Source organism: Streptomyces sp. NBC_00503, assembly GCF_036346895.1.
GTDB lineage: Bacteria > Actinomycetota > Actinomycetes > Streptomycetales > Streptomycetaceae > Streptomyces.
Genome location: NZ_CP107855.1, coordinates 7,262,319 through 7,318,329, shown reverse-complemented (window position 1 = coordinate 7,318,329; position 56,011 = coordinate 7,262,319). Strand labels below are relative to the sequence as shown.

Annotated in this window: 49 protein-coding genes and 1 tRNA gene (2 of these 50 only partly in view); 21 read left to right on the top strand and 29 right to left on the bottom strand. The window is 72.7% G+C overall.

From position 1 onward, the window contains the following. A protein-coding gene (locus tag OG490_RS33375) for a HopJ type III effector protein (RefSeq protein ID WP_330300002.1) crosses the window boundary here: on the top strand, positions 1 to 190 show its 3' portion. Its footprint begins 152 nt before the window's first position; 190 of the gene's 342 nt are visible here — the last part of the coding sequence; its start codon lies off the left edge, out of view; the stop codon is at positions 188 to 190. Positions 191 to 320: 130 nt separating this feature from the next. Here OG490_RS33375 and OG490_RS33370 read toward each other — a convergent pair. Together OG490_RS33370 and OG490_RS33365 are read right to left on the bottom strand one after the other, a co-directional pair. Next, positions 321 to 394, bottom strand: a tRNA-Trp gene (locus OG490_RS33370). A gap of 65 nt (positions 395 to 459) precedes the next feature. Further along, a complete protein-coding gene (locus tag OG490_RS33365; RefSeq protein ID WP_330300001.1) occupies positions 460 to 1,194 on the bottom strand; it encodes an ankyrin repeat domain-containing protein in 735 nt (244 codons plus the stop codon). 244 nt (positions 1,195 to 1,438) lie between these two features. Between OG490_RS33365 and OG490_RS33360 the strand changes: the two genes are divergently transcribed. The 4 genes from OG490_RS33360 to OG490_RS33345 all read left to right on the top strand — a co-directional run bounded on the left by OG490_RS33360 (position 1,439) and on the right by OG490_RS33345 (position 8,630). Next, a complete protein-coding gene (locus OG490_RS33360) occupies positions 1,439 to 1,786 on the top strand; it encodes a CU044_2847 family protein (protein ID WP_330300000.1) in 348 nt (115 codons plus the stop codon). 4 nt (positions 1,787 to 1,790) lie between these two features. Continuing rightward, positions 1,791 to 5,813 (top strand): nSTAND1 domain-containing NTPase, encoded by a 4,023-nt coding sequence (locus OG490_RS33355; RefSeq protein WP_330299999.1) that lies wholly within the window; start codon positions 1,791 to 1,793, stop codon positions 5,811 to 5,813. Positions 5,814 to 5,954: 141 nt separating this feature from the next. Beyond that, positions 5,955 to 7,286, top strand: a complete 1,332-nt coding sequence (locus tag OG490_RS33350) for a glycoside hydrolase family 18 protein (RefSeq protein WP_330299998.1) — start codon at positions 5,955 to 5,957, stop codon at positions 7,284 to 7,286. A gap of 90 nt (positions 7,287 to 7,376) precedes the next feature. Beyond that, a complete protein-coding gene (locus OG490_RS33345; protein WP_330299997.1) occupies positions 7,377 to 8,630 on the top strand; it encodes a serpin family protein in 1,254 nt (417 codons plus the stop codon). Positions 8,631 to 8,652: 22 nt separating this feature from the next. On the opposite strand, the gene OG490_RS33340 is transcribed toward OG490_RS33345, so the two are convergent. Together OG490_RS33340 and OG490_RS33335 are read right to left on the bottom strand one after the other, a co-directional pair. Further along, a complete protein-coding gene (locus tag OG490_RS33340; protein ID WP_330299996.1) occupies positions 8,653 to 9,627 on the bottom strand; it encodes a PfkB family carbohydrate kinase in 975 nt (324 codons plus the stop codon). Beyond that, the gene (locus tag OG490_RS33335) at positions 9,624 to 10,268 is read right to left on the bottom strand and encodes a bifunctional 4-hydroxy-2-oxoglutarate aldolase/2-dehydro-3-deoxy-phosphogluconate aldolase (protein WP_330299995.1); all 645 of its coding nucleotides are present in this window, start codon (positions 10,266 to 10,268) and stop codon (positions 9,624 to 9,626) included. The genes OG490_RS33340 and OG490_RS33335 overlap by 4 nt, the downstream gene beginning before the upstream one ends. Before the next feature lie 56 nt (positions 10,269 to 10,324). Between OG490_RS33335 and OG490_RS33330 the strand changes: the two genes are divergently transcribed. Further along, positions 10,325 to 11,155: an IclR family transcriptional regulator gene (locus OG490_RS33330; RefSeq protein ID WP_330299994.1), complete on the top strand. Its 831-nt coding sequence runs from the start codon at positions 10,325 to 10,327 to the stop codon at positions 11,153 to 11,155. A gap of 39 nt (positions 11,156 to 11,194) precedes the next feature. On the opposite strand, the gene OG490_RS33325 is transcribed toward OG490_RS33330, so the two are convergent. Next, positions 11,195 to 13,321 carry a tetratricopeptide repeat protein gene (locus tag OG490_RS33325; RefSeq protein ID WP_330299993.1) on the bottom strand — a complete coding sequence of 709 codons (2,127 nt, stop codon included), beginning with the start codon at positions 13,319 to 13,321 and terminating at the stop codon, positions 11,195 to 11,197. A gap of 118 nt (positions 13,322 to 13,439) precedes the next feature. Further along, positions 13,440 to 14,483, bottom strand: a complete 1,044-nt coding sequence (locus OG490_RS33320) for a S66 family peptidase (RefSeq protein ID WP_330299992.1) — start codon at positions 14,481 to 14,483, stop codon at positions 13,440 to 13,442. A 114-nt stretch (positions 14,484 to 14,597) separates the two neighbouring features. Here OG490_RS33320 and OG490_RS33315 point away from each other — a divergent pair, with 114 nt between their 5' ends. The 4 genes from OG490_RS33315 to OG490_RS33300 all read left to right on the top strand — a co-directional run bounded on the left by OG490_RS33315 (position 14,598) and on the right by OG490_RS33300 (position 20,026). Beyond that, the gene (locus tag OG490_RS33315; protein ID WP_330299991.1) at positions 14,598 to 15,071 is read left to right on the top strand and encodes a helix-turn-helix domain-containing protein; all 474 of its coding nucleotides are present in this window, start codon (positions 14,598 to 14,600) and stop codon (positions 15,069 to 15,071) included. Beyond that, entirely contained in the window at positions 15,064 to 15,507 is a 444-nt protein-coding gene (locus tag OG490_RS33310; RefSeq protein ID WP_330299990.1) for a DUF4180 domain-containing protein, read from the top strand. The genes OG490_RS33315 and OG490_RS33310 overlap by 8 nt, the downstream gene beginning before the upstream one ends. 77 nt (positions 15,508 to 15,584) lie before the next feature. After that, the gene (locus tag OG490_RS33305; RefSeq protein ID WP_330299989.1) at positions 15,585 to 17,255 is read left to right on the top strand and encodes a sigma-70 family RNA polymerase sigma factor; all 1,671 of its coding nucleotides are present in this window, start codon (positions 15,585 to 15,587) and stop codon (positions 17,253 to 17,255) included. Between the two features lie 113 nt (positions 17,256 to 17,368). Then, on the top strand, positions 17,369 to 20,026 hold the full coding sequence (locus tag OG490_RS33300) for a DEAD/DEAH box helicase (protein WP_330299988.1): 2,658 nt from the start codon (positions 17,369 to 17,371) through the stop codon (positions 20,024 to 20,026). Positions 20,027 to 20,199: 173 nt separating this feature from the next. Here OG490_RS33300 and OG490_RS33295 read toward each other — a convergent pair whose 3' ends face one another. Beyond that, entirely contained in the window at positions 20,200 to 21,591 is a 1,392-nt protein-coding gene (locus tag OG490_RS33295; protein WP_330299987.1) for a glutamate decarboxylase, read from the bottom strand. A gap of 269 nt (positions 21,592 to 21,860) precedes the next feature. Here OG490_RS33295 and melC1 point away from each other — a divergent pair, with 269 nt between their 5' ends. Beyond that, entirely contained in the window at positions 21,861 to 22,253 is a 393-nt protein-coding gene (gene melC1, locus OG490_RS33290) for an apotyrosinase chaperone MelC1 (RefSeq protein WP_330299986.1), read from the top strand. Continuing rightward, positions 22,253 to 23,116, top strand: coding sequence for a tyrosinase MelC2 (gene melC2 / locus OG490_RS33285; protein ID WP_330299985.1), 864 nt, complete (start codon positions 22,253 to 22,255; stop codon positions 23,114 to 23,116). Before melC1 ends, melC2 begins: the two co-directional genes overlap by 1 nt. On the opposite strand, the gene OG490_RS33280 is transcribed toward melC2, so the two are convergent. Together OG490_RS33280 and OG490_RS33275 are read right to left on the bottom strand one after the other, a co-directional pair. Further along, positions 23,056 to 23,778: a response regulator gene (locus OG490_RS33280; RefSeq protein ID WP_330299984.1), complete on the bottom strand. Its 723-nt coding sequence runs from the start codon at positions 23,776 to 23,778 to the stop codon at positions 23,056 to 23,058. The two genes, melC2 and OG490_RS33280, sit on opposite strands and share 61 nt — an antisense overlap. Continuing rightward, positions 23,775 to 25,475 (bottom strand): sensor histidine kinase, encoded by a 1,701-nt coding sequence (locus tag OG490_RS33275; protein WP_330299983.1) that lies wholly within the window; start codon positions 25,473 to 25,475, stop codon positions 23,775 to 23,777. Before OG490_RS33275 ends, OG490_RS33280 begins: the two co-directional genes overlap by 4 nt. 123 nt (positions 25,476 to 25,598) lie before the next feature. On the opposite strand from OG490_RS33275, the gene OG490_RS33270 reads away from it, so the two are divergent. Beyond that, positions 25,599 to 26,951, top strand: coding sequence for a cation:dicarboxylate symporter family transporter (locus tag OG490_RS33270; protein ID WP_330299982.1), 1,353 nt, complete (start codon positions 25,599 to 25,601; stop codon positions 26,949 to 26,951). A gap of 267 nt (positions 26,952 to 27,218) precedes the next feature. Next, positions 27,219 to 28,982, top strand: a complete 1,764-nt coding sequence (locus OG490_RS33265) for a S8 family peptidase (RefSeq protein ID WP_330301159.1) — start codon at positions 27,219 to 27,221, stop codon at positions 28,980 to 28,982. A gap of 37 nt (positions 28,983 to 29,019) precedes the next feature. On the opposite strand, the gene OG490_RS33260 is transcribed toward OG490_RS33265, so the two are convergent. The 5 genes from OG490_RS33260 to OG490_RS33240 all read right to left on the bottom strand — a co-directional run bounded on the left by OG490_RS33260 (position 29,020) and on the right by OG490_RS33240 (position 34,485). Continuing rightward, positions 29,020 to 30,453, bottom strand: coding sequence for an alpha/beta hydrolase family protein (locus tag OG490_RS33260; RefSeq protein WP_330299981.1), 1,434 nt, complete (start codon positions 30,451 to 30,453; stop codon positions 29,020 to 29,022). A 75-nt stretch (positions 30,454 to 30,528) separates the two neighbouring features. Next, complete coding sequence (locus OG490_RS33255; protein WP_330299980.1) at positions 30,529 to 31,236, bottom strand: (2Fe-2S)-binding protein; 708 nt, start codon at positions 31,234 to 31,236, stop codon at positions 30,529 to 30,531. 49 nt (positions 31,237 to 31,285) lie between these two features. After that, positions 31,286 to 31,915, bottom strand: coding sequence for a DUF2867 domain-containing protein (locus OG490_RS33250; RefSeq protein ID WP_330299979.1), 630 nt, complete (start codon positions 31,913 to 31,915; stop codon positions 31,286 to 31,288). Between the two features lie 190 nt (positions 31,916 to 32,105). Further along, complete coding sequence (locus OG490_RS33245) at positions 32,106 to 33,158, bottom strand: SIS domain-containing protein (protein ID WP_330299978.1); 1,053 nt, start codon at positions 33,156 to 33,158, stop codon at positions 32,106 to 32,108. A gap of 64 nt (positions 33,159 to 33,222) precedes the next feature. Continuing rightward, positions 33,223 to 34,485, bottom strand: a complete 1,263-nt coding sequence (locus OG490_RS33240) for a PTS transporter subunit EIIC (RefSeq protein WP_330299977.1) — start codon at positions 34,483 to 34,485, stop codon at positions 33,223 to 33,225. 176 nt (positions 34,486 to 34,661) lie between these two features. Here OG490_RS33240 and OG490_RS33235 point away from each other — a divergent pair, with 176 nt between their 5' ends. Further along, a complete protein-coding gene (locus OG490_RS33235; RefSeq protein ID WP_330299976.1) occupies positions 34,662 to 35,429 on the top strand; it encodes a GntR family transcriptional regulator in 768 nt (255 codons plus the stop codon). A 118-nt stretch (positions 35,430 to 35,547) separates the two neighbouring features. On the opposite strand, the gene OG490_RS33230 is transcribed toward OG490_RS33235, so the two are convergent. Together OG490_RS33230 and OG490_RS33225 are read right to left on the bottom strand one after the other, a co-directional pair. Then, positions 35,548 to 36,849 carry an MFS transporter gene (locus tag OG490_RS33230; RefSeq protein ID WP_330299975.1) on the bottom strand — a complete coding sequence of 434 codons (1,302 nt, stop codon included), beginning with the start codon at positions 36,847 to 36,849 and terminating at the stop codon, positions 35,548 to 35,550. A gap of 103 nt (positions 36,850 to 36,952) precedes the next feature. Further along, complete coding sequence (locus tag OG490_RS33225; protein WP_330299974.1) at positions 36,953 to 37,759, bottom strand: alpha/beta fold hydrolase; 807 nt, start codon at positions 37,757 to 37,759, stop codon at positions 36,953 to 36,955. A gap of 140 nt (positions 37,760 to 37,899) precedes the next feature. Here OG490_RS33225 and OG490_RS33220 point away from each other — a divergent pair, with 140 nt between their 5' ends. Further along, on the top strand, positions 37,900 to 38,586 hold the full coding sequence (locus OG490_RS33220) for a GNAT family N-acetyltransferase (protein ID WP_330299973.1): 687 nt from the start codon (positions 37,900 to 37,902) through the stop codon (positions 38,584 to 38,586). 111 nt (positions 38,587 to 38,697) lie between these two features. On the opposite strand, the gene OG490_RS33215 is transcribed toward OG490_RS33220, so the two are convergent. From OG490_RS33215 to OG490_RS33205, 3 genes are read right to left on the bottom strand one after another with little or no spacing between them, the layout of a single operon-like run. Further along, positions 38,698 to 39,726: a hypothetical protein gene (locus tag OG490_RS33215; RefSeq protein WP_330299972.1), complete on the bottom strand. Its 1,029-nt coding sequence runs from the start codon at positions 39,724 to 39,726 to the stop codon at positions 38,698 to 38,700. A gap of 33 nt (positions 39,727 to 39,759) precedes the next feature. Next, positions 39,760 to 41,088 carry an MFS transporter gene (locus OG490_RS33210; RefSeq protein WP_330299971.1) on the bottom strand — a complete coding sequence of 443 codons (1,329 nt, stop codon included), beginning with the start codon at positions 41,086 to 41,088 and terminating at the stop codon, positions 39,760 to 39,762. A gap of 2 nt (positions 41,089 to 41,090) precedes the next feature. After that, positions 41,091 to 41,972 (bottom strand): alkaline phosphatase family protein, encoded by an 882-nt coding sequence (locus tag OG490_RS33205; RefSeq protein ID WP_330299970.1) that lies wholly within the window; start codon positions 41,970 to 41,972, stop codon positions 41,091 to 41,093. A 266-nt stretch (positions 41,973 to 42,238) separates the two neighbouring features. Here OG490_RS33205 and OG490_RS33200 point away from each other — a divergent pair, with 266 nt between their 5' ends. Then, complete coding sequence (locus tag OG490_RS33200; protein ID WP_330299969.1) at positions 42,239 to 43,636, top strand: alpha/beta hydrolase; 1,398 nt, start codon at positions 42,239 to 42,241, stop codon at positions 43,634 to 43,636. On the opposite strand, the gene OG490_RS33195 is transcribed toward OG490_RS33200, so the two are convergent. Then, entirely contained in the window at positions 43,614 to 45,122 is a 1,509-nt protein-coding gene (locus tag OG490_RS33195) for a carboxylesterase/lipase family protein (protein WP_330299968.1), read from the bottom strand. The genes OG490_RS33200 and OG490_RS33195 overlap by 23 nt on opposite strands. Positions 45,123 to 45,269: 147 nt before the next feature. Here OG490_RS33195 and OG490_RS33190 point away from each other — a divergent pair, with 147 nt between their 5' ends. Next, positions 45,270 to 45,653: a hypothetical protein gene (locus OG490_RS33190; protein WP_330299967.1), complete on the top strand. Its 384-nt coding sequence runs from the start codon at positions 45,270 to 45,272 to the stop codon at positions 45,651 to 45,653. Between the two features lie 117 nt (positions 45,654 to 45,770). Continuing rightward, positions 45,771 to 46,052: a chaplin gene (locus tag OG490_RS33185; protein ID WP_330299966.1), complete on the top strand. Its 282-nt coding sequence runs from the start codon at positions 45,771 to 45,773 to the stop codon at positions 46,050 to 46,052. A 116-nt stretch (positions 46,053 to 46,168) separates the two neighbouring features. On the opposite strand, the gene OG490_RS33180 is transcribed toward OG490_RS33185, so the two are convergent. From OG490_RS33180 to OG490_RS33150, 7 genes are all read right to left on the bottom strand, one after another. Continuing rightward, positions 46,169 to 47,032: a tyrosinase family protein gene (locus OG490_RS33180; RefSeq protein WP_330299965.1), complete on the bottom strand. Its 864-nt coding sequence runs from the start codon at positions 47,030 to 47,032 to the stop codon at positions 46,169 to 46,171. Positions 47,033 to 47,038: 6 nt separating this feature from the next. Next, positions 47,039 to 47,428, bottom strand: coding sequence for a tyrosinase family oxidase copper chaperone (locus OG490_RS33175; RefSeq protein WP_330299964.1), 390 nt, complete (start codon positions 47,426 to 47,428; stop codon positions 47,039 to 47,041). Between the two features lie 74 nt (positions 47,429 to 47,502). Beyond that, positions 47,503 to 48,030, bottom strand: coding sequence for a GNAT family N-acetyltransferase (locus tag OG490_RS33170; protein WP_330299963.1), 528 nt, complete (start codon positions 48,028 to 48,030; stop codon positions 47,503 to 47,505). Between the two features lie 16 nt (positions 48,031 to 48,046). Beyond that, positions 48,047 to 48,658 carry a trimeric intracellular cation channel family protein gene (locus tag OG490_RS33165; protein ID WP_330299962.1) on the bottom strand — a complete coding sequence of 204 codons (612 nt, stop codon included), beginning with the start codon at positions 48,656 to 48,658 and terminating at the stop codon, positions 48,047 to 48,049. Between the two features lie 248 nt (positions 48,659 to 48,906). Further along, the gene (locus OG490_RS33160) at positions 48,907 to 50,055 is read right to left on the bottom strand and encodes an acyl-CoA dehydrogenase family protein (RefSeq protein WP_330299961.1); all 1,149 of its coding nucleotides are present in this window, start codon (positions 50,053 to 50,055) and stop codon (positions 48,907 to 48,909) included. Beyond that, entirely contained in the window at positions 50,052 to 51,266 is a 1,215-nt protein-coding gene (locus OG490_RS33155) for an acyl-CoA dehydrogenase family protein (protein WP_330299960.1), read from the bottom strand. Before OG490_RS33155 ends, OG490_RS33160 begins: the two co-directional genes overlap by 4 nt. Next, the gene (locus OG490_RS33150; protein ID WP_330299959.1) at positions 51,263 to 52,237 is read right to left on the bottom strand and encodes an NADPH:quinone oxidoreductase family protein; all 975 of its coding nucleotides are present in this window, start codon (positions 52,235 to 52,237) and stop codon (positions 51,263 to 51,265) included. The genes OG490_RS33155 and OG490_RS33150 overlap by 4 nt, the downstream gene beginning before the upstream one ends. Positions 52,238 to 52,611: 374 nt before the next feature. Here OG490_RS33150 and OG490_RS33145 point away from each other — a divergent pair, with 374 nt between their 5' ends. Continuing rightward, positions 52,612 to 53,511: an SDR family oxidoreductase gene (locus tag OG490_RS33145; RefSeq protein ID WP_330299958.1), complete on the top strand. Its 900-nt coding sequence runs from the start codon at positions 52,612 to 52,614 to the stop codon at positions 53,509 to 53,511. Between the two features lie 102 nt (positions 53,512 to 53,613). Continuing rightward, positions 53,614 to 54,216, top strand: a complete 603-nt coding sequence (locus tag OG490_RS33140) for a TetR/AcrR family transcriptional regulator (RefSeq protein ID WP_330299957.1) — start codon at positions 53,614 to 53,616, stop codon at positions 54,214 to 54,216. A gap of 24 nt (positions 54,217 to 54,240) precedes the next feature. Here the strand turns inward: OG490_RS33140 and OG490_RS33135 are convergent, their stop codons facing one another. Together OG490_RS33135 and OG490_RS33130 are read right to left on the bottom strand one after the other, a co-directional pair. Beyond that, on the bottom strand, positions 54,241 to 55,545 hold the full coding sequence (locus tag OG490_RS33135; RefSeq protein ID WP_330299956.1) for an MFS transporter: 1,305 nt from the start codon (positions 55,543 to 55,545) through the stop codon (positions 54,241 to 54,243). Beyond that, positions 55,542 to 56,011, bottom strand: the 3' portion of a protein-coding gene (locus tag OG490_RS33130) for a helix-turn-helix domain-containing protein (RefSeq protein ID WP_330299955.1). The gene runs 229 nt beyond the window's last position; the window shows 470 of its 699 coding nt (coding positions 230-699); the start codon falls outside the window, past its right edge; it ends in the stop codon at positions 55,542 to 55,544. The genes OG490_RS33135 and OG490_RS33130 overlap by 4 nt, the downstream gene beginning before the upstream one ends.

Genomic DNA, 56,011 nt, shown 5'->3' with positions numbered 1-56,011 from the left:
CTGCAAGACCCTGGGACTGGCCCTGCTGGAAGGGCTGAGCGACCAAGAGGCGCTGTGGGCCTTCGGTGAGCACTACCGCAGTGTGGTGGCGACGCCGAACGGCACCGATCACAGCAACATCCGCAACCTCATCGCCCACGGCCTGGAAGCGGTGAGCTTCGCCGGGCAACCGCTGGCCCGCAAGAGCTGACCGGCGAAATCCGGGCGATCCGCGGCGCCGCGGATCGGCCTGCGCCACAGCTCAAGAGAACCCCGGAAACACCTGTGGCCCAGGTCGGACGATCACTCGTCCGACCTGGGCCACAGGGCATTGCGCACAGCAGGGGTGACAGGAGTCGAACCTGCGACATTCGGTTTTGGAGACCGACGCTCTGACCAACTGAGCTACACCCCTTCGGCAGGACCAACCATGTCACGACGCGGGCGGAAGATCCAATCAATTCGGGGGCCGGCCGTGGATCAGTCGCGCGAAATCTCCTCGCGGGTCCGGGCGCCGGAAGACCGGAGCCACTCCAGGAGTGGCACGTCCTGGCCGGTCAGGGCGATGTCGAGCGGGGTCAGCTCGTCGTAGCCGATCCAGTTGATGTCCGCCCCTCGGGACAACAGGTACCGAGCCGTGGACAGTCGGCCCCCGTGGCACGCGCCCCAGAGGGCGCTGTCGAGCTCCTCCCGGCCCACCCCCGCGGCCACGAACTCCTCGACCCTGTCCAGCAGTCCGAGGGTGGCCGCGTCCTGGAGGGTGGGGCGGGCGCCGAGTTCGAGCAGTCGGCGGGCCGCCCTCCACTGGCCGAAGCCGGTCGCGTCGGCGAGCGGGGCTCCGCCGCCCAGGACGGCCCCGGGGGCCTCGATGTCGGCGCCCGATTCCACCAGTGCGTCGATCGCGGCCACGTCGTCGTTGCTCGCCGCCCAGTGCAGCGGGGTCTCGGGGTGCGAGCCGACGAACCCGGCTCCGGGAGCGGCCCCGGCGGCCACGAGGGTACGGATCACCTCGGCGGTGCGCGGGTGGTGGCCGGGCCAGTCCACGGCGATGTGCAGCAGGCTGCGCTCACCGGCGGCGGCGCCCCGCTTCACGATCCGGCCCGCGGCCAGCCCGGGGTGCGCGGCGAGCAGCCTGCGCAGTCCGTCGAGGTCGCCGCCCCGGATGGCGGCCGTGACGGCCACGGCCACGGGGTCCTCGGACTCGAGAGAGAGCATGCCGCCCAGGCTACGAGACCCGGACCGTCGCGGGGCAGGGACGTGGCGAGCCCGCCGGTGCGGCAGGTGGTGGCCCGGATGCGGTATGTGCCGGATTCGACGATGATCGAGAGGGGGCGTCGGCGCTTGCGCGGCCGATGAACCTCACGTCACCGCCACTGGCGCCGGGACGGCAAGCCCCCGCGGGGCGCCGTCGGCGCACTGGTCGTCAGCACCGCCGACGAGCACGATGAGTGGAGGGGCCATGACGTATCCGGCTCGGATTCCGTTGGACGGCGGGGGCTCCATCCTGGTGGAGGCTCCGGCCCAGGTGGACGGGCCGCTGAAGGCAGGTCGCGTCAGCGATGCCATTCATGACCTGCCGGGGAATCTGCAGGAGGCTTTGGGATCGGTCGCCGAGGCGGCGCGCACGACGCTCGACGAGCTGCGCAAGGCCGGCCCCGACGGGATCACGGTCGAGTTCGGCGTCGACCTTTCGGTCGCCGCCGGGGCCGTGATCACCAAGACCAGCGCCAACGGCCACTTGAGAGTGACCATGACGTGGAAGAAGGACAGCCCTGGCCGTCCCGGCGCGGACGGGCATTCGGGGTGATCCCATGGACGATGCGGGCACTGGCCGGACCCGCGACCACAGCGCACGTCTGCTCGACGCCGTGGCCCAGATCCTCGGACCGGACGATCAGGTAACCGGGGCCGGCTTCCTGGCTGCCGAGGGCATCCTCGTCACCTGTGCCCATGTCGTACGTGCTGCCGGAGCCGGGCCCGGCGAGCACGTCCAGCTGGTCTTTCCGCACGCGGACGGAGCACCCCGGCTCGAGGGCCTTGTCCTGGAGGAGCCGTGGCGTGCCCCTGAGGACGAAGACGTGGCCGTCCTGCTCCTGGCCGATGTGTCAGCGGTTGTGGAGGCCTTGCCGTTGGGCTCCGCAGCGGGCTGCCGGGACCACGCCGTGCGCTCGTTCGGGTTCCCCACCCAGGCCCCTGTCGGCGGGCACTACGGGTATGCGGTGGCCGGCGATCTACTGCCGGCCACCGAGGGCAGGGGCATCCATGTGCAGTTGACCGGGGCCAACGACCTGACCACCGGGTTCAGCGGCGCGCCGGTCATGGACGAAGTGACCGGCCTGGTCGTCGGGATGCTCACGGAGATCACCGCCCCCGACGAGCACGAGAGGGGGCAGGGCATCGCCTACATCACGCCCGTTGACGTACTGCGGGAGATCTGGCCCGAGCTGACCGAGCAGGATGTGTGCCCCTACCGGGGACTGGAGTCGTTCACCGCAGAAGACGCCCGGTGGTTCGAGGGCCGGAAGGACGCGGTCCGGCAGGTACTGGCGAACATGGACCAGCAGCAGCGGGTGACCCTGCTGCTGGGGCCCTCCGGCTCGGGCAAATCATCCCTGATACAGGCCGGTGTCCTGCCCGCACTGGCCGCAGGCGGGCTCCCGGGCAGCGATACGTGGCTGCCGGTGGTCATCCGGCCACGGCAGGACCTGCTGGCCGAACTCGATCGTGCCGGACTGTCCGGGGTGGGCAGTGACGGAATCGCCACGGCCGTCACCCGCCGGCTCTCCGCCGAACCCGCTTGTCAACGCGTCGTACTGATCATCGACCAGTTCGAAGAGCTCTTCACTCACCCCGCAGCCGGCCAGCAGTTGGAGCACCGCTTGGCTGCCACGGACCAGATCACCACCGCGGTCAGGTCGCACGCCGCACTCGACGTCATCCTGATCATGCGTGACGACTTCTACCCCCAGCAGGCCGCCCTGGCACCCAAGTTGCTGGAGGCCGCGATGCCGGGACTCCTGAACATACCGGGCACCCTGAGCCGGTACGACCTGCACGACATCATCACCCTGCCCGCCCTGAACGCGGGCGCCCGCTTCGAGCACGGGCTGCCCGAGCAGATCATCTCCGACGTCCTCGCCACCACTCCCGAGGGGGCCACGACCAGCCAGGCACCGGTCACCGTGCTGCCTCTGCTGGAGCTGACACTCAGCCAGCTGTGGCAACGGCGCCACGACGGATACCTCACCCACGATGCCTACCGGCGCATCGGCGGAGTCACCGGCAGCCTGACCACTTGGTGCGACACGGCCCTCAACCAGCTGCCCGCGGAGCAACGGCCCATCGCACAACGCATCCTGACTTCCTTGGTGCGCTCCGCCGACCCCCGCCACAACATCCCCGCCATCCGCGAGCAGGTCCCCCTGCAGGAACTGCGCGAAATGGCGGCCGGCCTCAGCGGGGAGCCCGATGGCGGCCAAGACATCGACGAGGTCCTCGCGCACCTCACGCGTCATCGCATCATCACCACCCACACACTCCCCATCTCCCTCCTGCGCAACACCCCACCCCCGCTGCCAGTGGCCGAACTGATCCACGACGCACTCATCCGCGACTGGGGCACACTGCGCGACTGGGTCCATCAGGACCATCGCTTCCAGGAGTGGCTCGACCACTCCCGCGCACGGCGCGCCCGCTACGTCGAAGAGAACCACCCCGGAGACCTGCTCGGGGGAACAGCGCTGGCGGAAGGCCTCGAATGGTCGCAGCAACGCCGGCTGCCAGGCGACATCGCCACCTTCCTCACCGCAAGCAAGCAACGCCAGCAGGCCGTCATCCGGCGCAGCAGACGCCTCAACACCATCCTGGCCGCGCTACTCGCCCTCGCCCTTGTCGCCATGGGAGGAGCCGTCTGGCAGTGGCGGACAGCCGTCACCCAACAGCAGGCAGCCCAGTCCCGTGAGCTCGCCACCCAGTCCAGCACGCTCATCGGCAAGAACCCCGACCTCGCCGCGCTCCTGGCCGTCCAGGCCTACCGCACCAGCCCCACTCCCGAGTCCAAGGAAAGCCTGCGAAACGCCGCAGCTCTCCCGCTGCAGCGACGCCTGACCGGTCACACCGATTGGGTGAACCGGGTGGCGTTCAGCCCCGACGGTCGCACCCTGGCCACAGGAAGCGGCGACGGGTCCGTGCGGCTGTGGGACGTGGCCACCGGCGCGATGCGCAGCACCCTGCCGCAGACCGTGAAGGTGGGCGCGGTGGCGTTCAGCCCCGACGGACGCACTCTGGCCACTGACAGCGATGACAACACGGTCGTGCTGTGGGACGTGGCGACCGACAGTCCCCGGCACACCCTGAAAGGCCACTCCAGCGGAGTGTGGTCCATGGCGTTCAGCCCCGACGGACACACCCTCGCCACCGGCAGCGCCGACAGGACCGTACGGCTGTGGGAGGTGACCACAGGCATGCTCCGGGACACCTTCACCGTCCAGAGCGAAACGGTCGGCTCGGTGGCATTCAGCCCCGACGGACGCACTCTCGCCACTGAGGGTGACCGCTACACCGTGGTGCTGCGGGATGCACCCACCGGGAAGATCCTCAGCACCCTCACCACCCATACCGACGGGGTGATGTCCATGGCGTTCAGCCCCGACGGGAGCACACTCGCCACGGGAAGCGCCGACAACAGCGCGGCGCTGTGGGACGTCGCCACGGGCACGATCCGTACCACCCTGCCCGGCCACACCGACTCGGTGACCTCAGTGGCGTTCAGCCCCGACGGACACACACTCGCCACAGGCAGCCACGACAAGACCGTACGGCTGTGGGACCTCACCACCGGCACCAACCGCCTCACTCTGACCGGACACACGGACTCGGTGGATTGCCTGGCGTTCAGCCCCGACGGACACGTGCTCGCCACAGGCAGCACCGACAAGACCGCAGTGCTGTGGGATGTCGCCACCGGGAAACGCCGGGTCACACTGAAAGGCCACACCGACCGGGTGACCTCGGTCGCCTTCAGCCCCGACGGGCACACCCTCGCCACCGGCAGCGTCGACAAGACCGCGCGGCTGTGGGACGTCGCCACCGGAAAGCCCCGGGCCACCCTGAAAGACCACACCGACCAGGTGACCTCGGTCGCGTTCAGCCCCGACGGGCGCACCCTCGCCACCGGAAGTCGCGACACCTCCGTGCTGCTGTGGGACCTCGCCACCGACGAGGTCCGTGACACCCTGACCCACAGCGAAGCGGTGGCCTCGGTGGCATTCAGTCCCGATGGGCACACACTCGCCATCGGCAGCGTCGACAACACCGTGTTTCTGTGGACGGCGAACGCCCTCGATGAGACTCCGACCACTCTGACCGGCCACGCCGGGCCCGTATATGCGGTGGCGTTCAGCCCCGACGGACGCACCCTCGCCACGGGCAGCGCCGACACCACCGTATGGCTGTGGGACGTGCGCACCCACGAGAACCGCGCCATCCTGCCCCAGAACGACACTGTTTATGCGGTGGCGTTCAGCCCCGACGGACAGATACTGGCCACCGGAACCATCGACAACACCGCGCGGCTGTGGGACGTGCGCACCCACGAGACCCACGCCGCGCTGCACCACAACGACACGGTGAACGCGGTGGCGTTCAGCCCCGACGGGCACACACTCGCCACCGGAGGTCACGACAAGACCGCGCGGCTCTGGGACGTGGCCATCCTCCAGCCCACCGAAGCCGCCCACAAGATCTGCCGGGCCGTCGGCCGCGACTTCACGCCTGAGGAACACCAGGCGTACCTGCCAGGCCAATCGGTCGGCCCCGTGTGCCCCACGGGCTGAAGCTGCGCGGGCGGATCAGTCACGCAACAGGATCCGGCCGGATCCCGCCACCCCCTTGACCCGCTCTGGTCCAGACCAATAGTTTCCGCATGCACAGCGCCCGCGCCCCGGCACCACTCCCCGCATCCGCAAAGGAAGCCCATGCGCCGCAGCACGCTCGGCAGGCTGGCCGTCGCCGCCTGCTCCCTCTCCCTGCTGACCGCCTTCGCCCCCGCCCACGACGGCTCCGGCCACGGAGACTCCAGGCACGAGAGCTCGTACAAGAAGGTCGGCTACTTCACCCAATGGGGCGTCTACGGACGGGACTTCCAGGTCCAGGACCTCGAGAAGAACGGCAGCGCGGGCAAGCTCACGCACATCAACTACGCCTTCGGCAACATCAGCGCGGACGGCAAGTGCTTCACCGGGAACGTCCCCGGGGAGGCCGACGCCTGGGCCGACTACGTGCGTCCGCTGGACGCCGAGAACTCCGTCGACGGGGTCGCCGACGACTGGAGCCAGCCGCTCGCCGGCAACTTCAACCAGCTGCGCGAGTTGAAGGCCAAGCATCCGGGCCTCAAGGTCCTGCTCTCGCTGGGCGGTTGGAGCTGGTCCACGCACTTCTCGGACGCCGCGCTGACCCCCGCCTCCCGCAAGGCGCTCGTCGCGTCCTGCATCGACCTGTACATCAAGGGCAACCTCCCGCAGGACGGCAGCCGCGGCGGCGCGGGCGCGGCGGCCGGGGTCTTCGACGGGTTCGACATCGACTGGGAGTGGCCCGGTTCCGCCGGTGACTCCGACACCACCTACCGCCCCGAGGACAAGAAGAACTTCGCCGCCCTGGTGGCCGAGTTCCGCACCCAGCTCGACGCCTACTCCCGCGACCAGAAGCGGAAGTCGAAGTACGAGCTGACGGCCTTCGTCCCGACCGCCCCCGCCAAGATCGACGCGGGCTTCGACGTTCGGCGGATCATGCGGGACCTCGACTTCGTGACCCTCCAGGGCTACGACTTCCACGTCTCCGGCGAGAAGACCACCGCCCAGCAGTCCGCGCTGTACGCCCGGGGCGACTTCAGCGTCGACGGCACCGTGGACGCCTGGGAGCAGCGCGGCGCGCCCGCGCGCAAGCTGGTGATGGGCATGCCGTTCTACGGTCAGGGCTGGACGGGCGTCACCGGCGGCGGGGACGGCATGGGCCAGCCCGCGACGGGGCCGGCGCCCGCCACCTGGTCGGCCGGGTACGAGGACTACAAGGCCTTGAAGAAGCTTGCCGATTCGGGCAGTTACAAGGTCTACCGCGACCGGCACAATGGGAGCGCCTGGCTCTTCGACGGCTCCACCCTGTGGACGTACGACGACCCGCAGGTGCTGCGCACCAAGACCCGGTACATCCGCGAAGAGGGCCTGGGCGGCGCGATGTTCTGGTCCCTGGACGCCGACACCGCCGACGGCGAGCTGATGACCGCCGTCGACCAGGGCCTGCGCGGCCACTGACCGGCTCGCTGCCGGTCATCCCGAACAGCGCCGCCGGGCCGTGGGAAAACGACCCGGTCCGGCGGCGCCCCAACCCGTACGCTCCCCCGCATGAAGACGAAGACGGTACGGGCGGTCAACGCCCTCACCTCGCGCTGGGCGGAGCACGCCGTAGTGCCGGGCGCGGGCACGGCGTTCACGGCGGCCGGGGTCTGGCCGCTGCTGGCCCTCCTGGCCGACGGGGCCGACGGCCCGGCCCGTACCGAGCTGTCCGCGGCCCTCGGCATACCCGCCGACGATGCCGCCGGAGCCGCTCGGGAGCTGCTGGCCGCGCTGGACGGCGTACGAGGCCTGCGCGCGGCCACCGGACTGTGGACCCGGCGGGACCTCCCGCTGGAGGAACCGTGGGCGGCCGGGCTCCCGGAGGGCGCCCACGGGTTCCTGACCTCCGACGAGGAGGCCGACCGCAAGGCCCTGGACGCCTGGGCCGCCGACCGCACCGGCGGCCTCATCGAGAGGATGCCGGTCGAGGTCGACGAGGAGACCCTCCTCGTGCTCGCCTCCGCGCTCACGCTGCGCCTGCGGTGGATCCAGCCCTTCTGGGACTGGCCGACCCGGATCGATGAAGGCCCCTGGGCCGGAACGCAGGTGCGGGGCCTGAGCCGCAGCACGGCCCTGCTGGACCGGGTGCGTGTGGCGCAGGCGCCCACCGGGCCGGTGACCCTGCTGGAGGTGGTGGGCGACGGCGGAGTGGACGTCCACCTGGTCCTGGGCGAACCGCAGGCCCTGCCCGCGCAGACTCTCCAGGCGGGCATCGCGGCCGTCACCCGGGCGATCCCGTCCACAGGTGCGAGCCTGCTCCCCGAGGGGAACCCGGGGCCGGGCCTGCACATCGGGCAGATGCGCTCGGAGGCACCCCGGCACCGGCTGGACATCCAGACGGTGGCCTTCGAGGTGGAGGCGGATCACGATCTCCTCGCCCCCGCCTCCGTGGGGCTGTTCGGCCTGAAGAGCGCCTCGGATGCGCGGACCGGACACTTCCCGGGCATCAGCAGTACTCCGCTGGCCGTCACCGCGGCCCGGCAGTCCGCCATGGCCCGCTTCCACGCGGAGGGCTTCGAGGCGGCGGCCGTGACCGCGATCGGCGCGGTCGGCAGTGCATGGATGCCGCCGCGCCCGAAGTACCGCGTACGCCACGCCCGGGTCGCCTTCCACCGGCCCTTCGGCTTCCTCGCCGTCCACCGGACCTCCCGCCTCGTCCTCGCCGCCGGCTGGGTCGCGGACGCCCTCCCGTGCGTGGAGAAGGACTACGCGGCGGAGGAAGAGGAGGCCTGGGCGAACAGCGAGCTCGAGGAGTGGGACTGATCCGGGCCCGCTCCGGCACCCCTCACCAGAAGTGGTCGCGGTGTGCGGCCGCCAGGGCGGCCGTCTCGGTGAATGCGGGTACGCGGCCGGTGCCGCCGCGGCCGGACACGGACAGGGAGGCCGCCGCCATGGCGTACGCGACGGCGTCCGAGAGGGTGTCGCCGAGCGCGATCCGGGCGGTGGCGGTGCCGGTGAAGCAGTCACCCGCGCCGGTCGCGTCGACCGGGGCGGGGTTGCGGGGTACGGGCAGGTGGACGGCTCGCGTGCCGTCGTCCAGCAGCAGCCGGTCGGCGCCCGCGGTGACCGCGACCGTACGGGCCCCCAGGGCCCGGTAGCGGGCGGCGGCCTCGGCCGGATCGTCGGTGTCGACCATGGCCAGCGCGTCGGCCGGGCAGGAGGTCTTCAACAGGCCGGTCAGCGGGGCCATGCGGGCCAGCAGCGAGCGGGCCTCGCCCCGACTGGTGAGCCGCGAGCGGAAGTTGGGGTCGTAGGACAGGTGCCCGCCCGCCTCGTGCACGGCCTCGGCGGCGACCAGCACGGCCTCGCGGCTGCTCGGCGACAGGGCCCCGGTGATCCCGCTGGTGATGAGCGCCTTGGATCCGGCCAGCAACTCCCGCCAGGACTCGACGTGTTCCACCGAGAGGGTGGAACCGGCGCTGCCGGTGCGCCAGTACACGAACTCGCGGTCGCCCTCGGTGTCGGCGGAGAGCAGGTAGGCGCCGTTGGGGCGCGGGGAGCGGCGTACGTGGGAGACGTCCACGCCGAGTGCGGCGGCTCGGGCCAGCAGCGGGAGGCTCAGCTCGTCCTCGCCGACGACGGCGAGCAGGGCGGTGCGGGCTCCGGCGGCGACGGCCGCGGCCGCGGCGTTGAGGGCGTCCCCGGAGTAGGAGACCCGGGCGGGCGCGCCGTCGGAGGCGTCCCGCAGGGCGGCTGCGACGTGGATCTCGACGAGCACCTCGCCGAGCACGAGGACGTCGTACTGCTCGGGCCGGGTCACGGTCGCGGCTCCATGCCCGCGCAGTGGCCGCAGCAGGGCCGGGCGAGGTCGGCGAAGACGGCGGCGAGCTCTCCCGGGTCGGCGGGCAGGCCGTTGCCCATGCCCACGGCCGCGGCCCCGGCGGCGAGCCACTCCCGGACCTCGTCCGGCTTGATGCCGCCGGTCGGGATGATGAGGGCGTCCGGGAGGACGGCCTTGAGGGAGCTGATGAACCGGGGGCCGCCCACGTGGGCGGGGAAGACCTTCGCCGCGCCGCCGGAGCGGACCGCGGAGGCGATCTCGCCGGGGGTGAAGCCGCCTTCGATGAAGACGGCCCCGCGCGCGCCGGCGACCTCGCGGACCTCGGGGGCCGGGTAGGGGGAGATGAGGAAGGCGGCTCCCGCGTCGAGTGCGGTCTCGGCGGCTTCGGCGGTGGTGACGGTGCCGACCCCGATGAGGGCGGGGCGGCCGTGCGCGTCGGCGAGCGGGACGGTGCGGGCCACGGCCTCGGCCCAGCCGGGGGTGGAGGTGGTGAGTTCGACGGCCCGGCACCCGGCGGCGAGCAGGGCGGTGGTGTGGCGGACGGCCTCGTCCACGTCGGCGTTGCGCAGGACCGGCACCAGTCGCTGCGCGGTGATGACCGCGTACGGATGACAGGACAAAGGAACCTCCATTTGTTCCACGTACTGGAACTTGGTATCATGTAATGGAACTTCTGATGCAGACCATACCCAGCTCTGGAGATCACTTGTCCACGGACGGAACGCCTGGGACCACGGAGGCCGAAAACACCGCGCGCGGCGGCCGGACCTCGGCGGCGGGCACGGCGCTGGAGAAATCCATGCGGATCCTGGAGGCCGTCGCCGCGCCCGGCGGCCCGCACCGGCTCACCGACGTGATGGCGGCGGCCGCGGTCCCCAAGTCGAGCACCTTCCGCATCCTGGCCGCACTGATCGAGCAGGGCTTCGTACGCTCCGAGGGCGACAGCCGCTACGGCGCCGGCCCCCGGCTGCGCACCCTGTCCGCCCTGGTCGGCAGCGGGGAGCCGGCCGGCATCGAGCAGATCCTGCGCGATCTCCAGCAGACCACCGGGCAGGCGGTCCACCTCGCGCTGCACAGCGGGGAGACCATCACCTACATCCGGAAGCTGGAGAGCGACCAGCCCTTCCGGACCGCCTCGCGCGTCGGCATGCGGATGCCGCTGCACACGACGGCGATCGGCAAGAGCATCCTGGCCCACCTGCCGTCGGCCGAGGTGCGCGAGCTTCTCTCCGTCGCCGGGCTGCCGCGCCGCACGCCGAACACGCTCACCACGCCGGAGGCGCTGGACGCCGAGCTGGCGACCGTCCGGGGCCAGGGGTTCGCCCTGGACGACGAGGAGAACGAGCCCACCATCCGCTGCATCGGCGCCGCGATCCTGGGCCCGACGGGCCGCCCCGTCGGCGGGGTCAGCGTCACCACGGTCACGTTCCTCGTCTCCCGCGAGGAGATCGAGGCCTACGCCCCCGCCCTCCGCGCGGCCACGGAGGCACTGGCCCCGCTGCTCTGAACCACCGCGCCGGGCGACCCGACCCCGCTGGCAATCGACCTACGGGCCTTCGCGCCCGGCCCGGTCGCGGACCTCGGCCAGCAGCTCGCGGGCGGTGCGCAGATGCAGGTGCCCGGGTTCCAGGACGGTCTGCGCATGCGCCAGGACCGCGGTCAGGAGCTCACCGGCTTCGGAGGTCCGGCCTCGGGCGATCAGGGCGCGGGCCCACTCCAGCCGGGCGTAGATCACGTGCGGATGGTCCGCGCCGAGCACCCTGGTCCGGTCCTCGGCGAGTTCCGCCCACGCATCGGCCGCTTCGGCGGCACGTCCCGCGCGGGCGGCCAGCGCCGCCCGGCTCCCCCTGATGGCGAGGGTGTGCGGGTCGTCGGGGCCGATCCGCTCCTCGGCCTCGGCCAGCAGCTCCGCCAACTCCCGGTCCGCGGCGGCCGGATCGCCCGAGCCGAACCAGATCAGGCTGCGCCGGGCGGCCAGGACCAGCGGGTGGCCCGGGCCGTGCACGCGCAGCCGGTCGGCGAGGAGCGCCTCCAACTGCCGGGCAGCCGCACTGGTGTCGCCGCTCGCTCCCGTGAAGTAGGCCAGCTGGTGGCGGGCCGCCAGGGTGTCCGGATGATCGGGCCCGAGCACCTCCTCGGCATCGGAGACCAGGGCCGCGAACCTGGCCGACGCCGCCCTGTGAGCACCTGACTCCCCTATGAAGAAAGCCAGTTGGTGCCGGGCGGCCAGGGTCTCCGGGTGCCGGGGTCCCCACCGGTCCGCGCGCCGCCGGGCGATTCCGGCGAGGTCGGCGGAGGCCCGGCGCGGCTTCCCGGAGTCCCCGATGGCGATGGCCAGCGGCAGTTCGGCGCCGGGGACGCCGCCGCGCCGGGCGAGGTCGAGTGCTTCGACGGCGCGCGCGAGCCGGCCGTCCTGGTGGGCGACCAGGCCCATGTCGTAGGCGTCGGCGGCGTCCACCCGGGCCAGCAGCCCGCGCCACAGATGGTCGGGAACCGGGACGCCGGCATGGCCCGGCGCGTTCACCAGGTAGTCGAACGCGGTGAATCCGGCCCCGTAGTTGCCGATCAGCAGCCCGCTGGTCGCGTAGGCGGCCGCGCAGGCCCAGTCCATCGCCTCGGCGAAGGGCTCCGGCTGGAGGTCGCCGCCGCCCCGGGCCGCCAGGTAGGGGGCGTGGAGTTCGCGCAGCCACTCCCGGCTCACCGGGCGGCGCAGCCCGGCCCGGCGGCAGTCCACCGCCGCCGCGACGACGGCGGCACCCCGTGGATTGGCGCCCGGAGCCCAGCCGTTCTCCCAGGAGGCCAGCAGTTCCGGACCGGCCGCCAGCACTTCGGCGACCCCGAACCGCTCCCCCGCGCGCAGCGCGGCCCCGATCCGGGGATCGCCCCGGTGGGCGGCGGCCCGACGGCGTTCCGGCTCCGACCAGTGCCGTGGCAGCCGTAGGACGGTGGCCTGCTGGAGCAGGTCGCGCTGGGCCCGCCAGGCATCCCGGTCGGAGCCGGTGAGCCGGCTCTCCTCGCGGGCGTCGTAGCGCCGGTACTCCTGGACCCGCATGGTGGCGATCACCACCGCCGAGTCCAGGGAGGCCAGATGGAGCGCCGTGAGGCCGCCCGCGCCGAGGTGGTCCTCCAGGTCGTCCAGCCACAGCACGGCGCGCCGCCGGCGCGCGGCGATCCGGACCGCCTCGGGCAGCGCGGCGCGGGAGAGCGGGCGGACGAAGGCGTGCCGCGGGTACCGGGTGCGGGCCACCTCGTAGGCGAGCCGGGTCTTGCCCGCCGTGGACTCCCCCACGACGAGCACGAAGCGGGCCCGCTCCAGGGCGGCGCGCAGCCCCGGCTCGGCGTCGCGCTCTATGTACGCGGGTGCGGGGCCCGGCGCCTCCGCCGGGTGGGCTCCGGCCAGTTCGGGCCGGTCCACCTGGCACAGCAGCGGAACGCGGCCGCCCGGGGTGCGCAGCACTTCTCCGGCGCCGACGGCGGCTGCCGTCTCGTCGGGCCGCATCCGCTCGGCCGCCAGCCCGGCCAGCGTGGTGACGGCCGCGCCGATCCCGGCCGCCCAGGGTCCAGAGGTCCAGACCGCCGCCAGAGCGACGGCGCCCGCGCCGAGTCCGACCGAACCGAGGTACCCGGCCCAGGCCCGCGCCCGGCCGGGTCCCCGTAAGAGCAACGCCGACATGCCGCCCCCAACACGTCCCGTGGGAGCCCCATTGTCACCCCGGACCGGGATCCGGACACCCCAACGGAACGACTCGGCAGGGATGTTCGGGCGCCAACGATTTCAAGCGCCAACTATTTCAATACGTGACGAAGATCCGGCGGGCCACCCCGTCCACGCGGACCTGGCCCCCCACCGGGATCACCAGCTGCGGGTCGGTGTGCCCGAGGTCCACGTCGAAGACGGCCATGGTGTCGGGGGCGTACGCGTGCAGGGCCCGCAGAACGACCTCGCGCTGCTCGTGGCGGTAGCGTTCCCGTTCCTCGGCGCCGAAGCGGTTCTCGAACGACCAGCTCTTCGCCCGGCCCATCAGCAACGCCGGGAACTGGCGCAGCAGTCCGCGCTCGCCCATGTTCCGCAGGATCCGGTGGACCCCCTCGGCGCGCGGCATCTCCTCCGAGGTCTCCAGGAAGAGCACCTGCCCGGCGTGCGAGTCGACGGGCCGCCCCACCCGGTCGGCCATCAGCAGCCAGGACAGGATCTCCAGGCTGCCGCCCCAGGCGTCCCCTTCGACCACCCGGTCGGCGTTGTGCCAGAACCAGCCCGCGGTGGGCTCCAGTTCGGGTTCGGAGTCGAAGGTGCGCGGGTCGTCCCAGGGGCCGTTGACGTCCCCGCTGGCGGCGGCCGGGGTGAGCTCGTACTCGCCGGAGGTGAACAGCGCCGCGCGCAGGGACCGCTCCGTCTGCGGATGCATCGCGCCGGGCCGCCCGAGCTCGACCATCACGGATCCGCCGTGATAGCCGACGATCCCCAGGTCCCGCAGGAAGAGCAGCAGGTTGGTGTTGTCGCTGTAGCCGAAGAACGGCTTGGGGTGGGCCCGGAGCAGCTCGCGGTCGAGGTGCGGGAGGACGGTGATCTGGTCGTCGCCGCCGATGCTGGCGATCACGGCCTTGATGTCGGGGTCGGCGAAGGCCGCGTGGAGGTCGGCGGCCCGGTCCTCGGGGCTCGCGCCCATCTTGCGGGTCGTCGGGTACTCCACCGGCCTCAGCCCGAAGTCCTCCCGGAGTCGGCGCAGCCCGAGCTCGTAGGGCTGCGGGAAGAGTGCGGGCAGTCCGGACGAGGCGGAGACCACCGCGACCCGGTCTCCGGGGCGGGGCTTTTCGGGGTAGCGGGGAGACGTCATCCCCCGAGCCTAGGAGACGGGCTGATCAGCATCGAAGCCATTTCCACCTCCCCGAGATTCCCTAACCTTCCCCATCTATCCCTATCCTCACTTCTTACGGTAGGATTCGGCACTATGGAGCATGAGGAACGCGAGCTGTACTCGGTCGGCGAGGTCGCCGAGCGGCTGGGGCTGCACGTGCGGACCGTACGGAACTACGTGCGCGACGGGCGGCTGAAGGCCGTGCGGATCGGCAAGCAGTACCGGATCAGCCGCGAGGACTTCGAAGCGCTGACCAGCCTGCCGGCCGCGGACGCCGCACCGGCGGATCCGGACCGGCCGCGCGGGCACGTGGAGGTGTCGAGCATCGTGCAGATCGATGCGATCGGCCCGGACGCCGCGAGCCGGCTCGCCACCCTCGTCACGGCGGCCGCGGGGTCCCCCCGGGACACCACCGCCCCGTTGCGCGTCCAGACGGTCTACGACAAGGAGCGGGCCCGGATGAAGATCGTGGTCCTCGGCGATCCGGCCACCACCGCCGATCTGCTGCAGCTGGTCGACGGCGCACTCGGGCCGGGCAACGGCATGGGGGTGACCCACCGTGACTGACCACCTCGTGGAGCACCACGGCGTTCCGGTGCTCGTCTGCGCCCCGGACGGGCCGCCCGTCGCCTCCGAGCAGGACGCCCTCGACCAGCTGATCGGCGCGGCCTTCTACCGGGCCGATGTGGTCGCCGTCCCGGCGCGGCGGCTCGACGACGGGTTCTTCGACCTCAGCAGCGGCCTCGCCGGGGCGATCATGCAGAAATTCGTGAACTACCACCTCCGGCTGGTAGTCCTCGGAGACCTCTCGCACCACCTGCGGGCGAGCTCAGCCCTGCGCGACCTCGTCCGCGAATCGAACCAGGGGCGCCACATCTGGTTCCTGCCGGACCTCGAGGCCCTGGCAACCCGGCTGGCTCCGGCGGCCCCGCCGGTTCCGGAAGCCCTTCGGGACCCGGCCCGGGCTCGGGATTCGGCGGATCCGGATTCATACTCCGGATAAGTGTTATCTGGGTCCCCCTCGACGGTCTCCCAGGTATTGGGCATCATCGACCGCCGGTACGGACAGGGATTCGCACTATGAGCACTCAGCACACGGCAGCACTGGTCGCCGCGGCCCGCGCGGGCGACCCGCGCGCCCAGGACGACCTGGTCAGCACCTATCTGCCGCTCGTCTACAACATCGTCGGGCGGGCCCTGAACGGGTCCGTGGACGTGGACGACGTGGTGCAGGACACGATGCTGCGCGCACTCGACGGCCTGGGCGGCCTGCGCGACGACCACAGCTTCCGCTCCTGGCTGGTGGCGATCGCCATGAACCGGGTGCGAGCCCACTGGCAGGCCCGTCGCAGCGCCCCCGGCGAGAGCGGACTGGAGGCCGCCTGGGAGCTGGCCGATCCCGGCGCCGACTTCGTGGACCTGACCGTCCTGAGACTCCAGCTCGACGGGCAGCGGCGCGAGACGGCCCGCGCCACGCGCTGGCTGGAGCCCGACGACCGGGCGCTGCTGTCCCTGTGGTGGCTGGAGTGCGCCGGGGAGCTGACGCGCACCGAGATGGCGGCGGCGCTGGAGCTGTCCCCGCAGCACACCGCGGTACAGGTGCAGCGGATGAAGGCACAGCTGGAGTCGGCCCGGGTGGTGGAGCGGGCGCTCGGCACGCAGCCGCCCTGCGAGGGGCTGCGGACGGTGGCGGCGGGCTGGGACGGGCTGCCCTCGGTGCTGTGGCGCAAGCGAATAGCCCGGCACGCGCGCGAGTGCCTGCAGTGCTCCGGGCTGTGGAACGGCCTGGTGCCGGCCGAAGGACTGCTGGCCGGGCTGGCTCTGGTACCGGTCTCGGTGGCGCTCCTCGCGGGCGTCCGGTCGGCCGCCGCGACCGGCTTCGCCCCCGTGGGCCTGGCCACCGGAGCCCCGGGGCATGCGGATGCCACGGGCCCGGCGGGCGATCACCTCGTGTCGTTCCCCGCCGAGGGGGGTGCCCACGCCGACGGGGGCGCCCACACCCTCGCGGACGCCGCCGACGCGGGCGCGGGCCGCGCCTCGCTGCGCAAGCGCCGCCGCAGCCGCCGCCGGGTGGTCGGCGGCGCCGTGCTCGCCGCGTGTGTCGTGGGCGGCGGGCTGACCTACCTCGCCACCCGGCCCGGTAGCGCCGCCCCCCAGAGCCCGGCGGCCTCGCTGCTGGCTCCCGACTCCGGTGTCGCGGTGCCCCCGCAGTCCCCCTCGCCCAGCCCCTCGGACTCCGCTTCGCCGAGCCCGAGCGCGAGCCCGAGCCCGAGCGCGACCCCCACCCCGACCCCCACGCCGACTCCCAGCGCCAAACCGAGTCCGAAGTCCTCCCCGGCGAAGCCCCCCGCGCCCGCCCCGGCCGGCGGCGGAGCCGCGGCCCAGGTGATCGCGCTGGTCAACTCCGAGCGTGCGGCGGCCGGCTGCGGTCCGCTCAAGGAGGACGCGCAGCTGCGTACGGCCGCCCAGGGGCACTCCGACGACATGGCGCAGCGGGACTACTTCTCGCACACCGATCCCGACGGCGGCGACCCGGGGAAGCGGACGACGGCGGCCGGATACCGCTGGTCCACGTACGGGGAGAACATCGCGATGGGCCAGCAGACCGCGCAGCAGGTCATGGACGCCTGGATGAAGAGCCAGGGACACCGCGAGAACATCCTCAACTGCTCCTTCAAGGACATCGGCGTGGGCATCCACCAGGGCGCCGGCGGACCGTGGTGGACGCAGAACTTCGGAGCCCGGATGTAATCCCCGCCCTCCTCTCCCCCTGCGCCGCGCACCGGAACGCCCCACATTGATTCAAAATGGGGGCAAGATAGGTGCTGGAAGCAAACGGGCAGTTCACGGGGGAGGTGACCCGCATGGCCAGGAGGAAGCTCCGTCCGCACCAGCGTGAGGCCGTCGACGCCGTGGTGCGGGCGCTGGAGCTGCCCGCCGGACGCCGGGTCCCGCAGACGGGGCTGCGGACCCAGGTCATCATGGCGACCGGTTCCGGCAAGACCCTGGTCTCGGTGCACGCGGCCGACGAGCTGCGGGCCGGGCGGGTCCTGGTCCTGGTGCCCTCCCTGGACCTGCTCGTCCAGACGGCGGAGGCCTGGCGGGCGGGCGGCCGGACCGGGCGCGCCTTCGCCGTGTGCTCCCTGCGCGGCGAGGACGCGGGAGTGCCCACCACCACCGATCCGGCCGAACTGGCCGACTGGGCGGGGCCCCCGGTGGACCGGGTGACCGTGTTCGCCACGTACGCCTCGCTGGGCCTGGGCACGATCGAGCGCGCGCACCTGGAGGGGCTGCCGGGCTGGGACCTGATAGTGGTCGACGAGGCGCACCGGACCTCCGGTCGGATCGGCAAGCCGTGGGCCGTGGTCCACGACAACACCCGGATCCCGGCCGTCCGCAGGCTGTACATGACGGCTACGCCGCGGGTCTGGCAGGACGGCGAGGAAGCGGACTACCCGGAGGACACCGCGAGGGCCGCGGACGCCGGCGGCACGGGCGGCACCGGTGGCACGGGCGGCGCCGGTGGCACCGGCGGCGCGGGCAAGACGCGCGGCCGGGGTGACCTGGTGGCCTCCATGGAGGACGATCCGGACGGGCCGTTCGGCGCGCGCTGCCACACCCTCACCCTCTCCGAGGCCATCGACCGGGGCATCTGCGCCCCGTACCAGGTGGTCTGCGTGGACGTCAGCGATCCGGAGTTCCAGGCGGCCGTCCTGCTCGGACCGGACGGGCGCTCCGACGCGGTGCGCGGGGTCCGCCTCGCGGCGCTCCAGACCGCGCTGGTCAAGGCCGCCGTGGAACAGGGTTTCCGCCGCACCCTCGTCTTCCACCACCTGACCAAGGAGGCCGAGGCCTTCGCGGCCGGGCTCCCCGCGGTGGCCGCCCGGCTGCGGGCCGCGAGCTGGGCCCCACGGCCGGTGTACCCGCGCACCGTGTGGGCGGACTGGCTGTGCGGGCAGCACACGGCGGCGCAGCGGCGCCGGGTGCTGAGCGCCTTCGCGGACGACCGGCGCGCGGACAAGGCGTTCCTCGGCAGCGTCCGGGTGCTGGGCGAGGGCGTGGACACCAAGGAGTGCGACTCGGTCTTCTGGGCCGACGTACGGGGTTCCATGCCCGACCTGGTCCAGGCGGTGGGCCGCGCCCTGCGCATCCGGCCCGGGGAGGGCAAGGTCGCCTCCCTGGTCGTGCCGGTGCTGCTGGGGCCGGGCGAGTCCCCCGAGACGATGCTGTCCTCACGGGCGTACGGGGACCTCGCGCGGCTGCTGGAAGCGCTGCGGGCGCACGACACCCGGCTCGTCGAGTCCCTGGCCCAGCCCCAGGCTCCGAGCCGCCGGGCCGCCGAGTCCGGCAACACCGCCTCGGAGGTGGGCAGTTCCGGCCTGCGCGCGGGCGCGCAGGCCCTGCTGAGCTTCTCCACCCCGCGCGACCCGGCCCTGCTGGCGGCCTTCATCCGGCTGCGGGTCCTGCATCCGGAGCACGAGCACTGGCGGCGGGGAGTGGAGGCGGCCCGGCTGTACGCCGCGGCGGCCGGGGACCTGAAGGTCCCGTTCGCGTTCAAGGTACCGGGGGACGGCAGGACGGGAACTCCCCTGGCGGCGGGGGCAGTCGAGGCCGAAGGGGCGGCCGTGGAAGCCGAAACAGCCGCTGCAGCCACGGCCCCCGGAGAAGCCACCGAAGCCGGAGCGGCCGCGGCGGCCTCGGAGTGGCCGCCGGGGCTCGCCCGGTTCCCGCTGGGCCAGTGGATCGCGGACGCGCGCCGCGCCAACCGCCGTGGCGCACTGGGCCGGGAGCGGGTGGCCCAGCTCGACGAACTGGGCATGGTGTGGAGCCACTTCGACGTGGCGTTCGAGGAAGGGCTCGCGGCGGCCCGGGGCTGGGCGCAGGAGCACGGCCACCTGCTGCCCCCGGCGGAAGCCAGCTGGCGCGGCGCCCCGGTCGGGACATGGGTCAAGAACCAGCGGGCGGCGGCGCGTCGCGAGGGGCCGGGCGCGCTGACGGAGGAGCGCCGGGAGGCCCTGGAGGCCGTCGACGCCTCCTGGTGTCCGGCCTGGGAGATCTCCTGGCAGCGGGCCTTCCACCTGACCCGGGTCCATCTGGACGCGGGCGGCCGGCTCCCGGCGGGACCGGGCGAGGCCGTCGTGCAGGGCGAGGACCTCGGGGTGTGGCTGCGCAGGCAGCGCACTTCCTGGGAGCGGTTGACGTGGGCGCAGCGCTGGCTGCTGGAGCACACCCTCGGCGTGACCGCGGCCGCGGGGGCGGACCGGCCGCGGGCCCGGGTCCCGCACGCCGAGGCCTGGGCGGCGCACCTGGAGGCGGCCCGGCAGTTCCACGACCGCGAGCGGCACCTGAGGGTGCCCCGTACGCACGTGGAGCGGGTCGGCGAACGGGAGCTGCGCCTCGGCGCCTGGATCGCCAACCAGCGCTCACGCGCCGCCTCCCTCACCCCGCAGCGCGCGGCCGCCCTCACGGACCTGGGCATGCGCTGGTCGGGCTCCCCGAGCCGACTCCTCCCGGCCCCGTAGGCCGTCTCTTCCGGATCTTGCCGGGCCCGCGCCGCCCGGCACCGCACCTCGCCGCACTGCCGGGTCACCCGAGTACGTCCAGTACACGGAAGCCCCGGCAGTGCGGCGAGGCACGGCACCGAACGACGCGGGCTCGACCGACAAGATCCGAAAGAGACGACCTAGGCCGCCGGTCAGTGGTGGAAGCCCGACCGGCTGGCGGTGGGCGGTTCGAACTGGGGGGTCGCGGCCAGGTGTTCCACGGACCGGCGCAGGTCCGAGACGAGCAGGGCGATCTGGTCCCGCGTCACCCCGTGGCGGATCAGGACGCGCTGGATGACGGTGTCCTCGCGGTCGGCCGGCAAGGGGTACGAGGGCACCTGCCAGCCCCGCAGCCGCAGCCGGTCGGAGAGGTCGTAGAGGCTGAAGCCCGCGGCCTGCGGGTCGGTGAGCCGGTAGGAGACGGCGGGGAGCGCGCCCTGGCCGTCGTAGAGGAGGGTGAAGGGGCCCATCGTCTCGATCTCGCGGGCCAGGTACCGGGCGGTGTCGGCGCAGGCCTGCTGGACCCGGCGGTAGCCGCCCCTGCCCAGGCGCAGGAAGAGGTAGTACTGGGCGATGATCTCGCCGCCGGGCCGCGAGAAGTTGAGCGCGAAGGTCGGCATGTCGCCGCCCAGGTAGTCCACGGAGAAGACCAGGTCGGCCGGGAGCAGTTCGGCCGCACGCCAGACGATCCAGCCGACGCCGAGCGGGGCGAGGCCGTACTTGTGCCCGGAGGTGTTGATCGAGGCCACGCGCGGCAGCCGGAAGTCCCAGACCACGTCGGGGTGGAGGAAGGGGGCGACGAAGCCGCCGCTGGCCGCGTCCACGTGGACCGGTACGTCCCAGCCGTGCTCGGCCTGGATCCGGTCGAGTTCGGCGGCGATCTCGGCGACGGGCTCGTAGACGCAGGTGTAGGTGACGCCGAGGATGGCGACGACGCCGATGGTGTTCTCGTCCACATGGGCGGCGAGCTGCTGCGCGCGCAGGCCGGTCGCGCCGGGTTCCAGCGGGATCTGGCGGAGCTCGACGTCGAAGTAGCGGGCGAACTTCTCCCAGCAGATCTGTACCGGTCCGCACACCAGGTTCGGCCTGTCCGTGGGCAGTCCGGCGGCGCGGCGGCGTTCGCGCCAGCGCCACTTGAGGGCGAGGCCGCCGAGCATGGCGGCCTCGCTGGAGCCGGTGGTGGAGCAGCCGGTGCCGGTGGTGCCGGCCGGGGCGTTCCACAGGTCGGCCAGGATGTTGACGCAGCGGGCCTCGATCTCGGCGGTCTGCGGGTACTCGTCCTTGTCGATCATGTTCTTGTCGAGGCATTCGTTCATCAGCCGGTGGACCCCGTCGTCGGACCACGTGGTGCAGAAGGTGGCCAGGTTCTGGGCGGCGTTGCCGTCGAGGAGCAGCTCGTTGTGGAGGAGCTGGTAGACCACCTCGGAGGGTGAGTGGTCGTCAGGCATCCGGTACTTGGGGAGGATCTCGCCGCTGAGGGTGGACGCGAACACGTCCGTCTCGGCGTCGCGGGCACGTGCGTCCTTCGTCTCATGCAGGGCCATAACGGGACTATAGGGGATATTTCACCCTTAAGTCGGCTTCGGTTCGTACTGCACCTTCCGGCCGACTCCGCGGTGTGACCCCTCCCATAGCCCCCCGGGGCAGCCGAAAGATCTTTCGTCAGTTAGGGTTTTTCCCATAGGTCTTCCCGTTCGGGTCGCTGGAGCCGGTCCGGACGGGAAGATCATCCAAGTTTGCCAGCCAGGCAATTTATCCGCGCATGTCCGGATAACGGCCTACGGCTCCCGGCGCCCTGATACCTCTTCGGGTCATGAACAAGATCACCCGCCGGCAGGCGTTAACCGCCACCGCCGGCGCGCTCAGCGCCATCGGCCTCGCAGGCGCCACCGCGCACGCGGCCGTCACCGACCCCCGTCCCGCCGCACCCGCCACCCCCACGGGTACGGTCGACGAGGTCTACCAGGGCCGTCGCATCCGAATAACCCCCCCTGCGGGCGGTGGTGGCCACCACGGCGGCCACCACTCCCCCGGTCTGCCGACCGTCCTCATAGACGGCAGCGAACTGCACGTCATGCAGAACGCCGACGGCACCTGGATCAGCGTGGTCAACCACTACGAGACCTTCGCCGACACCCTCACCCTCGCCCGCGCCGCCGTGCGCGAACTCCAGGGCGCCGCCCTCGTCCCGATGGGTGGCATGTGATGACCGTCCGCAAGAACCAGGCCTCGCTCACCTCCGAGGAGAAGCGGGCCTTCACCAACGCCCTGCTGGAGCTCAAGCGCACCGGCCGCTACGACCGGTTCGTCACCACCCACAACGGCTTCATCATGGGCGACACCGACTCCGGCGACCGGGTCGGCCACCGCTCCCCCTCCTTCCTGCCCTGGCACCGCCGGTTTCTGCTGGAGTTCGAGGCGGCTCTGCAGGCGGTGGACCCGAAGGTGGCCCTCCCGTACTGGGACTGGACCGCGGACCGCACCGCCCGCTCCTCGCTCTGGGCCGCCGACTTCCTCGGCGGCACCGGACGGGCCCGCGACGGGCAGGTGCTCGACGGTCCGTTCGCCTACGCGACGGGCAAGTGGGAGATAGCCGTACGGGTGGACGGGCGCTCCTACCTGCGGCGCGCGCTCGGCACCGGCGTGGCACAGCTCCCCACCCGGGCCGAGGTGGACTCCGTCCTCGCGATGCCGGTGTACGACGCCGCCCCCTGGAACAGCTCCTCCAACGGTTTCCGCAACAACCTGGAGGGCTGGCGCGGGGTCAACCTGCACAACCGGGTGCACGTGTGGGTGGGCGGCCAGATGGCCACCGGGGTCTCGCCCAACGACCCGGTGTTCTGGATGCACCACGCCTTCATCGACAAGCTGTGGACCGAATGGCAGGCGTTGCACCCGCAGTCGGCCTACCTGCCCGCCGCCGGCACGCCCAACGTCGTGGACCTGCACGACACGATGCGGCCGTGGAACGACGTGACCCCGGCCGACATGCTGGACCACCGGAAGTTCTACACCTTCGACACCGAGCCGGCCGCGGTCCCGGCCCCAGCCGCCGCCAGCCAGCGGTAGTGCAGTTCGGGGCGGCCGACCTGGCCGTACCGGGGGCTGCGGTCCGCGCGACCGGTGTCCACCAGGTGCTCCAGGTAGCGGCGGGCGGTGATCCTCGAGATCCCGGCCGCCCCGGCCGTCGCCGCCGCCGTCAGCCCCTCGGGGGCCGAGCGCAGCAGCGCGGCGACCCGCTCCAGGGTCGGCGCACCGATCCCCTTGGGCAGTTCGGCCGGGCGGGGTGCGCGCAGGGCCGCCATGGCCCGGTCCACATCGTCCTGGCCGGCCGCCTCGCCCGCGGCGCTCGCGCGGAACTCGGCGTAGCGCAGCAGCCGTTCGCGCAGCGTCGGGAAGGCGAAGGGCTTCAGTACGTACTGCACCACGCCCAGTGAGACGCTCTCGCGGACCACGCCCAGGTCCCGCGCCGAGGTCACCACGATCACGTCGGCGGGGTGCCCGGCGGCCCGCAGGCCGCGCGCGAAGCGCAGCCCGTGGCCGTCGGGCAGGGTGAGGTCGAGCAGCAGCAGGTCGATCCGGGTCCGCTCCAGGGCCCGGGTGGCCTCGGCCAGCGAGTGGACGGCCGCGACGGCCGTGAAGCCGGGCACGCGGCCCACGTACAGCGCGTGGGCGTCGGCGGCGACGGGGTCGTCCTCGACGACCAGGACCCGCACGTCGGGCGTGTTCACTCGCTCACCTCTCCACTCACCCCTGTACTCACCTCTGTACTCACCTCTGCGCGCGCCGGCAGTCTTACGGTGAACCGCGCGCCTCCCCCGGGCAGTTGGTCGGCATCGGCGCTGCCGCCGTGCCGGTGGGCCACCTGGCGGACCAGGGCGAGGCCGAGGCCGCGCCCCTCCCCCTTGCCGGACCAGCCGCGCCGGAACACGTCGGCCCCCTCGGGGAGTCCGGGGCCGTTGTCGGCCACGCTGAGCAGGATCCCCTGCCCGGAGGCGGCCGCCGGGCCGTCGGGGCGGACCGTGACGGCGATCCGGCCGCCGGGGACTCCGGCCAGGGCGTCGACGGCATTGTCCACGAGGTTGCCGAGGACGGTGACGAGGTCCCGGGCGCAGGGCCCGCCGGGTCCGGAGCCGATGGCCCCGCTGTCCGGGGTGACCACCAGTTCGATGCCCCGCTCGTGGGCCTGGGCGGCCTTGCCGAGCAGCAGGGCCACGAGCACCGGCTCGCCCACCGCGGCCACCACCTCGTCGGTGAGGGCCTGAGCCAGGGTCAGTTCGGCGGTGGCGAACTCCACCGCTTCCCCGACGCGGCCGAGTTCGATCAGGGAGACCACGGTGTGGAGCCGGTTGGCCGCCTCATGGGCCTGGGACCGCAGCGCCTGGGTGAATCCGCGCTCGTGGTCCAACTCTCCTGTCAATGACTGGAGTTCGGTGTGGTCGCGCAGGGTGACCACGGTGCCGCGGCGGCCGCCTCCGGCCACCGGCGCGCTGTTGACCACGAGCACCCGGTCGGCGCTCAGGTGCACCTCGTCCACCCGGGGCCGGTCGGCCAGCAGGGCGCCGGTGAGCGGGGCGGGCAGCCCGAGTTCGGCGACCGCGGTCCCCTTGATCTCCCCGCGCAGACCGAGGAGTTCGCGCCCGGCGTCGTTGACGAGGGTGATCCTGCGCTGTCCGTCGAGCATGAGCAGTCCTTCGCGGACCCCGTGCAGGGCGGCCTGGTGGTAGTCGTACATCCGGCTCAGCTCCGCGGCGTTCATCCCGTGGGTGTGGCGGCGCAGCCGGGCGTTGACCACGTACGTGCCCACCGCGCCGAGGGCGAGGGCCCCGCCCGCCACCCAGGCCAGGGCGGAGAGCTGCGCGGCGAGCCGGGCACTGACCGCGCGGACGGTGATCCCGGCGGCGACCATCCCGACGACCCGGCCGCCGTCCGTGATCGGGGTGACCACGCGGATGGAGGGGCCGAGGGTGCCGGTGTAGGTCTCGCTGAAGGTCTCCCCGCGCAGCGCGGGCGCGGTGTTGCCGAGGAAGGGCTCGCCGATGCGGTGCGGGTCGGGGTGGGTCCAGCGCCGCCCGTCCGGGGCCATGATGGTCACGAAGTCCACGCCCGCGTCGGCGCGGACCTGCTCCGCGTAGGGCTGCAGTGCCGCGGAGGGTCCGGCTGAAGGTCCGGCGCCGGAGCCGCTCCCGGGCACGTCGCCCCGTACGGCTGCCCGCGCCGCATTGCGTACCGCTTCGCGCACCGACGGCGAGTCCGCCACCGCGCGGGCCACGGCTCCGGCCTGGCGCCGGGCGGCCTCCTCGGCCTGGCCGCGGGCGGTCGCGTAGGCGAAGACGGCGCATCCGGCGACGACCACGGCGACCAGCACCACCTGCATGGCGAAGAGCTGGCCGGCGAGGCTTCGCGGCGGCCGGGGGAAGCGGAACATGACGCTCAGTGTGCACCCGGCCGTGAACTCTATGAACGCAAGGGTGACCGGGGTCACAGCGGCGGGCGATGGTCTCCCGGGACGCCTTCACCACCCGGAGGCCAGGCACAACCAGGAGGCAGCGTGGCCGCCAGGCGCGACAAGACGCACTATCTGTACATCGCGGTGATCGGCGCCGTACTGCTCGGCATCGCCGTCGGCTTCGCCGCGCCCGGCGTGGCGGTGGAGCTCAAGCCGCTGGGCACCGGCTTCGTCAACCTGATCAAGATGATGATCTCGCCGGTGATCTTCTGCACGATCGTGCTGGGCATCGGCTCGGTGCGCAAGGCCGCCAAGGTCGGTGCGGTGGGCGGGCTGGCGCTCGGCTACTTCATGGTGATGTCCACGGTGGCGCTGGCCATCGGGCTCCTGGTCGGCAACCTCCTGGAGCCGGGCAGCGGACTGCACCTGACCGAGGCCGCCCGGCACGCCGGGGAGGCCCAGGCCAAGGCGGGCGGGGCGCAGAGCACCCCGGAGTTCCTGCTGGGGATCATCCCGACCACGCTGGTGTCGGCCTTCACCGGCGGCCAGGTGCTCCAGACCCTGCTGGTGGCTCTGTTGTGCGGGTTCGCGCTCCAGGCGATGGGCCCGGCGGGCGAACCGGTACTGCGCGGGATCGGGCACGTGCAGAAGCTGGTGTTCCGGGTGCTCGCGATGATCATGTGGGCGGCGCCGGTGGGCGCGTTCGGCGCGATCGCGGCGGTGGTCGGAGCCACCGGGATGGACGCGCTGAAGTCCCTGGCCGTCATCATGATCGGCTTCTACGTGACCTGTCTGCTCTTCGTCTTCGTGGTCCTGGGCACCCTGTTGCGGGTGTGTACGGGGATCAGCGTCTTCGCCCTGCTGCGCTACCTGGGCCGGGAGCTCCTGCTGATCCTGTCCACCTCCTCCTCGGAGTCGGCGCTGCCCCGGCTGATCGCGAAGATGGAGCACATCGGGGTGTCCCGGCCGGTGGTCGGCATCACGGTTCCCACGGGCTACTCCTTCAACCTGGACGGGACCGCGATCTACCTGACGATGTCCTCGCTCTTCGTGGCGGAGGCCATGGACAAGCCGCTCGCGCTGGGCGAGCAGATCTCGCTCCTGCTGTTCATGATCGTGGCCTCGAAGGGCGCGGCCGGGGTGACGGGCGCGGGTCTGGCCACGCTGGCCGGAGGACTCCAGTCGCACCGGCCCGAACTGGTCGACGGCGTCGGCCTGATCGTGGGCATCGACCGGTTCATGAGCGAGGCACGGGCACTGACGAACTTCGCGGGCAACGCCATCGCGACCGTGCTGATCGGGACCTGGACCAAGGAGTTCGACCGGGCCCGGGCCACCGAAGTCCTCGCAGGCCGACTGCCCTTCGACGAGACCACGCTCACCGAAGACGACCACGGACCCACCGCCGCCGTTCCCGTCCAGCCGGACGGCGCCAAGGACGGCGTACCCGCCTAGCGGGGGCGCCCGAAAGGGACAGGCCGGGCAGGGCTCGCCCCCACGGTGCCCAGCCCGGCCTGTTCCGACACCTCTTCCAGCGTCGATATTCAGCCAAGTTCAGACCAACCGTCCTGCGGTAAAAGGTACTTCCATATCGGTGCAGACGTCTGACATCTTGCGTCCACCACTCGTTTCGTACGGACCGGTAGGTGCCACCCGCGCCCCGGGCCGTCTTCGGAGGACGCATTGATACCCCACATATCCAGCCGACCTCGACGCACCCTCGTGCTCGCCGCCGCCCTCGGCGCGCTGGCCTTCGGGGCCCCGGCCGCTCTGGCCGGCACCCAGCCCGTTTCCCCGGCGGGCACCCCCGTCACCTCCGCACCCGCCAAGGCCCTGGCCGCGGCGCCGACTTCCCAGAGTGCGACCTGGGTTGCCGGCACCCGCGCCTACCTGGTGATCACCGCCGCAGGTGACAGCACCGCGGTCCGCAACGCCATCACGGCCAACGGCGGCACCGTCTTCTCCACCTTCGACTCCATCGGCGTGATCGTCGCCCACTCGGCCTCCGCGACCTTCGCCACCACCATGCGCGGGGTCAGCGGAGTCCAGCAGGTCGGCGCCACGCGCACCTCGGACGTCCCCGCCGACGCCTACAACCCGGCGCTGCCGGCCAACCCGGCGCAGTCGACGACCCCCGCGGGCGAACCCGTACGGGCCGACATGAGCCAGATCAAGGCCGACCAGGCCTGGGCCGTGAACCCGGGCTCCGCCTCGGTCAAGGTCGGCATCCTGGACACCGGTGTGGACGACCAGCACCAGGACCTGGCGCCGAACTTCAACGCGGCCGACTCCGCCTCCTGCGCCTACGGCAAGCCGGACACCCGGGTCGGCGCCTGGCGTGACGTGGACACCCACGGCACCCACGTGGCGGGCACCATCGCCGCCGCCAAGAACGGCAAGGGCGTCGTCGGCGTCGCGCCGGGCGTGAAGATCTCCTCGGTCCGCGTGGCCGAGCCCGGCAACTCCTTCTTCTTCGCCGAGAACACCATCTGCGCCTTCGTCTGGTCCGGCGACCACGGCTTCAAGGTCACCAACAACAGCTATTACACGGACCCGTGGCAGTTCAACTGCCCGGACAACATCGACCAGGCCGCCATCATCGAGGGCGTCAAGCGCGCCCAGGAGTACGCGGAGGGCAAGGGCTCGCTCCAGGTCGCCGCCGCGGGCAACGAGGACTACGACCTCGCCCACAAGACCACCGACTCGGCGAGCCCCAACGACTCCACGCCGACCACCCGCACCATCACCAACGCCTGCCTCGACATCCCGACCGAGCTCCCGGGCGTGGTCACGGTCGCGGCCAACGGCACGGGCACCACGAAGGCCTCGTTCTCCAACTTCGGCCAGGGCGTCATCGACGTCGCGGCCCCCGGCAGCAACGTGTACTCCACCGCCCCCGGCGGCGGTTACAGCACCAAGAGCGGCACCTCGATGGCCACCCCGCACGTCGTGGGCGTCGCGGCGCTGATCGCCAGTGCCAACCCGGGCATCACCCCGGCGCAGATCCGCGACAAGCTGGCCACCCAGGCCAACGACACGGCCTGCCCGTCCGACACCCGCTGCACCGGCACCACGGCCAACAACTCGTTCTTCGGCGAGGGCCAGGTCGACGCCCTGAAGGCGGTGGGCGCCACCCCGCCGCCCGGGAAGTACTTCGAGAACCTCACCGACTTCGCGATCAACGACAACGCGACCGTCGACAGCACGATCACCGTCAGCGGAGTGACCGGCAACGCGCCGGCCACCCTCAAGGTGGGCGTGGACATCAAGCACACCTACATCGGTGACCTCAAGGTCGACCTCGTGGCTCCGGACGGCTCGGTCTACACCCTGAGCAACCGGGCCGGCGGCAGCACGGACAACATCATCCAGACCTTCACCGTCAACGCCTCCTCCGAGGTGGCCAACGGTGTCTGGACGCTGCGCGTCAACGACAACGCCAATGCGGACACCGGCAAGATCGACGCCTGGAACCTGACCTTCTAGTCGGTCCGTCCGACCGGATCCGATCCGATCCGATCCATCAGCGGTGCAGTACGTCGGCCAGCCAGTCGAAGACGACATCGCAGTGCTGCTGCGGGGCCATCGGGGAGCAGTGCAACTGCGCCCCGGTGGCCTCCGTCAGTTTCACGTACTCGCGGCGCGAGCGGAGCAGGTCGTACATCTGCTTCGGCTGGCCCGGGTAGAACTGCTCGAAGTCGTAGTCGAGGACCAGGGCGGGCGCCTTGATCTTCGGCACCGCGGCGGTGACGTCGAGGCTGATGGCCAGCCGGGCCGGAGTCCACAGGTCCGTGAGGACCCGCCCCGCGCGGGCCTCCCGCAGGGCCTCCCCGGAGAAGATCTCGAACCGCTTCTTGACCGTACGGGCGAGCCTCGGGGTGAGTGCGGGGACGAGCTCGTCGTTCCACAGCCGGTTGGTCCGCGCCTTGTCCGCGGTGACCACGTCGCGGAGCTCCTCGGGGAAGGCCAGCCACGGGCTGAGGCAGCCCGGCTGGCAGACCAGGGCCGCGATCCGGGGTTCGAAGGCGGCGGCGCGCGCGACGAGGTTGCCGCCCATGCTGAGTCCGGTGAGCGCGATGCGGGCGCCGTCCACGTCCTTGCGCTCCTCCAGCCAGTCGATCAGCGGCCCTACGACCCTCTCCCAGCGGTTGGTGAAGGGGATCCCCTCGACGAACAGCAACTGGCCCTGGCCCGGCCCCTCGTAGACCAGGGCGTTCCAGCCCCGGTCCAGGGCGGCGGACACTCCGTAGGTCCACATGTCGACATTCTGGCCGTCGCTGCCGTTGGTGAGGATCACGGTGGGTCGCGGCTCGGACGGGTCCGCGCCCCCGGGACGGAAGAACCACACCGGCAGGTGCGTCCCGCCGTACGGGACCTTCGCGCGGACGGCCGCCGGGGAGCAGAGCTGGGTGAAGGTGTCCCAGGCGCGGCGCCCGGCGAGATAGACCTCCTGCTCGTCACCGGGCCGCTCCGTGCCCAGTACGTGGAACAGTGCCTGCGCGTAGTACTGCGCGGCCCGCAGCGCGCGGAAGCGGCGGGTCTGGGAGGGGACTTCCCGGCCGTGCCGGCCGGCGGCCGGGGGCGTGGCGAGCCGGTCGCCCCAGCCGCGGAAGGTGTCGGTGAAGGTCTGCTCGGACGGTCCGGCGGCGTTGATCGCGTCGACGGCGGTGAGGACCTCGCCGACCTCGGAGGCGCGCATGCCGGCGGCGCCCAGGGCGAAGAGGCCGGCGAAGTTGAATCCCGGGTCGGCGAAGAGTTCCACGGCTCCGCGTGCGGGATCGGGTACCGCTGCGACGACGCCGGCGCCGATGCCGGTACCCGCCGGAGCGGCGGCTGCCGCCGGTCCCGCGGCGCCCGCCCCGGCGGCGAGTGTCCCGGCCCCGGCTGCCAGTCCGGTCAGGGCTGCCCGGCGGGAGATCCCGGACGGGTCCCCGTGCGATGTCTGAGCTCGAGTCATGGCAGGGAAGGTAGGAGCAACGCCGGGCGAGTCCCCGGCCGCCACACCCCGCACTGCTCCGAACGGCCCTATGGCCTAGCGGGTCCGCAGCACGCAGTCCCCGCAGAGGCCGCCGCCCGGCACCCGGTAGTACAGGCAGCAGCTGCGGCGTACGAAGGCCACCCCGAGGCCGGGTTCGTGGACGAAGGTGCCGCAGGCTCCGAGCGGCCCGCCGTCCGCGAGCAGCTCGGCCGCGAGGACCGCCGCCGCCTCCCCCGGCACCCGGTCTCCGAGCACCCGCACCGCGCCGACCAGCCCGGAGGCGGCGTTCCCGCGCAGCACCTGCGGCGAGACTCCGAACCGGGTGCGCAGTTGGGCGTCCAGCAGGGCGAGGTTGTCCGTGAGCACGGTGTCCGCCAGCGACCGCGCCAGCGCCGGTGCCTCGCCGGGGAGTGCGGCGGGCAGTGCGGTGGGCTCGGGCAGCCACAGTTCCAGCGATCCCGCTCCGGGGAGCCGCCACCACACCCGGTCGGGGCCCAGGTCCGGAGCCCGGCCGGAGAGGGCGGCGCCGCCCAGGGCGATCGACCAGAGCCGGGAGGCGATCCCGAACTGGGCGGTCGAGGCGGCCACCCGCCCGGGGCCGCTCCCGAGCCGCCGCCCGATCTCGTCCACGTAGGCCCCGAGCTGCTGCCCGTAGAGCTCGGTGAGCGGGCGGAAGCCGGGCCCGGGCGGCTCCTTCCCGTACGCCACGGTGAAGAACGGCCCGACGGAGCGCAGCTGCCGCAGTACCGGTGTGAAGTCCATGCCCGGATGATCTCAGGCGGCGCTGCGGCACCGGCACTTGAGCAGCGGCTCAGGCTGACGGCTCCCGGGTCCGAGGACCGACGTTCGGGGCGGGCGGAAGCTCGCGGTCCCGCCAGGCTCGCTCCCACTGCCGGGTGATCGCGGGGTAGACGATCAGGTAGCGGAACGGTGCGATGAGAGCCATGTACACCCGTCCGAACCGGCCGTTGGGCTTGACCAGGATCGCCATTCGCAGTTCGTATTCGCCGCCTCCGGTCGGCACCCACCCCAGGTGCATGACGGCGTGGCAGGTCTTGTTCGCCAGTTCGCGGACGGACTCGTTGTGGAGCAGGTACACGGGGGTGAACGGGGCGCCGCTGGTGTCGGAGACGTCGACGGTCCCACGGAGATCGCCTGGCAGGCGGTCATACAGTGGTTGAACCCGCTTCCCGAGGCTCGTCTTGGGCTTGTCCCAACCGAGGAGGGCACCCAACTTCCGGCGCGCCGCGAACAGGAACCGGACTGCACGGGGCTGCTGGGCGGATCCGTCGGCTGTCTGCATCGCGGCGAGCATGACGGGAAAGTCGTCCGGGCCGGCACCGGGGGTGCGGAAGGACCACACGTCCTCGGTTCGAAAGTCGCCGGTGAACTCGTGGATCCGCCACGGCTGGTCGGAATGGGCCGTGCGGGGAATTTTCATGGCCGCTGCCAACCTCTCCTGTGCCGGACGTCGTCCGCCACTCCCGTTCCACGCGTGCGTCTACGACGAAGCTAGCCCACTGTCGGATCTGCCGGGGCCTCCCGCGTACTGGACGTACTCGGGTGCCCCGGCAGCTCGGCGAGGTGCGGTGCCGGACGAAGCGGACCCGGCAGGGTCCGAAAGAGACGGCCTAGGCCTGGGTGAAGGCCGCCACCTCGAAGTCGGACATGTCGAGGCCGCCCTGCTTGGTGTCGTCGTTGGCGAAGACGAAGGACTCGATCGGGACGTTCCGCTCGGCGCTGAGCTGGGCGACCAGCTCCTGGAGGACCACCGTCTCCAGGACCACCCGGACCGCGTCCGCGACCTCGGGGAGCCGGACGACCGACAGGTTGTCCGCCGGGTCGGTCCCGACCGTGGTGATCAGCAGGGTGAGGTGGCCGGCGCCCGCGAGGGAGCGGGCCAGCTCGATCTCGCGCCCGTCGCCGTAGACGAGGTGGAGGGTGTTGCCCGCCGACTCCATCTCGCCGTGCAGGTAGTTGCGGGTCGCCGAGGCGGCCGCGGTCATCCGCACCACCTCGCGCAGCAGCAGCGCGCCCTCTTCGGCGGAGGCCCGGGAGGCGCCGGCCGCGACGCCGTCGGAGGCGATGCAGCGGGCGCCGCGCTCGCGCAGTCCCGCCACGACCTCGGTGGCCTGCTGGTGGACCGCAGTGGTCTGCTCCGCGATCTCGCCCCACGGGTCGCCTTCGCGGCCCGCCACGGCGCCCGCGATCAGGTCGAGGGCGACGACGGTGCCGGTGTAGCCGATGGTCGAGGCGTAGGAGTCGGGCTCGTTGCCGAGGTCCACCGTCAGGTCGGCGAGGTCGCCGAGCGGGGACGGGACCACGTTGAGCAGCGCGGTCTTCGTGATGCCCGGGGCGGCGCACTCGAAGGCGGCGATGGTCTCGGAGCTGCGGCCGCCCTGGGAGACGGCGACGAGGCAGTCGGTGTCGAAGCCTTCGGTGCCGGTCTCGATCTCGCTGGACAGGACCCGCTGGGTGACGATCCCGGCTTCGCGCAGCTGCTGTACGGGGACGGCGAGGGCGGCGTACGAGGCGCCGATGCCGGTGAAGAGGGGGCGTTCGGCGCCGCGCAGGCCGGCCAGCTCGGGGGTGGCGAGCTGGGTGCGGACGCGGTCGGCGATCCGGGCGAGGGCTGCGCCCTGGTCGGCCTGGCCTTCGAGGAAGGTGATGCGGGATCCGGACATGGTGGGGGTCCTTAGCGGGTCTGGGGAAGCCTGGGCGGGCGGGTACGAGGGGGAAGCGGCGGGATCAGGCGGAGGCGTCGGCCTTGGCGTCCCGCTGCGGCTGCGCTTCCTCGTCCCGTTCGCGGCCCGGAGTCGGGAGGTCGAACCTGACGATCGCCCAACGGAAGAGCACGTAGTAGATGGCGGCGAAGGCCAGGCCGATCGGGATGAGCATCCAGGGCTTCGTGGCGATGCCGTAGTTGACGATGTAGTCGATGGCGCCGGAGGAGAAGCCGAAGCCGTCGCGGATGCCGAGGGCGTAGCAGACGGCCATCGAGACGCCGAAGAGGAAGGCGTGGATCGCGTAGAGGACCGGGGCCACGAACATGAAGGCGAACTCGATGGGCTCGGTCACGCCGGTGACGAAGGAGGTCAGGGCGACGGAGATCATCATGCCCTTGATCATCGTGCGGTTCTCGGGGCGGGCGGTGTGCGCGATGGCCATGGCGGCGGCCGGGAGCGCGAACATGTAGATCGGGAAGCCGCCGGTCATGAACTGGCCCGCGGTGGGGTCGCCGGCGAGGAAGCGGGCGATGTCTCCGTGCACCTCGGTGCCGGTGGCGGGGTTGACGAAGCTGCCGGCCTCGAACCAGGGGAAGACCGAGAAGAAGTGGTGCATCCCGATCGGGATGAGGGCCCGGACGACGAGGCCGAAGAGGCCCGCGCCCCAGGCGCCGGTGCCGACCAGCCACTCGCCGAAGTGGAAGAACCAACCGCCGACGGTCGGCCAGACCACTCCGAATACCACTCCCATGCCGACGCCCGCGAAGGCGCTCAGGATGGGCACGAGCCTGCGGCCGCCGAAGAAGCCGAGCCACTCGGGCAGCTTGGTGCGGCTGAAGCGCTGGTAGAGGAGGGCCGCGACCAGGCCCATCACGATGCCGCCGAGGACCTTGGCGTCGAGCGGTTCGCCGTCCACGCCCTTGGGGAAGGCGGGGCTGGCGAGGACGGCCTTGAAGACCAGGTAGCCGACCACGGCCGCCAGGGCGGTGGAGCCGTCGGACTTCTTCGCGAAGCCGATGGCGACGCCGACCGCGAAGAGCAGCGGCAGGTTGGCGAACACGGTGTCACCGGCGGCCGCCAGGACCATCGCGAGCTTCCGCACGATCATCGGGAAGTTCTCGCGGCCCAGCAGGTCGGCGCCGCCGAGCCGGGTCAGCAGGGCTGCGGCCGGCAGCGTGGCCACGGGCAGCATCAGGCTGCGGCCGATGCGCTGCAGGACCGGCATGACGCGGCCCGGCTTCTTTCCGGCGGCCGGTGCGGCAGCCGGGACGGTGGCCGTACTCATCTCGGGACTCCTCGTCGAGCGGGGTGGTGGGGACGACTCGAACGTAGTCAGTGGTTTTGAATTGGTCAACAGTGGTCTCTTGTGGTCTTATGCAAAACATCAAGATGGGGCCCAAGGTCCCGCCCTCACGAGGCCAGAAGCCAAACCGAAGTGGTAGCAAGTGGTATGTTTTGCCCATGACCGACGACGCTGCCATCGCCGCCGCCACCTCCGCCGTCAACGCCTCCGACCCCCTGTGGTCCCAGGCCTCGGACCGGATCCGCGAGGAGATCGCGCGCCGCGGCCTGTCCGCGGGCAGCAAGCTGCCGCCCGAACGCGAGCTCTGCACCCGGCTGGACGTCTCCCGCGTCACCCTGCGCCGCGCGCTGGCCCACCTCGTCGACCAAGGCCTGGTCACCGCCTCGCACGGCCGCGGCTGGTTCGTGGCCGCCCCCGTGCCCCCCGCGCCCGCCCGCGAGTGGCCCAAGGACCTGGAGTCCTTCACCGCCACCGCGCGCCGCAAGCACATGCGCGCCAGCTCGGTCGTCCTGCACCAGGAGACGGTCACCGCTTCGCTCGACGACGCGGACCGCCTCGACGTGCCCGCGGGCACCCCGCTGCTGCGCCTCGAACGGGTCCGGCTGCTCAACGAGGTCCGGATCGCCCTCGACCGGACCCTGGTGGTCGCCGAACTCGCGCCCGACCTCACCCGCACCGACTTCCGCGAGGCCTCCCTCTTCGAGGAGCTGCGCCGCTGGGGCGTCGAGCCCGACCGCGCCGAGGCCACGATCGAGGCACGCACCGCCGACGGGGAGCTCGCCGGGCACCTGGGCATCGCCGAGGGCGCGCCCGTACTCGTCCTCGACCAGACCGTGTACACGCGTGACCAGCGGCCGCTCCTGCTGTCCACCGTGGAGTACAGCGGGGACCGCTACCGGCTGCGCACCACTCTGCAGACAGACTGACACCGCCGGTCGGGCGCGCGGTAGCACCGTTCGGCTCCCCCGGAGCCGCCGAACGGCCCCGGCCGGGCGGGCTTTTGCCCCGCGCCGGCGGTGACCCTGCGAGGCGGCGCCCCGACGGCTACCGCGACCGTACGGCGGCCCGCGCGGCCCCGTCCCCGTCGTTGCCACCGTCGTCGCCGTCGTCGCCGTCGTCGCCGTCGTCGTTGCCGCCGGCCCCGCCGCGGGCGGCCTCCGCCCGGCGCACCGCGGGACCCATCGCGTACGAGGCCGCCAGCAGGAGCCCGCCCAGCAGCAGCCAGCCCGGGATCCCCCAGAGCAGCAGCAGCGAGGTCAGCACCAGCGGGCCCAGGGTTCGGGCGATCGGCACCCCGGTGCCGAAGAAGCCCTGGTACTGGCCCATCCGCTCGGCGGGGGCCAGCCCGAAGCCGATCTGCCAGGACCCGGCGGACTGCCGCATCTCGGCGTCCACCTGGAGCGCGGCGCCCGCCAGCAGGATCGCCGCGGCCGCCCACCCGGACCGGGGCAGCGCCGACAGGGCGAACACCCCGCACGCGGCGGCCACCACCAGCCCGGAGACCCGTACCGCCCGCCGGGCGCTGTCCAGGTCGGTCACCGGGCGGGCCACCCGCACCTGGAACAGCATCACGGCGAGGGTGTTGAGCACGAACAGCGCCGACGCCATCCAGCCGGGGGCGTGCGTGCGCTCCACGATCCACAGCGGTATGGCCAGGCTCAGCAGCGGCATGCGCAGCAGCAGGACCGCGTTGAGCAGTGTGACCAGTGCGTACGGCCGGTCCCGCAGGACGGCCAGGCGCGGCTCCCCCGCCGCCCGGTCCGGGACGGACGCCACCACCGGCAGCCGCAGCAGGACGGCGGCGCACAGCAGGAAGGCCAGGGCGTCGAGCGCGAAGACGGCGAAGTAGGCGCGCTCGGTGCCGACGCCGAGGGCCAGTCCGCCGAGGGCCGCGCCCACCGCGAGGCCCGCGTTGAGCACGGCCTGGAGGTGGGCCAGCACCCCGGTCCGCTCCTCGGGGGCGACCAGGCCGGCGAGCAGCGCCTGGCGGGCCGCGGCCAGTCCGCACTGGGCGGTGGCGTAGACGAGGACGGCGGCCAGGAAGGCCCAGAAGGAGCGGATGAACAGGAAGGAGCAGACGGACGCGGCCGTGGCCACGGCCAGCAGCACGGAGGTGCCGCGCGGCCCGCGCCGGTCGGCGAGCGCCCCCAGCGGGACGCCCGCGACCGAGCCGACCGCCCAGGCGATCGTGAGGCCCAGGCCGATCTGGGCCGGCGAGAGACCCACCACCCGGGTGAAGTAGAGGGCCGAACACACGTAGTAGGCGCCGTCTCCGACGGAGTTGCTCAGCTGGGCGGCGGCCAGTCGGCGCGGCACTCCGGGCGGGGGCAGGATCCGGTTCGTCACGCCCTCATTGGACCAGCTGAATGGCCCATTCCGTTGGTCCATTCGCCACCTGTGTGACCGGGCCATTGTGCCCCTGCCCCCGCGAGCCGCCCCCGCCCGTCCCTCAGAGTGTCGCGAGGAACTCCAGCAGGGCCCGGTTGAAGGCCTCCGGCTGCTCCACGCCCGGCAGGTGCCCGGCCCCCTCGATCACGGCGAGCACCGCGTGCGCGGCCAGTGACCGCATGGACTCGGCTTCGGCGACCGGGGTGTAGACGTCGTCGCGTCCGACCAGGATCAGACAGGGGACGGAGGCCGGCAGTGCGGCGAGCACGGGCGCGTAGTCGGGCCGCTCGGCGCGCCCGCGCAGTGCGGCGGCCGCGCCCCGGGGGTCGGTGGCGTACATCATCGCGGTCACCTTCGCCGCCGCCTCGGGCATCGCGGTCACGTTGTACGCCGCGAGCATCTTGTCCATGACCTCGTCGGTGTAGGGCTTCATCCCCTCCTCGATGAGCCGCTCGGCGAGCTCGCGGCGGTAGGTCTTGCCCTCCTCGGTCTCCGGCGGGGCGGAGGTGTCGCTGAGCACGAGGGCCCGTACCAGACCCGGGTGGCGCAGCCGCATCTCGAATGCGATCTGCCCGCCCATGGACACACCCCCGACGACCGCCTGTTCGACGCCCAGGGAATGGAGCAGGGCGGCCAGATCATCGGCGAAGTCGGCGAGCAGGGTCTTGCCGGGCACGACCGGGCTCTGACCGTATCCGCGCAGGTCAGGGGTGATCACACGGTAACCGGCGGTGGTCAGGGCCGCCGTCTGGGCGGACCACATCGAGTGGTTGAACGGATGTCCGTGGATGAGGATTACGGGGGCTCCGTCGCGGGGACCCAAGTCCTCGAAAAAGACGTTCACGCCATTGCCAATCAGGGGGTTCATGAGAGCACTTTAAGGAGTTACATTGAGCCACTCGCGTTCACCTGACAGCCCGTTGCCTTTCACCCGTGTTTTGCACGGGGGGCGACGTCAGAGACGCAGACTGTGCAACCACCCCACCGCCCAGAAGGACCGAAGGCTCCGTGCCCGTACCCGTACTCCTCGCCGGCCGCTCCGTGCGGCTCGAGCCCCTCGCCCCCCACCACACCGAGGCCTTGGCCCTGGCCGGGGCCGAGGATCGTACGACTTACGCCTTCACTCCCGTACCTCACGGGTTGCAGGCGTCCCACGAGTACATCGACCGTGCCCTCGCTGATCAGGCAGCGGGTCGATCGCTCCCCTTCGCGGTGGTCAGAGCCACCGACGGTCGGGTGGTCGGTTCGACCCGGTTCCTGGAACTCGATTACTGGCAGGGGCCGCTGGTGTGGCCCGCCGTGCCGGGGATCCCGTTCGGCGATCCGGCGACGGCGATCCCCGATGCCGCCGAGATCGGCAATACCTGGCTGTCCCCGGCGGCCCAGGGAACGGGCATCAATACCGAGGCGAAGCTGCTCCTGCTCCGCCATGCCTTCGAGACCTGGGGCGTGCGGCGCATCTCACTGCGCGCGGACGCCCGCAACGGCCGCTCGCGCGCCGCGATGGAACGGCTCGGGTTCACCTGCGAGGGGGTCCGCCGGGCCCATTCGAGGGGCCTCGACGGCGCGGTCCGCAGTACGGCGTTCTACTCGATCCTCGACGAGGAGTGGCCCACCGTGCGGTCGGTCATCGAGCTGCGGATGTCGGCGGGCGCGCAGCGCAAGCGGCGCCGCAAGACGCTCATCCCGGCGTAACGGTCCTTCTGCGCGGACGGCGGGCCCGGCGCGGCCCGCGCCGGGCCCGTGCTCGGGCCGTACCCGGTCCGTGCCCGGCCTCCGTTCGCCCCTCCCCCCGTCTTCCCGGCGTCAGCCGAGGAAGGCGGGGGCGAGGGCCGAGGTCATGTACCGGGCCGGTGCTCCGCTGCCGTCCGCGGGCAGCGCGTACAGGTCGGCGCCGAAGTCTCCGGGCAGGGAGTAGACGACCGTCCGCTCGTCCGTCCACACCACCTGGTCGTCCACGCTGCGCTCCTCGGCGAGCGGGGTCTCCGCCATCGTGCCCAGGTCCAGGACGTACAGCCGCCACGGCGCGTCCGGCGACAGGCCGGGCACCCGCTTCTTGAAGACCAGCCGGGTCCCGTCGGGCGACAGGGACGGGCATTCCAGGTTCTCGCGCAGCGTGGTCACCGTGCGCGCGGTGAGGTCGCCGCGGACCAGGTAGGTCTGGCCGCCGGTCGCGAGCGTCGCGTAGAAGGTCTGCTCGTCGGCCGCGAAGGTGACCCCCCAGAAGTTGACGTCGGCGTTGCGGTACGTCTTGCCGTCCTTGTGGATCGTGAAGTCCTCCAGCGAGGCGTCGAACCTCCCCGTCCGCAGGTCCAGCAGCGAGGTCCGGGTGGAGAAGTTCGTGCCGGCGTAGGAGTCCCCGCCCACGAAGACCGTCCAGGCGACCAGGTGGCCGCCGGGCGAGACCCGGGCCCGGGTGGGGATGCCGGCCAGCGGGTGGCTGGAGACCTCCTTCAGGTGCGCGTCGAGGACGACGGCCTTGTAGCTGTCCTGCACCCCGCCCTTCTCCGCCTGGAGGCAGATCCCGGTGCCGGCCGCGGAGTGGAAGCGCAGGCAGCTGACCGCGGAGGCGGTACGGGCGCCTTCGGGCGCGTCGGCGGGCACGGTGGAGAGCTCGTCGCGGTGCGGCCCCCAGGCCATGTTGCGGAACACGATCCGCCGGCCGCCGTCGCCCGGGGCGAGGGAGACCTCGCCCCGGGTGATCGGTGGCCCGCCGGCCTGGACCTGGTTCTTCTCGTCGGCGCGCGAGGAGGCCCGTACGACGGCGAGCGCTCCGACGGCGGCGAGCAGGGCGATGGCCGAGACGAGGATCAGGATCCGGCGCTGCAGGGTCATGCGTGGGGGGCCTTTCGGGATCTACGGGATGTTTCAGACGGCCGCGTCGGCCACGGAGGCCTCGGGGTCCGCGCCGGCTTCGGGAGCCGCGCCGCCCTCGGCGCCGTCCTGCGGCCACAGCCGGACGCAGAACGCGACGGCCCCGGCCAGGGCCACGGCGGCGACGGCCAGCGCGGGGCGGGCGCCCCAGAACGTCCAGGCGGCCCCGAAGCCGAGCGAGGCGGCGAACCGGGCGAGGGCCTGGCCGGTCTGGACGAGCGCGAGCCCGCCGCCGCGGTGCTGCTCGGGTACGGCTCCGGCGGCGGTGGCCATGAGCACCCCGTCGGTGGCCGCGTAGAACGCGCCGTGCAGCAGGAGGACGACGTACGGCAGCGCCGGCTGGTCCCCGCCGACGAGGAGGATCCCGTAGGCGGCGAGCAGCGCGAGGTGGCCGCCGAGGAAGACGCGCCAGCGGCCGATGCGGTCGGCGAGCCGGCCGAGCGGCAGCGCGAGCAGGAAGAACGCGGCGGCGGTGCCCAGGGACAGCAGGGCGAACCAGCGGTCGGCGATGCCCGTGGAGTGCTGGAGCAGCAGGAAGACGAAGGCGTCGCTGACGGTGCACAGGCCGAGCAGGAGCGCGCAGAGGCTGATCCGGCGCAGGTCCCGGCGGCCCAGCAGCCCGAGGGAGGCCCGCAGCGAGACGGGGGCTCCGGTGGCGGTGGGCGCGGTGCGCCGGCCCGGTACGAAGAGCACCAGCACCAGGACGCCGAGCGCGGCCACGCAGGCGCTGACCGTGAAGACGGCGTCGTACCCCTCGGCTGCGCCGCGCAGGATCAGGAAGGCCAGGATCGGCCCGATCAGCGCCCCGGCGGTGTCCATGGCGCGGTGCACGCCGAAGGCCCGGCCGCGGTCCTCGGGGGCGGCCGACAGGGAGATCAGCGCGTCGCGCGGGGCGGTGCGCAGGCCCTTGCCGGTGCGGTCGAGCGCGAGCACGGCTCCGATGGCGGGCAGGGTGTGGGCGAGCAGCAGGAGCGGCTTGCACAGGGCGGAGAGCCCGTAGCCGATGCCGGCGAGGGCCTTGTGGCGGCCGAAGCGGTCGCCGAGGTGGCCGCCGGTGAGCCGGACGAGGGCGCTGACCCCGTTGTAGAGGCCGTCGAGCAGTCCGAAGCCGAGGGGGGTGAGCCCGAGTCCGGCGACGAGGTAGAGCGGGAGCACGGCCGTGACCATCTCCGAGGAGACGTCGGTGATGAGGCTGACCGTGCCGAGGGCGAGCACCGTGGGGGCGAGCGCGGCGCGCCGCCCCGGGCGGATGCCCGGGGCGACGGCCTGCGGCTCGGGGGTCACGGCGGGCGCGGGGGTACCGCGACTGTCCGCAACGTACATGGTCAGGAAGTCCAGATCCCCGTGATGTCGGTGGCGCCGGCAGCGTTCCCCGCGTGGGTGGTCAGGCCGGAGAGGCTTTCGAGGGTGTGCAGCATGTCGTAGTGGTTGTACGTGGTGGCCGTGGTGGAGCCCGGGGTCACGGACTGGCCGTAGAACACGGTCGGGATGTTGTTGCCGGCGAGCCGGTTGTCCTCGTCGAAGGTGACGACGAGCAGGCTGTTGTGGGTCTTGGCCCAGTCCGCGTAGGCCTTGAGGTTGTTCTTGAGCCAGGTGTCGCCGGTGCCGACGGAGCAGTCGTGCATGTCGCTGCAGAGGTTCGGGACGACGAACGAGGTCTTGGGCAGGGTGGTGAAGTCCGTCGGGAACTGGGTCATCGTCTTCGCGGTGCTGGTGGGCACGTTGGAGAAGGCGAACCAGGGGTTGTGCTTCTGGGCGTACTTGCCGCTGGAGCAGGTGGTGGAGCCCTGGCTCGGCAGGGTCTCGTTGTAGCTGCCCCAGGTCTTGCCGGCGGCGATCAGCTCGGACGCCAGGTTGGGCGCGGAGCTGAAGCCGGGGGTGTAACAGCTGTCGCCGGTCACGCCCTGGTTGGAGCCCGAGAAGAGCTGCAGGTAGTTGGGCTGGCTCGGGTGCGTGATGCCGAACGACTTGGTGAGGTTGGCTCCCCCGGTCTTGAGGGAGTTGATGTAGGGGGCGCTGGAGCTGCCGATGACCTGGTTGTAGGCGTGGTTCTCGAAGACCACGACGACTATGTGGTCGGGTGTGGGCAGGCCCGCCGCGTGCGCGGGCTGAGCGGTGCCGATGCCCGCCCACAGCGCGGCCGCGGCGGCGGTGACGCCGAAGGCGGTGGCGAGGGCGGTCTTGCGACGGGACCGTGAAATGGGCATGCCGAACACGGAAATTACCTCCGGGCAGGGGGGAGTCTGGGGGCGGCGCGGACGTACCGTACCGAGTGGCATGTGCATGGGCCAGGGACAGTTGGCGAACAGAACGGGAACTCCGCAGGCCCTTTTCGCGATGGGCAACGTCCTGCCCTAAGGAACCCCAAGAGTCGGAAAAATATGGAACCCCGGAGCACGTACGCTCATCCTTCGATCGAAAGCAGTCTCATCCCGCCCCAATGGGGCAGCACCAAGCCGGAGAGCACCCGCACATGTCGCAGCAGCCGCCCTACGGGCAGCCGTATCCGCAAGGGCAGCAGCAGTACCCCCCTCGCCCGCAGCAGGGCCAGGGCCAGGGGTACGGCTCGCCGCAGCCTCCGTACGGGCAGCAGGAGGGCTACGGCCGCCAGGACCCGTACGGACAGCAGCCGGGCTACGGGCAGCAGCCCGGGTACGGACAGCAGCCCGGCTACGGCCGGCAGCCGGGGTACGGGCAGGAGCCCGGTTACGGTGAGCAGCAGCAGCCGTACCGTGAGCAGGGGCATTACGGCGAGCAGCCCCCGTACGGGAACGAGCCCCCCTACGGCGACGAGCAGCCCGGTGAGCCGCCCCGGCGCCGCTCCAGGGTCCGCCGCTGGGTGATCGCCGGCGCCTCCGTGCTGGCGCTCGCGGGCATCGCCGCGCTGGTGATGAACTACTACGAGATACCGCCGTTCACCGACAAGGGCGAGAGCGTCTCCTTCGGGAAGGCCCCTGGCGGTTCCGACTCCGGTGGCAAGGCCGTCAAGCCGCCGGCGAACTCGAAGATGTCCATGCCGACCGGCCCGGCGGCGGACTTCAAGAACTCGATGACCCTGCCCGACGGCACGCACGTCGCCGTCACCACGCTGGACGGCAAGAAGTCCGGCTTCAAGGGCAAGGTGTGGGTCTGGGCGCCCAAGGAGTACAACGACCCCAAGTACGCCAAGAGCGGGTTCCCGGTCATGATCGCCCTGCCCGGCGGTGCGGGCTACCCGAACAACTACTGGATGGGCACCGACCTGGGCCTCCAGGCGAGCATCAGCAAGTGGTACGGCGAGGGCAAGAGCAAGCCCTTCATCCTGGCCATGCCGGTGCTGAACCCGGCCCCGGACGACAAGGGCATCTACTGGGACGGCTCGGACATCCCGGGCCAGCCCAAGATGGGCACCTGGCTGACCGACGACGTCCCGGACCTGATGCGGGAGAACTTCCGCACGGTCAAGTCCCGTGACGGCTGGGCGTACATGGGCTCCTCCACCGGCGGCTTCGCGAGCCTGAAGGCCGTGCTGAAGTACCCGGAGAAGTTCAAGGCCGCGATCTGCTCCGGCCCGGACATCGTCCCCGACTCCTCCCTGTGGAAGGGCCACGACAAGGAGAAGGCGGAGAACAACCCCGAGCTGCTCGCCAAGGAGCTGATCGACAAGAAGGGGCCGGACGTCTACCTGGCCTTCCAGGTCGGCACCAACGAGAGCAACAAGAACACCTTGCCGAACGTGCAGAAGTTCATCGCCACGTACGGCAAGGGGCCGATCCACACCGACCTGAGGGTGATCCAGGGCGGCCAGCACAACGCCAAGACCTATGTGCCCAACATGGGCGAGGGTCCGATCCAGTTCATCAGCAAGGTCATGGAAGGGCCGGTGGAGTAGCCGCCTCCCGCTCGTCCCGCCCCGGCCCGCCGAACACCTTCGGCGGGCCGTCGCCGTTCCAGGGGGCCCAGCCCGGGTCTCCTGCGACGGCGAAGCGCACCCAGGCCGCGTGCATCTCCCCGGCCAGTTCCTGCGGAGCGTGCGGCCCGGCCAGCCAGGAGGCCTCGGGCACGGCAAGGGTGTCGAAGACGAAGCCCAGTTCCAGCGCGTGGCAGGCGCCGAGTCCCGGGACTCCGGACGGCCACGCGAACTCGTACACGAAGCGCGGAGCGGTACGCCGCTGCGCGCCCTCCCCGTGGTCCTGCCCGTGGCCCGCGGCGAGCCTGCGCAGCGGGTCGCGCAGCAGCCGGTCGGTGAGCAGGTGCCCGAGGAGGTCGGCCGGGCCCGCTGCGGGCCGCTCGGCGCGCAGGGCCCGTACGGCGGCCCGGTCCTTGCCGCTGCGGATCCGGCCCAGGGTCACGGCGAGCGGCCCGAGCCGGTCCAGGAGCCGCATGGCGCCGGTCGGGGCGAGCCAGAGCCGGTACTCCTCGGCGGTCCAGCCCATCAGCAGCGGCATGTTCGCGGAGGCTTCCGCCGCCGCTTCGAGCGGGTCCCCCGGCAGCGTGTCCGGGTCGGTGACCAGGCCGAAGGCGGGGCCGCCGAGCAGCGGGGAGGAGCGGCGCAGTACGGCCGCCTGGGCGGCGAGCAGGTCGGGCAGGGCGACGGCGGCGAAGGCCCCGGCGGTGACGTCCACCTCGAGCAGCGCGGCCATCCGCCGGACCATGGCGCGGACCTTCTCGCGCGCCAGTGCCTCGGGGGCTCCGCTCTGCAGGACGGCCCGGTGGAAGAGCCCGGCCGCGCGGGGTGCCGCGAGCAGGGCGCCGACGCTGATGGCCCCGGCGGATTCGCCGAAGACGGTGACCCGGCCGGGGTCGCCTCCGAAGGCCTCGATGTTCTCGCGGACCCAGGTCAGGGCGGCGATCTGGTCGAGCAGGCCGCGGTTGGCGGGGGCGTCGGGGAACAGTCCGTAGCCGAGGACTCCGAGGCGGTAGTTGACGGAGACGAGGACGACTCCGTCGCGGGCGAAGGCGCCGCCGTCGTAGACGGGGACGGCCGAGGAGCCGCGGGTGAGCGCCCCTCCGTGGATCCACACCATGACGGGCAGCCGGGCGCCGGGCTCCGGCGCCGGGGTCCACACGTTGAGGTTGAGGCAGTCCTCGCCGGGGATCTCCGGGTCGGGCAGCAGCGCGGCGAACTCGTCGGGGTAGGGCACCTTGGGCGCGGTGGGCCCGTAGGCACCGGCGTCGCGGACGCCGTCCCATGCCTCGGGGGGTGCGGGCGCGGCGAAGCGCAGGGCGCCGACGGGCGGGGCGGCGTAGGGGATGCCCTGGAAGACGGCGGTGCCGGCGCGGCCGGTACGGCCTTCGACGGTGCCGTACGCGGTCCGGACCCGGGGCCGTGGACCGGACCGGGTGCGGTCCTGGGCTTCGTCGGCCGCTGTGCTCATCGTGTCGGTCCTCCTGGGCTGGATCGGCCGGGTCCGGCTGGATCCGGTGTCGCGCGCACCGCCGGTCGCACCGTCGCACAGGCGCGCGGCGGGTGACAAGGCGTGACCCCGGCCGGGGCGCACCCGGTTGGGCGGGTCATGCGATCCATGCCTCTTCACCACACCATTCGGAGCCTGTTCCGGGCCGGTTCGGTCCCGGTCCTGCTGTTCGCGGCCGCGGCCGGGACGCTCACGGGCGCCGACGCGTACGCGGCCGACGGCCCCACCGCCGCCCTGGGGACTCCGTCGACCGTCGGGCCGGACTTCCAGTACCTGGGCACGGACGACAAGCCGCACGGTTTCAAGGCTCCCAAGGGCTGCCTGGCCGCGTCCGGCGGCGGCGGGCGTGCGGTGACCAACAAGACCGGGTCCACGGTCACGTTCTACCGGGAGCCGGGCTGCGCGGGCCCCGCGGTGCAGGTCCTGCGGCCGGGGGCCGTCCAGCCGGTGCAGCCGTACTTCGCCTCCGCCCGGTTCGGGATCACCAAGTAGTTCGGATCACCGGCGGCCCAGCGGCCGTGACCCTTGGGCGGTCCCCGCGTTGTATGCCATGTCAAACGCCGCAGGTTCTCTTTCTGCGGCACCCCCGTTTCACTCTAGGAGATCTTGATGTCGCGTATCGCGAAGGCATTCGTCATCACCGCTGCCGCCGGTAGCGCCCTGGCCGCCGGTGCGGGTCTGGCGGCTGCCGATGCCGGAGCGCACGGTGCGGCGGTCGGCTCCCCCGGTGTCCTGTCGGGCAACCTGCTCCAGGTCCCGGTGCACGTCCCGGTCAACGTCTGCGGCAACACCGTCAACGTGATCGGTCTGCTGAACCCGGCGTTCGGCAACACCTGCATCAACGCGTCGGGCCACGACGGGCACCACACCGAGGGCAACTACGGCGGCTGAACCGCCTGACCGACCCTGAAGGGGCCCCCGCCGTGCGGCGGGGGCCCCTTTCCCGTGCCGTCCGCTCCGAGGGGGCACCCGGAGCGGTGGAGGGCCGGTTCACTCGTAGCGCCGGTTCACTCGTAGCGGTAGAGCCCCTGGTGGCCGAGCATCTCGCGTGGGCTCACGTCCCAGGGCGGCATCAGCTCGTCGGCGGCGATCACCCGGCCGCGCTGGAGGTCGCCCAGTTCGAGCGGGGCGGCGGGCAGGTAGCCGGCCCCCGGGTGCTTCTGCTGCCAGCGGTCCCAGAGCAGGTCCACGAAGGCGTGGTGCAGCCAGAACACCGGATCGTTGGGCGAGGTGCCGCCCGTCATGTGGCCGCCGATCCACTGGTGCACCTTGTTGTGGTTGCGCCACTTCTCGCTCTTGGGGGCGGACCAGCCCTCCAGCTTGTTGCGGAAGCCGCCGCCCTCGGCCGTCGAGTCCCAGGGCGCGGAGTCGTAGACCGGGTCGTCGAGCGCCCACTGGAGCTCGGCGGCGGTCGGCAGGCTGATCGGGTTCTGCGGCCGGCCCAGGTTGCGGGTGAGGAATTGGGCTTCCGTGACGCCCACGGTGACCGTCCAGTTGCCCCGCTCGTAGGCGAAGGGGCCCGTCATCACCTGGCGGTCGCTCTCGCGGCCGGTCCCGCCCATGAAGTCGTCGGCCCACAGCGAGGAGGCCGGGCTGTTGTCGGCGGTCCAGTCCCAGTAGGGGATGGTGACACCGGAGTCGACGCTCTGCAGCCGGCGCTCGAACTCCAGCAGGTAGCACCGGTGCCAGGGGAAGAACGACGGGGACATGTGCCCGACGCGCAGCTTGCGGTCGCGGTCCGGGACGAAGTACTTGTCGTGGGTGCGCACGAAGGTGTCGTAGGTGCCGTTGCGCTTGAGCTCGATCACGGCCGCCGTGAACCGCTTCTTCTGCGCGCCGGTCAGGTTCTTCTGGTTCTGCCTGACGTACACGGCCGGCTACTCCGGTCCGCCGTGGTGCGGGGCCCCGGACGCCAGCTGGTTGGAGCCCAGTTCGTCCACGGCGGCGCGGGCCAGCTCCCACGGGGTGTCGTAGGACTGGAAGTGGTTGATCCCGCTGAGGTAGCTGCCGTCGGCGCGGCGCATGACGTGCAGGGGCCGGCCGTCGATGCGGACGGCGGCGGCCGCGAGGTCCACGGCGATGTGGCGGCCGCGGTAGGTCTCCTCGGTGAACCGTGTGAGCGGGGCCGGGGTGAGTGTCTGCCGGGGGCGGCGGGCGCGCAGTACGGGGGCCAGGGCCGCGGCGGTGCCGGCGAACACGGCCGCGGTGAAAGCCGTACGGAGGACCGCGCGGCGGGTGAGTGGTGCGGCGGCGGGTGCTGCGTACATACGGTCTCCCTCGCTCGGTGGCCGGTGCCTACGGGTCTAACGCGGCGCGGCGGGCGAGGTCACCGAGGAGACCCCTACTGCTTGGTGTGCTTGTAGTAGAGAGTGGTCGACACGAGCCGTCCGGCCGGGTCGGTGGCGTAGTCGGGGATGGCGCCGGCCACCGTCCAGCCGGCCGCCCGGTACACGCGCTCGGCGGGGCTGCCGCTCTCGGTGTCCAGGAACAGCAGCAGCACCCCGGCGCGGGCGGCGGCCGCTTCGGCCTCGGCGAGCAGGGCGCGGCCGGTGCCGCGGCCGCGGGCCCCGGGGTGGACCATCAGCTTGCGTAGCTCGGCACGGTGGCGGCCGTTGGCCTTCGTCTCGCGGTACCAGCTGACGGTGCCGTCGGCCCGGCCGTCCGGACCCCAGGACACCCACAGTGCGAGGGAGCCCTCTTCGACGGCGGGGAGCAGCGAGTCCCACCAGGCGGCGGCGCCGTCCCGGTCGAGGTCGGCGAGGAAGCCGATGGAGGAACCACCGCGCACGACGGCCAGCAGGAGGTCCGCGAGTTCGTCCCGGTGGGCGGCCAGCCCGATGGCGTCGAGCCGTGCGATGGAGTGGGTCATCCCCCGAGGATAGGGATCAGCCGGCCACGCGCTGCAGGCGGGGCAGGTGCAGATCGCGGAATATGGCGGCCATCCGGAGCCCGAAGACGAGGACGGCGGACACGACGGTGCTGACGGTGTCCGAGGTGCCGACGGAGTGCAGGCCGAGGTAGCAGACGGCCCCCGCGAGCGCGGCCGTCGCGTACACCTCCTCGCGCAGCAGCAGCGGCGGGAACTCCCCGCAGAGCACGTCGCGGACGACCTCGCCGGTGACGCCCGTCAGGACGGCGAGGATGAGCACGGCGACGGGGGTGACGTGGGCGTCGATGGCGGCGCGGGCCCCGATGACGGTGACCACGGCCAGCCCGACCGCGTCGACCACCATGAGCGCGCGGTGCGGGAGCTCCCAGCGGCGCAGGTAGAGCATGGTGGCCACGGCCACGGACGCGATGAGGACGAGCAGCAGCCAGTCGTGGGTCCAGTAGAGGGGGTGCCGGTCGAGGATGAGGTCGCGCAGGGTCCCGCCGGAGATGCTGGCCGCGAAGGCGAGGACCAGCCCGCCGAAGGGGTCCATGTTGGCGCGGTGCGCCGCGAGGACGCCGGAGGCGGCGAAGGCGGCTATGCCGAGGAGGTAGAGGGCGTGCAGCATGCTGCGCCTCCTTCACGGTGCGGGCGGTGCGGACGGGGCGGGGCAACCTGTAGAGGTTGCCGCACCCCGGCCGCGGCCCGCATCGGCCGTTCGGCCGGTCTCCGCGGGGCCGGGCGGGTGCCGCTGCGCGGGGCTTCTCCCCGCCCCGCCCCTTCACCGTTTCCCGGGGCTCCGCCCCGGACCCCAACGTGCGCTGCGCGCCCGTGCCCTCAAACGCCGGGCGGACTGGAATGCGACGGAGCCTGCGGCTACGGCGCCGGGAGCTCCGCGAAGTCCGCCACCAGGCCGCGGTGGTGGCCGGCCGTGCCGAGCGCCAGGGAGTCGGCCTTGGCCCGCTTGAGGTAGAGGTGGGCCGGGTGTTCCCAGGTCATGCCGATGCCGCCGTGGAGCTGGACGCATTCCTCGGCCGCGCGGACCGCGACGCCCGAGCAGTAGGCCTGGGCCACGGCCACCGTGAGCGGAGCGTCGGGGGCTCCCGTCGCCAGGGCGTCGGCGGCCGCGCGGGCCGCCGCGCGGGCGGAGGCCACGTCGAGCCAGAGCCGCGCGAGGCGGTGCTTGAGTGCCTGGAAGGAGCCGACGGGCCGGTTGAACTGGTGGCGTCCGCGCACATAGGCCACGGTCTCCGTCAGGCACCATTCGGCGAGCCCGAGCTGTTCCGACGCGAGCAACCCGGCCCCCGAGAGCAGTGCTCCGGCGATGGCCGCGCGGGCGGTGGCCGGATCCGCGAGCCGGGTTCCGGCGACCCCGTCGAGGGTGACGGTGGCCAGGGGCCGGGTCAGGTCCAGCGCGACGAGCGGGGTGAGCACGACCCCTGCCGCGGTGGCCGGGACGGCGTACAGGCCGGTGTCGGCGAGGACGAGCAGGACGTCGGCGGCCACCGCGTCGGCCACGGCCGTGACGGAGCCGCTCAGCGCGGTCCCGGTCGCCGCCCCCGCGCCGGTGTCCCGGACCGGGGGCGGCAGCGGCGCACCGGGGGCCAGGGTCAGCGGCAGCGCGGGGACGCAGATCCGGCGGCCCGACGCGAGTTCCCGTAGGAGCTCCGTGGGTTCCGGGCCGTCGCAGCCGAGCAGGATCTCCGCCGCGAGGACCGCGCTCGTGAGGTAGGGGACCGGCGCCACGGCCCGGCCGAGCTCTTCGAGGACCACGGCCGCCTCGCGGTGGCTCGCGCCCTGTCCGCCCAGCTTCTCCGGTACGAGGAGTCCCGCCGTGCCCATGTCGGCGGCCAGGGTCCGCCACAGCTCCGGGTCGTGCGGACGGCCGCCCTCGATCCGGCCGAGGATGCCCGGGGCGTCGCAGCGGGCGGCGAGGAGGGAGCGTACGGCTGTGCGGAGTTCCTCCTCCGTCTCGGAGTACAGCAGGTCGAGGGGGGCGGCGCTCGGGGGGTTCGGCGGCGTCATCGAGCCAGGTCCTTCCATGCGAGGTCCTTGTCGTCGCGCGGCTCGGCGGGCAGGCCGAGTACGCGTTCGGCGACGATGTTGAGGAGGATTTCGCTGGTGCCGCCCTCGATGCTGTTGCCCTTGGCGCGCAGGTAGCGGTATCCGGCGTCGCGGCCGGTGAAGTCGACGATCTCGGGGCGGCGCAGGGTCCAGTCCTCGTACAACAGCCCTTCCTCGCCGAGGAGTTCCACCTCCAGTCCGCTGATCTCCTGGTTGAGGCGGGCGAAGGTGAGCTTCATCCCCGAGCCCTCGGGGCCGGGCTGCCCGGCGACGAGCTGCTGGCGCAGCCGCTCCCCGGTGAGCCGGGCGACCTCCGCCTCGACCCACAGTTCGAGCATCCGCTGGTGCAGGGCGTGCGTACGCAAGCGAGGGCGCTCGCGCCAGGCGGCGGCGACCGGGGCGATCATGCCGCCCTCGCGCGGGATCCGCATGCCGCCGATGGAGACCCGCTCGTTCATCAGGGTGGTGCGGGCCACGGCCCAGCCCTGGCCCACGGCGCCGAGGCGGTGGGCGTCGGGGATCCGGACCCCGGTGAGGAAGACCTCGTTGAACTCGGCCTCGCCGGTGATCTGGCGCAGCGGACGCACCTCGACGCCCGGGGCGTGCATATCGCACAGGAAGTAGGTGATGCCCTGGTGCTTGGGCAGCGCGGGGTCGGTCCGGGCGATCAGGATGGCCCAGCGGGCGGTGTGGGCGCTGGAGGTCCACACCTTCTGGCCGTCCACGACCCACTCCCCCGCGGCCTCGTCGAGGACCGCGCGGGTGCCGAGCGCGGCCAGGTCGGAGCCGGCGCCGGGCTCGCTGAAGAGCTGGCACCAGACTTCCTCGCCGATCCACAGGGGGCGCAGGAAGCGCCGCTTCTGCTCCTCGGTGCCGTACGCGAGGATCGTGGGTGCGGCCATGCCGAGGCCGATGCCGATCCGCCGCGGGTCGTTGTCGGGGGCTCCGGCAGCCTCCAGCTCGGCGTCCACGACGACTTGGAGGGAGCGGGGCGCCGCGAGTCCGCCGAGGCCCTGGGGGTAGTGGACCCAGGCGAGTCCGGCGTCGAAGCGGGCCCGCAGGAAGTCTTCGCGTCCGGTGCCGGCGGGCGGGTGCGAGGCCAGCAGCTCCCGTACGCGTACGAGCAGTTGGTCGGCGGTGACCGCGGCGGCGGCCTGGCCGGCGGCGGTCATCGGGCGGCCCCGTCCAGGGCCGGTACGACGACCAGGCGGCCGGTGGTGGTCCCGTCGGCGAGGCGCTGCACGGCGTCGGCGGCCCCGGCGAGCGGGATCCGTTCGCTGACCAGCGGCCGGATGGAGCCGTCGGCGGCGAGGCGGGTGAGCTCGGCGTGGCAGGCGGCGATGGCGGCCGGGTCCTTGGCGGCGTAGAGGCCCCAGTGGAGGCCGAGGACGGCGTAGTTCTTCACCAGGGCGTGGTTGAGTGCCGGAGCGGGGATGGTGCCGCTCGCGAATCCGACGACGACGATGCGGCCCTCGAAGGCCACGCACTTGGCCGAGGCGGTGTAGGCGTCGCCGCCGACCGGGTCGTAGACCACGTCGGCGCCGCGTCCTGCGGTGAACTCCTTGACCCTCGCCACCACGTCCTCGCTCGTGCGGTCGATGACGAGGTCGCAGCCGAGCTCCTCGGCGGTGCGGACCTTGGCCTTGCCGCCGACCACTCCGATGACGGTGGCCCCGGCGGCCTTGCCGAGCTGGACGGCGGCGCTGCCGACCCCGCCGGCGGCGGCGTGCACCAGGAGGGTCTCGCCGGACTGGAGGCGGGCCCGGCGGTGCAGGCCGAACCAGCCGGTCTGGTAGCCGATGTGCAGGGCCGCGGCCTCGGCGTCGTCGAGGGTGTCCGGGGCGGGGAGCAGGGACCGCGCGGAGGCGGTGACGTACTCGGCGAAACCGCCGTGCGGCAGGCTCGGGTTGGCGATGACGCGGCGGCCGTCCTCGGTCTCCCCGCAGATCTCCACGCCGGGGGTGAAGGGCAGCGGTGGGCGGATCTGGTACTGGCCGCGCACGAGCAGCGCGTCGGGGAAGTTGACGTTGGCGGCGAGCACCTTGAGCCTCACCTCGCCCTCGCCGGGCACCGGTTCGGGCACCTCTTCGAGGCGCATGGCCTCGCGGGGCTCGCCGGGGGTGTGTACTCGCCATGCCTGCATCCGGGGCCTCCAGCCGCCGACGGGGAATCACGCCTCGCGGGCATACTAAGCGGTCGCTTGCAGCCCTGGGAACCTCCCGGGACCCCCGGGAAGCGGCTGCTCCGCATCAACCGTCGCCCATCGGGTCGCATCCGTCCCGCTTTCGGGCCACATCCGGCGCGAGCACGGAGCGAGCTCGGAGCGAACACGACCCGAGTGCAGCGCGGGCACGACGCGGGCACGACGCGAGCACAGCGCGGGCACGACGCGAGCACAGCGCGGGCACGACGCGAGCACGGAGCGAACACGACGCGGGCAAGACCCGAGCACGTCACTGGAACGAGCTGCGCCGCGGCCATGGCGGTCTCGGCGTCCGCACGCTATCGATGGGCCGCATGGAGAACCCCTTGCGCGGCCTGCCCGCGCCGCCGCCGCTCGGCTCCGCCGCCCTGCCCCCCGGTACGTACGCGGGGCAGGTGGTGCTCGTGACCGGCGGCGGCACCGGGCTGGGCAAAGCCATCGCCACCGAATTCGCGCGGCTCGGCGCGGACCTGGTGATAGCCGGCCGCCGGATCGAGCAGCTGAAGTCGGCCCAGGATGAGCTGGCGGCCGTACCCGGTGCGGGCCGGGTGACGGCCGCCGTCTGCGACATCCGGGACCCGGAACGGGTGGCCGAGGTGTTCGACGCGGCCGGGGCCGCCTTCGGCCGGCTGCCGGACGTGCTGATCAACAACGCCGCGGCCAATTTCCCCTGCCCGGCCGAGGACCTGTCCCCCAACGCCTGGCGGGCGGTGGTCGACATCACCCTCACCGGCACCTGGTTCACCACCCGCGAATTCGGCCGCCGCCACCTCGCCGCGGGCAGCTGCGGGTCCATCGTGAACATCGGAGCCTCGTACGCCTGGACGGGCGGGCCGGGATTCGCCCACAGCGCCGCCGCCAAGGCCGGGGTGAAGAACCTCGTGGAGACGCTGGCCGTCGAGTGGGGGCCGTACGGCATCCAGATCAACGGCCTGGTCCCCGGGCTGTTCCCGCACGCGGACATGACCGAGGACATCCGGGGCGGCCTGGACCGGGCCGCCCCGGACGCCAAGGACAACCGGCAGCCCGCCCTGCGGGTCGGCGCGCCGCGCGAACTGGGCTGGGCCGCGACCTTCCTGGCCTCCCCCTACGCCCGTTTCATCACCGGCCACACCCTGGTCGTGGACGGCGCGAACTGGCAGCGCCGGTCCCTGGTCAACCCCGAAGTGGTGCCGGTACGGGAGCAGCTGGGCCGTGGCCCGTTCGCCCTCTGACCACTCTGCGGAGCGGCGCCGGAGGGCGGCCGGTGGTGTGGCACATTGACCTCCTGCATCCCATCGACCTCTTGCATCCCATAGACCCTCGGAGGTGTTGCGGTGAGCACGGTCAGTACGGGCCGCCCGTCGTTGACGGAGCGGCGCAGGGAGGCCACGCGGTTCGAGATCGCGGAGGCCTCGGCCGCGCTGTTCTCCGAGCGGGGGTACGAGGCCACCACGGTCGACGACATCGCGCGGGCCGCCGGCATCTCGCTGCGCACCTTCTACCGCTACTGCCCGGCCAAGGAGGACGCGCTGACCCCCGTACTGACGGCCGGGGTCGCCACCCTGGTGGAGGAGCTGGCCCTGCGCCCCGCGGGCGAACCGCTCACCGAGGCCGTCCAGGCCGCCTTCACGACCGCGACGGCGGGTGCGCGCTACGAGGAACCGGGCCAGACGGTCCGCCTGATCCAAGTGATGAGCCGGGTCCCGGCGATCCGCCTGCGCTGGCTCGCGGCCGCCCGCGCGATGCAGGACCGCCTGATCCCGGTGCTCGCGCTCCGTACGGGCCGCCCCGAATCCGCCCTGGAGACCCGTCTCCTGGCGGCCGTGCTCATCGACGCCGTCACGGTGGCGCTCGAACACTGGGCCGCCGAGGACGGCCGCGACCCCCTCCCCGCCGTATCGGCCCGCGCCCTCGCGCTGCTGCGGCTGGAGGAGTAGGCCGTCTCTTTCGGATCTTTCCGGTCAGCTCGGGCAGGTGCTCGTGGACGGCTCCGGCACACCGCGGCGGGCCCACAGGAGGGCTCCCGCCAGCAGCGCGGCGCCCCCCACCAGCCAGGGCAGCGGACCCGGCCCCAGGACTCCGATGGCCAGGCCGGTGAGGGCTCCGGCCAGTTGCAGGGCCAGGGACTGGACCGAGAGCGCGGTGGCCCGGCCGGCGCTGGAGACGCGGCGGTGCAGGATGTCGTTCTCGCTCGGTCCCGCCGCACCGATGCCGAGGTAGACCAGTCCGTAGCCGGTGGCCGCCAGGACCACGGAGCCGACCCCGGTGGACAGCGCGGTGACGCCGAGCAGGAGCAGGCCGGCCGCACTGGCGCCGAGGCTCGCCATGACGGCGCGCTCCCCGCTGCCCGCGAGCCGGGCGGCCAGCGGTGCGAGGTGGCTGCCGACGCCGGAGCAGACGAATCCGGCGCAGGCGAGCGCGGCGAAGAGCACCGCACCCGAATCCGATGCGCCCGTGAGGGCCGCGGCGCGTCCCGGAGTGAACAGTTCCAGCGCCGCCAGGGCGCTGCCGGCGGCCCCGGCGCTGAGGAAGATCCGGCGGACCATCGCGTCGCGGCCGCCCAGGCGCAGTCCGTCCACGACGGTGACCGGGATGCCCCGGAGCACCTCGCGCAGGGCGGCCGCGGGTCGGGGCGGCTCGGGCAGGGCGGCCAGGACGTAGAGCACGAAGGCGATCTCGACCGCCGCGCCCAGCAGCAGCGGCACGGAGAGCGGCAGCACCAGCCCGGAGGTGGCCCCGCCCAGCCGGGCGCCGAGGTCGGGGCCGGCTCCGAGCAGCCAGGGGAGGGTGCCGCCGAGCAGGGTGCCCGCGGCGAGCGCGGCGGAGGTGGCCGAGGAACCGCGGGACAGGCCGGTGCGGAGTTCGGCGTCGGGGCCGGAGTGCGCCTGGAGGGTGTCGACGTACCAGGCTTCGGCCGGTCCGCTGGACAGGGCTCGGCCCGCGCCCATCAGCACCATGCCCAGGCCCAGGAGCCAGGGGGCGGAGCCGAGGCCGAGGAGGGTCAGGGCGGCCAGGTTCAGGAGCCCGGCGGCGGCCAGGACGGCGCGGCGCCCCAGGACGTCGGAGAGTCCCCCGGTGGGCAGTTCGAGCGCTGCGGCGACCAGGGAGTGCGCGGCGAAGAACCCGGCGATGGCGGCCATGGTCATGCCGCGCTCGGTGAGCAGCAGGATCAGGGGGGCGACGGTGAGCCCCAGCGGAAGCCAGAAGAGGGCGCAGACCGTGACGTAGCGGCGGCGCGCGGCGGGTATGTCCAGCCGTCCGGTCACGACGCCGCCTCCCCGGTGCCGGTGGCCGCCGGGGCGGGCGCGGAGGCGGGCTCGGAGGCGGGGGCGGCGGCGGGCGCGGAGGCGGCGGCCGGTACCGGCTCCGCGGCGGGTTCGCGGGCGGCCAGGGGCAGCCCCGCGGTGAGGAGGACGACCCGGGCCGCGCGGGGGTCCTGCGCGTCGCGGCCGGTCAGCTCCTCCAGCTTCCGGTCGAGGACCTCCCAGAGTTCGGTGAGCGACTCGGGCGTCAGGCGGGGCATCAGGTCGTCGATCCTGGCGGGTTCCGCCCACTCCCGCCCCAGGCGGCCGTCGGCGAGGTCGGCCTCGTGCCGGACGAGGGAGGCCTCCAAGTGCTGGATCTGGGCCCGGCGCGAGAGACCGACCCAGGCGCGGCTGTCCGGCGAGGCGTCCATCGCGCCGTTGCTCCAGGAGGTCACGGAGTGCACCGCCCGCCAGCGGCGCTCCCGCC

Excerpts from the sequence above, each read along its gene's own strand:
- OG490_RS33200 (WP_330299969.1), top strand. The coding sequence starts at position 42,239 with ATGTCGCAGCAGCCGCCCTACGGGCAGCCGTATCCGCAAGGGCAGCAG.
- OG490_RS33210 (WP_330299971.1), bottom strand. The coding sequence starts at position 41,088 with ATGTACGTTGCGGACAGTCGCGGTACCCCCGCGCCCGCCGTGACCCCC.
- OG490_RS33350 (WP_330299998.1), top strand. The coding sequence starts at position 5,955 with ATGCGCCGCAGCACGCTCGGCAGGCTGGCCGTCGCCGCCTGCTCCCTC.
- OG490_RS33325 (WP_330299993.1), bottom strand. The coding sequence starts at position 13,321 with ATGTCGGCGTTGCTCTTACGGGGACCCGGCCGGGCGCGGGCCTGGGCC.
- OG490_RS33150 (WP_330299959.1), bottom strand. The coding sequence starts at position 52,237 with ATGCAGGCATGGCGAGTACACACCCCCGGCGAGCCCCGCGAGGCCATG.
- OG490_RS33225 (WP_330299974.1), bottom strand. The coding sequence starts at position 37,759 with ATGAACCCCCTGATTGGCAATGGCGTGAACGTCTTTTTCGAGGACTTG.
- OG490_RS33305 (WP_330299989.1), top strand. The coding sequence starts at position 15,585 with ATGAGCACTCAGCACACGGCAGCACTGGTCGCCGCGGCCCGCGCGGGC.
- OG490_RS33260 (WP_330299981.1), bottom strand. The coding sequence starts at position 30,453 with ATGACTCGAGCTCAGACATCGCACGGGGACCCGTCCGGGATCTCCCGC.
- OG490_RS33165 (WP_330299962.1), bottom strand. The coding sequence starts at position 48,658 with ATGCTGCACGCCCTCTACCTCCTCGGCATAGCCGCCTTCGCCGCCTCC.
- OG490_RS33145 (WP_330299958.1), top strand. The coding sequence starts at position 52,612 with ATGGAGAACCCCTTGCGCGGCCTGCCCGCGCCGCCGCCGCTCGGCTCC.
- OG490_RS33235 (WP_330299976.1), top strand. The coding sequence starts at position 34,662 with ATGACCGACGACGCTGCCATCGCCGCCGCCACCTCCGCCGTCAACGCC.
- OG490_RS33160 (WP_330299961.1), bottom strand. The coding sequence starts at position 50,055 with ATGACGCCGCCGAACCCCCCGAGCGCCGCCCCCCTCGACCTGCTGTAC.
- OG490_RS33320 (WP_330299992.1), bottom strand. The coding sequence starts at position 14,483 with ATGACGTCTCCCCGCTACCCCGAAAAGCCCCGCCCCGGAGACCGGGTC.
- OG490_RS33365 (WP_330300001.1), bottom strand. The coding sequence starts at position 1,194 with ATGCTCTCTCTCGAGTCCGAGGACCCCGTGGCCGTGGCCGTCACGGCC.
- OG490_RS33330 (WP_330299994.1), top strand. The coding sequence starts at position 10,325 with ATGCAGACCATACCCAGCTCTGGAGATCACTTGTCCACGGACGGAACG.
- OG490_RS33195 (WP_330299968.1), bottom strand. The coding sequence starts at position 45,122 with ATGAGCACAGCGGCCGACGAAGCCCAGGACCGCACCCGGTCCGGTCCA.
- OG490_RS33275 (WP_330299983.1), bottom strand. The coding sequence starts at position 25,475 with ATGTTCCGCTTCCCCCGGCCGCCGCGAAGCCTCGCCGGCCAGCTCTTC.
- melC1 (WP_330299986.1), top strand. The coding sequence starts at position 21,861 with ATGAACAAGATCACCCGCCGGCAGGCGTTAACCGCCACCGCCGGCGCG.
- OG490_RS33215 (WP_330299972.1), bottom strand. The coding sequence starts at position 39,726 with ATGACCCTGCAGCGCCGGATCCTGATCCTCGTCTCGGCCATCGCCCTG.
- OG490_RS33295 (WP_330299987.1), bottom strand. The coding sequence starts at position 21,591 with ATGGCCCTGCATGAGACGAAGGACGCACGTGCCCGCGACGCCGAGACG.
- OG490_RS33170 (WP_330299963.1), bottom strand. The coding sequence starts at position 48,030 with ATGACCCACTCCATCGCACGGCTCGACGCCATCGGGCTGGCCGCCCAC.
- OG490_RS33255 (WP_330299980.1), bottom strand. The coding sequence starts at position 31,236 with ATGGACTTCACACCGGTACTGCGGCAGCTGCGCTCCGTCGGGCCGTTC.
- OG490_RS33185 (WP_330299966.1), top strand. The coding sequence starts at position 45,771 with ATGTCGCGTATCGCGAAGGCATTCGTCATCACCGCTGCCGCCGGTAGC.
- OG490_RS33175 (WP_330299964.1), bottom strand. The coding sequence starts at position 47,428 with ATGTACGCAGCACCCGCCGCCGCACCACTCACCCGCCGCGCGGTCCTC.
- OG490_RS33360 (WP_330300000.1), top strand. The coding sequence starts at position 1,439 with ATGACGTATCCGGCTCGGATTCCGTTGGACGGCGGGGGCTCCATCCTG.
- OG490_RS33250 (WP_330299979.1), bottom strand. The coding sequence starts at position 31,915 with ATGAAAATTCCCCGCACGGCCCATTCCGACCAGCCGTGGCGGATCCAC.
- OG490_RS33205 (WP_330299970.1), bottom strand. The coding sequence starts at position 41,972 with ATGCCCATTTCACGGTCCCGTCGCAAGACCGCCCTCGCCACCGCCTTC.
- OG490_RS33155 (WP_330299960.1), bottom strand. The coding sequence starts at position 51,266 with ATGACCGCCGCCGGCCAGGCCGCCGCCGCGGTCACCGCCGACCAACTG.
- melC2 (WP_330299985.1), top strand. The coding sequence starts at position 22,253 with ATGACCGTCCGCAAGAACCAGGCCTCGCTCACCTCCGAGGAGAAGCGG.
- OG490_RS33355 (WP_330299999.1), top strand. The coding sequence starts at position 1,791 with ATGGACGATGCGGGCACTGGCCGGACCCGCGACCACAGCGCACGTCTG.
- OG490_RS33300 (WP_330299988.1), top strand. The coding sequence starts at position 17,369 with ATGGCCAGGAGGAAGCTCCGTCCGCACCAGCGTGAGGCCGTCGACGCC.
- OG490_RS33190 (WP_330299967.1), top strand. The coding sequence starts at position 45,270 with ATGCCTCTTCACCACACCATTCGGAGCCTGTTCCGGGCCGGTTCGGTC.
- OG490_RS33240 (WP_330299977.1), bottom strand. The coding sequence starts at position 34,485 with ATGAGTACGGCCACCGTCCCGGCTGCCGCACCGGCCGCCGGAAAGAAG.
- OG490_RS33245 (WP_330299978.1), bottom strand. The coding sequence starts at position 33,158 with ATGTCCGGATCCCGCATCACCTTCCTCGAAGGCCAGGCCGACCAGGGC.
- OG490_RS33345 (WP_330299997.1), top strand. The coding sequence starts at position 7,377 with ATGAAGACGAAGACGGTACGGGCGGTCAACGCCCTCACCTCGCGCTGG.
- OG490_RS33315 (WP_330299991.1), top strand. The coding sequence starts at position 14,598 with ATGGAGCATGAGGAACGCGAGCTGTACTCGGTCGGCGAGGTCGCCGAG.